Annotated in this window: 64 protein-coding genes and 3 pseudogenes; 58 read left to right on the top strand and 9 right to left on the bottom strand. The window is 36.7% G+C overall.

What is annotated here, in order from left to right; all coding sequences use genetic code 11:
- The first annotated feature begins 601 nt into the window (after positions 1 to 601).
- The 11 genes from AC1TO6_RS00335 (at position 602) to AC1TO6_RS00285 (ending at position 15755) form a co-directional block, all read left to right on the top strand.
- Positions 602 to 850 carry a hypothetical protein gene (locus tag AC1TO6_RS00335; protein ID WP_482099616.1) on the top strand — a complete coding sequence of 83 codons (249 nt, stop codon included), beginning with the start codon at positions 602 to 604 and terminating at the stop codon, positions 848 to 850.
- Between the two features lie 14 nt (positions 851 to 864).
- Entirely contained in the window at positions 865 to 1227 is a 363-nt protein-coding gene (locus AC1TO6_RS00330; RefSeq protein ID WP_482099615.1) for a hypothetical protein, read from the top strand.
- 118 nt (positions 1228 to 1345) lie between these two features.
- Positions 1346 to 2005 carry a RadC family protein gene (gene radC, locus AC1TO6_RS00325; protein WP_482099614.1) on the top strand — a complete coding sequence of 220 codons (660 nt, stop codon included), beginning with the start codon at positions 1346 to 1348 and terminating at the stop codon, positions 2003 to 2005.
- Between the two features lie 533 nt (positions 2006 to 2538).
- On the top strand, positions 2539 to 5757 hold the full coding sequence (gene hsdR / locus AC1TO6_RS00320) for a type I restriction-modification system endonuclease (RefSeq protein WP_482099613.1): 3219 nt from the start codon (positions 2539 to 2541) through the stop codon (positions 5755 to 5757).
- 12 nt (positions 5758 to 5769) lie between these two features.
- Positions 5770 to 6021 (top strand): hypothetical protein, encoded by a 252-nt coding sequence (locus AC1TO6_RS00315; protein WP_482099612.1) that lies wholly within the window; start codon positions 5770 to 5772, stop codon positions 6019 to 6021.
- A gap of 100 nt (positions 6022 to 6121) precedes the next feature.
- Entirely contained in the window at positions 6122 to 7552 is a 1431-nt protein-coding gene (locus tag AC1TO6_RS00310) for a class I SAM-dependent DNA methyltransferase (RefSeq protein ID WP_482099611.1), read from the top strand.
- Positions 7545 to 8888, top strand: a complete 1344-nt coding sequence (locus AC1TO6_RS00305) for a restriction endonuclease subunit S (protein ID WP_482099610.1) — start codon at positions 7545 to 7547, stop codon at positions 8886 to 8888. Before AC1TO6_RS00310 ends, AC1TO6_RS00305 begins: the two co-directional genes overlap by 8 nt.
- Positions 8889 to 9420: 532 nt before the next feature.
- The gene (locus tag AC1TO6_RS00300) at positions 9421 to 9570 is read left to right on the top strand and encodes a hypothetical protein (RefSeq protein WP_482099609.1); all 150 of its coding nucleotides are present in this window, start codon (positions 9421 to 9423) and stop codon (positions 9568 to 9570) included.
- A gap of 155 nt (positions 9571 to 9725) precedes the next feature.
- Complete coding sequence (locus AC1TO6_RS00295; RefSeq protein ID WP_482099608.1) at positions 9726 to 10874, top strand: M14 family zinc carboxypeptidase; 1149 nt, start codon at positions 9726 to 9728, stop codon at positions 10872 to 10874.
- A gap of 473 nt (positions 10875 to 11347) precedes the next feature.
- The gene (locus AC1TO6_RS00290; protein WP_482099607.1) at positions 11348 to 14824 is read left to right on the top strand and encodes an Ig-like domain-containing protein; all 3477 of its coding nucleotides are present in this window, start codon (positions 11348 to 11350) and stop codon (positions 14822 to 14824) included.
- Positions 14825 to 14984: 160 nt separating this feature from the next.
- The gene (locus tag AC1TO6_RS00285; RefSeq protein ID WP_482099606.1) at positions 14985 to 15755 is read left to right on the top strand and encodes a PH domain-containing protein; all 771 of its coding nucleotides are present in this window, start codon (positions 14985 to 14987) and stop codon (positions 15753 to 15755) included.
- 681 nt (positions 15756 to 16436) lie between these two features.
- Here AC1TO6_RS00285 and AC1TO6_RS00280 read toward each other — a convergent pair.
- Positions 16437 to 17579 (bottom strand): YsnF/AvaK domain-containing protein, encoded by a 1143-nt coding sequence (locus tag AC1TO6_RS00280; RefSeq protein WP_482099605.1) that lies wholly within the window; start codon positions 17577 to 17579, stop codon positions 16437 to 16439.
- Positions 17580 to 18106: 527 nt separating this feature from the next.
- Here AC1TO6_RS00280 and AC1TO6_RS00275 point away from each other — a divergent pair.
- The 6 genes from AC1TO6_RS00275 (at position 18107) to AC1TO6_RS00250 (ending at position 21286) form a co-directional block, all read left to right on the top strand.
- Positions 18107 to 18307, top strand: coding sequence for a hypothetical protein (locus tag AC1TO6_RS00275; RefSeq protein WP_482099604.1), 201 nt, complete (start codon positions 18107 to 18109; stop codon positions 18305 to 18307).
- Between the two features lie 773 nt (positions 18308 to 19080).
- Positions 19081 to 19320 (top strand): DUF896 domain-containing protein, encoded by a 240-nt coding sequence (locus AC1TO6_RS00270; protein ID WP_482099603.1) that lies wholly within the window; start codon positions 19081 to 19083, stop codon positions 19318 to 19320.
- 64 nt (positions 19321 to 19384) lie between these two features.
- On the top strand, positions 19385 to 19732 hold the full coding sequence (locus AC1TO6_RS00265; RefSeq protein WP_482099602.1) for a DoxX family protein: 348 nt from the start codon (positions 19385 to 19387) through the stop codon (positions 19730 to 19732).
- A gap of 53 nt (positions 19733 to 19785) precedes the next feature.
- Positions 19786 to 20235 carry a MarR family winged helix-turn-helix transcriptional regulator gene (locus tag AC1TO6_RS00260; RefSeq protein ID WP_482099601.1) on the top strand — a complete coding sequence of 150 codons (450 nt, stop codon included), beginning with the start codon at positions 19786 to 19788 and terminating at the stop codon, positions 20233 to 20235.
- A 175-nt stretch (positions 20236 to 20410) separates the two neighbouring features.
- The gene (locus AC1TO6_RS00255) at positions 20411 to 20626 is read left to right on the top strand and encodes a hypothetical protein (RefSeq protein ID WP_482100126.1); all 216 of its coding nucleotides are present in this window, start codon (positions 20411 to 20413) and stop codon (positions 20624 to 20626) included.
- A 102-nt stretch (positions 20627 to 20728) separates the two neighbouring features.
- Positions 20729 to 21286 carry an NADPH-dependent FMN reductase gene (locus AC1TO6_RS00250; RefSeq protein ID WP_482099600.1) on the top strand — a complete coding sequence of 186 codons (558 nt, stop codon included), beginning with the start codon at positions 20729 to 20731 and terminating at the stop codon, positions 21284 to 21286.
- Here the strand turns inward: AC1TO6_RS00250 and AC1TO6_RS00245 are convergent.
- Positions 21198 to 21473: a winged helix-turn-helix transcriptional regulator gene (locus AC1TO6_RS00245; protein ID WP_482099599.1), complete on the bottom strand. Its 276-nt coding sequence runs from the start codon at positions 21471 to 21473 to the stop codon at positions 21198 to 21200. The two genes, AC1TO6_RS00250 and AC1TO6_RS00245, sit on opposite strands and share 89 nt — an antisense overlap.
- Before the next feature lies 1 nt (position 21474).
- Here AC1TO6_RS00245 and AC1TO6_RS00240 point away from each other — a divergent pair, with 1 nt between their 5' ends.
- Both AC1TO6_RS00240 and AC1TO6_RS00235 read left to right on the top strand, forming a co-directional pair.
- The gene (locus tag AC1TO6_RS00240) at positions 21475 to 21582 is read left to right on the top strand and encodes a hypothetical protein (RefSeq protein ID WP_482099598.1); all 108 of its coding nucleotides are present in this window, start codon (positions 21475 to 21477) and stop codon (positions 21580 to 21582) included.
- A 62-nt stretch (positions 21583 to 21644) separates the two neighbouring features.
- Entirely contained in the window at positions 21645 to 22340 is a 696-nt protein-coding gene (locus AC1TO6_RS00235) for a pirin family protein (protein ID WP_482099597.1), read from the top strand.
- Positions 22341 to 23306: 966 nt separating this feature from the next.
- On the opposite strand, the gene AC1TO6_RS00230 is transcribed toward AC1TO6_RS00235, so the two are convergent.
- Entirely contained in the window at positions 23307 to 23855 is a 549-nt protein-coding gene (locus AC1TO6_RS00230; protein ID WP_482099596.1) for a TetR/AcrR family transcriptional regulator, read from the bottom strand.
- A gap of 150 nt (positions 23856 to 24005) precedes the next feature.
- On the opposite strand from AC1TO6_RS00230, the gene AC1TO6_RS00225 reads away from it, so the two are divergent.
- The 6 genes and pseudogenes from AC1TO6_RS00225 (at position 24006) to AC1TO6_RS00200 (ending at position 28415) form a co-directional block, all read left to right on the top strand.
- Positions 24006 to 24650 (top strand): NAD(P)-dependent oxidoreductase, encoded by a 645-nt coding sequence (locus tag AC1TO6_RS00225; protein WP_482099595.1) that lies wholly within the window; start codon positions 24006 to 24008, stop codon positions 24648 to 24650.
- A gap of 11 nt (positions 24651 to 24661) precedes the next feature.
- Positions 24662 to 25006, top strand: a complete 345-nt coding sequence (locus tag AC1TO6_RS00220) for a DoxX family protein (RefSeq protein ID WP_482099594.1) — start codon at positions 24662 to 24664, stop codon at positions 25004 to 25006.
- A gap of 16 nt (positions 25007 to 25022) precedes the next feature.
- A complete protein-coding gene (locus AC1TO6_RS00215) occupies positions 25023 to 26066 on the top strand; it encodes an LLM class flavin-dependent oxidoreductase (RefSeq protein ID WP_482099593.1) in 1044 nt (347 codons plus the stop codon).
- Positions 26067 to 26128: 62 nt separating this feature from the next.
- A complete protein-coding gene (locus AC1TO6_RS00210; protein ID WP_482099592.1) occupies positions 26129 to 26680 on the top strand; it encodes an NADPH-dependent FMN reductase in 552 nt (183 codons plus the stop codon).
- A 76-nt stretch (positions 26681 to 26756) separates the two neighbouring features.
- Positions 26757 to 27617, top strand: coding sequence for an SDR family oxidoreductase (locus AC1TO6_RS00205; RefSeq protein ID WP_482099591.1), 861 nt, complete (start codon positions 26757 to 26759; stop codon positions 27615 to 27617).
- A gap of 240 nt (positions 27618 to 27857) precedes the next feature.
- A pseudogene (locus tag AC1TO6_RS00200) lies at positions 27858 to 28415 on the top strand (recombinase family protein).
- Positions 28416 to 28564: 149 nt separating this feature from the next.
- Here the strand turns inward: AC1TO6_RS00200 and AC1TO6_RS00195 are convergent.
- Positions 28565 to 29149, bottom strand: coding sequence for a hypothetical protein (locus AC1TO6_RS00195; RefSeq protein ID WP_482099590.1), 585 nt, complete (start codon positions 29147 to 29149; stop codon positions 28565 to 28567).
- A gap of 1254 nt (positions 29150 to 30403) precedes the next feature.
- On the opposite strand from AC1TO6_RS00195, the gene AC1TO6_RS00190 reads away from it, so the two are divergent.
- The 21 genes and pseudogenes from AC1TO6_RS00190 (at position 30404) to AC1TO6_RS00090 (ending at position 46624) form a co-directional block, all read left to right on the top strand.
- Positions 30404 to 31009 (top strand): hypothetical protein, encoded by a 606-nt coding sequence (locus tag AC1TO6_RS00190; protein ID WP_482099589.1) that lies wholly within the window; start codon positions 30404 to 30406, stop codon positions 31007 to 31009.
- 13 nt (positions 31010 to 31022) lie between these two features.
- On the top strand, positions 31023 to 31508 hold the full coding sequence (locus AC1TO6_RS00185; protein ID WP_482099588.1) for a hypothetical protein: 486 nt from the start codon (positions 31023 to 31025) through the stop codon (positions 31506 to 31508).
- A gap of 48 nt (positions 31509 to 31556) precedes the next feature.
- Positions 31557 to 32222 carry a hypothetical protein gene (locus tag AC1TO6_RS00180; RefSeq protein ID WP_482099587.1) on the top strand — a complete coding sequence of 222 codons (666 nt, stop codon included), beginning with the start codon at positions 31557 to 31559 and terminating at the stop codon, positions 32220 to 32222.
- 94 nt (positions 32223 to 32316) lie between these two features.
- Complete coding sequence (locus AC1TO6_RS00175; protein WP_482099586.1) at positions 32317 to 32541, top strand: hypothetical protein; 225 nt, start codon at positions 32317 to 32319, stop codon at positions 32539 to 32541.
- A gap of 590 nt (positions 32542 to 33131) precedes the next feature.
- A complete protein-coding gene (locus AC1TO6_RS00170) occupies positions 33132 to 34025 on the top strand; it encodes a DUF6744 family protein (RefSeq protein ID WP_482099585.1) in 894 nt (297 codons plus the stop codon).
- 24 nt (positions 34026 to 34049) lie between these two features.
- Positions 34050 to 34244, top strand: coding sequence for a hypothetical protein (locus AC1TO6_RS00165; protein ID WP_482099584.1), 195 nt, complete (start codon positions 34050 to 34052; stop codon positions 34242 to 34244).
- Between the two features lie 84 nt (positions 34245 to 34328).
- Positions 34329 to 35495, top strand: a complete 1167-nt coding sequence (locus tag AC1TO6_RS00160) for an AAA family ATPase (protein WP_482099583.1) — start codon at positions 34329 to 34331, stop codon at positions 35493 to 35495.
- Between the two features lie 79 nt (positions 35496 to 35574).
- Positions 35575 to 37017 (top strand): VWA domain-containing protein, encoded by a 1443-nt coding sequence (locus AC1TO6_RS00155; RefSeq protein WP_482099582.1) that lies wholly within the window; start codon positions 35575 to 35577, stop codon positions 37015 to 37017.
- 165 nt (positions 37018 to 37182) lie between these two features.
- Complete coding sequence (locus AC1TO6_RS00150; RefSeq protein ID WP_482099581.1) at positions 37183 to 37503, top strand: hypothetical protein; 321 nt, start codon at positions 37183 to 37185, stop codon at positions 37501 to 37503.
- 94 nt (positions 37504 to 37597) lie between these two features.
- Complete coding sequence (locus AC1TO6_RS00145) at positions 37598 to 38128, top strand: SMI1/KNR4 family protein (protein ID WP_482099580.1); 531 nt, start codon at positions 37598 to 37600, stop codon at positions 38126 to 38128.
- Between the two features lie 191 nt (positions 38129 to 38319).
- Positions 38320 to 38511, top strand: a complete 192-nt coding sequence (locus tag AC1TO6_RS00140) for a hypothetical protein (protein ID WP_482099579.1) — start codon at positions 38320 to 38322, stop codon at positions 38509 to 38511.
- A gap of 99 nt (positions 38512 to 38610) precedes the next feature.
- The gene (locus tag AC1TO6_RS00135; protein ID WP_482099578.1) at positions 38611 to 38766 is read left to right on the top strand and encodes a hypothetical protein; all 156 of its coding nucleotides are present in this window, start codon (positions 38611 to 38613) and stop codon (positions 38764 to 38766) included.
- A 310-nt stretch (positions 38767 to 39076) separates the two neighbouring features.
- Entirely contained in the window at positions 39077 to 40174 is a 1098-nt protein-coding gene (locus AC1TO6_RS00130) for a sensor histidine kinase (protein WP_482099577.1), read from the top strand.
- A complete protein-coding gene (locus AC1TO6_RS00125) occupies positions 40171 to 40806 on the top strand; it encodes a response regulator (RefSeq protein WP_482099576.1) in 636 nt (211 codons plus the stop codon). The genes AC1TO6_RS00130 and AC1TO6_RS00125 overlap by 4 nt, the downstream gene beginning before the upstream one ends.
- Before the next feature lie 148 nt (positions 40807 to 40954).
- Positions 40955 to 41887: an ABC transporter ATP-binding protein gene (locus tag AC1TO6_RS00120; RefSeq protein WP_482099575.1), complete on the top strand. Its 933-nt coding sequence runs from the start codon at positions 40955 to 40957 to the stop codon at positions 41885 to 41887.
- Positions 41884 to 43158: an ABC transporter permease gene (locus AC1TO6_RS00115; protein WP_482099574.1), complete on the top strand. Its 1275-nt coding sequence runs from the start codon at positions 41884 to 41886 to the stop codon at positions 43156 to 43158. Before AC1TO6_RS00120 ends, AC1TO6_RS00115 begins: the two co-directional genes overlap by 4 nt.
- Positions 43155 to 44261, top strand: a complete 1107-nt coding sequence (locus tag AC1TO6_RS00110; protein WP_482099573.1) for an ABC transporter permease — start codon at positions 43155 to 43157, stop codon at positions 44259 to 44261. The genes AC1TO6_RS00115 and AC1TO6_RS00110 overlap by 4 nt, the downstream gene beginning before the upstream one ends.
- A gap of 170 nt (positions 44262 to 44431) precedes the next feature.
- A pseudogene (locus AC1TO6_RS00105) lies at positions 44432 to 44587 on the top strand (ATP-binding cassette domain-containing protein); the annotation flags it as partial.
- Positions 44588 to 45286: 699 nt separating this feature from the next.
- Positions 45287 to 45817 (top strand): histidine phosphatase family protein, encoded by a 531-nt coding sequence (locus AC1TO6_RS00100; RefSeq protein ID WP_482099572.1) that lies wholly within the window; start codon positions 45287 to 45289, stop codon positions 45815 to 45817.
- Positions 45818 to 46130: 313 nt separating this feature from the next.
- The gene (locus AC1TO6_RS00095; RefSeq protein WP_482099571.1) at positions 46131 to 46328 is read left to right on the top strand and encodes a hypothetical protein; all 198 of its coding nucleotides are present in this window, start codon (positions 46131 to 46133) and stop codon (positions 46326 to 46328) included.
- A complete protein-coding gene (locus tag AC1TO6_RS00090) occupies positions 46325 to 46624 on the top strand; it encodes a helix-turn-helix domain-containing protein (RefSeq protein ID WP_482099570.1) in 300 nt (99 codons plus the stop codon). The genes AC1TO6_RS00095 and AC1TO6_RS00090 overlap by 4 nt, the downstream gene beginning before the upstream one ends.
- A 423-nt stretch (positions 46625 to 47047) precedes the next feature.
- Here AC1TO6_RS00090 and AC1TO6_RS00085 read toward each other — a convergent pair whose 3' ends face one another.
- A complete protein-coding gene (locus tag AC1TO6_RS00085) occupies positions 47048 to 47305 on the bottom strand; it encodes a tyrosine-type recombinase/integrase (protein ID WP_482100096.1) in 258 nt (85 codons plus the stop codon).
- 463 nt (positions 47306 to 47768) lie between these two features.
- On the opposite strand from AC1TO6_RS00085, the gene AC1TO6_RS00080 reads away from it, so the two are divergent.
- Positions 47769 to 49145 carry a M28 family peptidase gene (locus AC1TO6_RS00080; RefSeq protein WP_482099569.1) on the top strand — a complete coding sequence of 459 codons (1377 nt, stop codon included), beginning with the start codon at positions 47769 to 47771 and terminating at the stop codon, positions 49143 to 49145.
- 639 nt (positions 49146 to 49784) lie between these two features.
- Here AC1TO6_RS00080 and AC1TO6_RS00075 read toward each other — a convergent pair.
- Complete coding sequence (locus AC1TO6_RS00075) at positions 49785 to 50120, bottom strand: L,D-transpeptidase (RefSeq protein WP_482099568.1); 336 nt, start codon at positions 50118 to 50120, stop codon at positions 49785 to 49787.
- A gap of 267 nt (positions 50121 to 50387) precedes the next feature.
- Here AC1TO6_RS00075 and AC1TO6_RS00070 point away from each other — a divergent pair, with 267 nt between their 5' ends.
- Together AC1TO6_RS00070 and AC1TO6_RS00065 are read left to right on the top strand one after the other, a co-directional pair.
- On the top strand, positions 50388 to 51248 hold the full coding sequence (locus tag AC1TO6_RS00070; protein ID WP_482099567.1) for a glycerophosphodiester phosphodiesterase: 861 nt from the start codon (positions 50388 to 50390) through the stop codon (positions 51246 to 51248).
- 80 nt (positions 51249 to 51328) lie between these two features.
- Entirely contained in the window at positions 51329 to 51730 is a 402-nt protein-coding gene (locus tag AC1TO6_RS00065) for a hypothetical protein (protein WP_482099566.1), read from the top strand.
- Here AC1TO6_RS00065 and AC1TO6_RS00060 read toward each other — a convergent pair.
- Both AC1TO6_RS00060 and AC1TO6_RS00055 read right to left on the bottom strand, forming a co-directional pair.
- Entirely contained in the window at positions 51704 to 51877 is a 174-nt protein-coding gene (locus tag AC1TO6_RS00060; RefSeq protein ID WP_482099565.1) for a hypothetical protein, read from the bottom strand. The two genes, AC1TO6_RS00065 and AC1TO6_RS00060, sit on opposite strands and share 27 nt — an antisense overlap.
- 57 nt (positions 51878 to 51934) lie before the next feature.
- Positions 51935 to 52231: a hypothetical protein gene (locus AC1TO6_RS00055; RefSeq protein ID WP_482099564.1), complete on the bottom strand. Its 297-nt coding sequence runs from the start codon at positions 52229 to 52231 to the stop codon at positions 51935 to 51937.
- A 69-nt stretch (positions 52232 to 52300) separates the two neighbouring features.
- Here AC1TO6_RS00055 and AC1TO6_RS00050 point away from each other — a divergent pair, with 69 nt between their 5' ends.
- Complete coding sequence (locus AC1TO6_RS00050) at positions 52301 to 52663, top strand: YolD-like family protein (RefSeq protein ID WP_482099563.1); 363 nt, start codon at positions 52301 to 52303, stop codon at positions 52661 to 52663.
- Positions 52664 to 52989: 326 nt separating this feature from the next.
- Here AC1TO6_RS00050 and AC1TO6_RS00045 read toward each other — a convergent pair whose 3' ends face one another.
- Positions 52990 to 53253, bottom strand: coding sequence for a hypothetical protein (locus AC1TO6_RS00045; RefSeq protein WP_482099562.1), 264 nt, complete (start codon positions 53251 to 53253; stop codon positions 52990 to 52992).
- 196 nt (positions 53254 to 53449) lie between these two features.
- On the opposite strand from AC1TO6_RS00045, the pseudogene AC1TO6_RS00040 reads away from it, so the two are divergent.
- From AC1TO6_RS00040 to AC1TO6_RS00005, 8 genes and pseudogenes are all read left to right on the top strand, one after another.
- Positions 53450 to 53561, top strand: a pseudogene (locus tag AC1TO6_RS00040) (excalibur calcium-binding domain-containing protein); the annotation flags it as partial.
- A 444-nt stretch (positions 53562 to 54005) separates the two neighbouring features.
- The gene (locus AC1TO6_RS00035) at positions 54006 to 54227 is read left to right on the top strand and encodes a transcriptional regulator (RefSeq protein WP_482099561.1); all 222 of its coding nucleotides are present in this window, start codon (positions 54006 to 54008) and stop codon (positions 54225 to 54227) included.
- A 3-nt stretch (positions 54228 to 54230) separates the two neighbouring features.
- Positions 54231 to 54614, top strand: coding sequence for a YhjD family protein (locus tag AC1TO6_RS00030; RefSeq protein ID WP_482099560.1), 384 nt, complete (start codon positions 54231 to 54233; stop codon positions 54612 to 54614).
- Entirely contained in the window at positions 54614 to 54817 is a 204-nt protein-coding gene (locus AC1TO6_RS00025; RefSeq protein ID WP_482099559.1) for a LexA family protein, read from the top strand. Before AC1TO6_RS00030 ends, AC1TO6_RS00025 begins: the two co-directional genes overlap by 1 nt.
- Positions 54818 to 56080, top strand: coding sequence for a Y-family DNA polymerase (locus tag AC1TO6_RS00020; RefSeq protein ID WP_482099558.1), 1263 nt, complete (start codon positions 54818 to 54820; stop codon positions 56078 to 56080).
- Positions 56081 to 56093: 13 nt separating this feature from the next.
- Positions 56094 to 56423 carry a YolD-like family protein gene (locus AC1TO6_RS00015; RefSeq protein WP_482099557.1) on the top strand — a complete coding sequence of 110 codons (330 nt, stop codon included), beginning with the start codon at positions 56094 to 56096 and terminating at the stop codon, positions 56421 to 56423.
- A gap of 94 nt (positions 56424 to 56517) precedes the next feature.
- A complete protein-coding gene (locus tag AC1TO6_RS00010; protein ID WP_482100095.1) occupies positions 56518 to 56661 on the top strand; it encodes an excalibur calcium-binding domain-containing protein in 144 nt (47 codons plus the stop codon).
- 44 nt (positions 56662 to 56705) lie between these two features.
- On the top strand, positions 56706 to 56903 hold the full coding sequence (locus AC1TO6_RS00005; RefSeq protein ID WP_482099556.1) for a DUF3006 family protein: 198 nt from the start codon (positions 56706 to 56708) through the stop codon (positions 56901 to 56903).
- Positions 56904 to 57671: the final 768 nt, after the last annotated feature.

Genomic DNA, 57671 nt, shown 5'->3' with positions numbered 1-57671 from the left:
ATAGAAAAGTATTTATTACATTTTCTGAAATAAAGAAAAGAGCCTATCCTACTTGATGATAGTCTCGAATATCATATCCTATTTGGGGTTAAAAAAGAGTAAAGCTCTTATTAAACAACTTAGTTGAACAACAACAGATGTTTCACGCTATCTAGGAATTGAAACCAACTAGTGATAGAGTTATTTAACATAGCCTGAAACCAAAGCTGTATTGAATACATATGAACAATAAATGTATGGTCGCAAAGCATTCAGCCAAAGAGGTTTACTTGATACACGTGTTTCGAAGTGTTGCGACTGTTACTCTGATTTGATAAACTTAATCTATATTCTATTAGTTTCCAAGTCATCGCATTTTGATGAAAGTCGTTACACCTTTTCATTTTATAAAAGGAGATTCGACACAAATGTTGCAGCCTTTGAATTCTCTTTTCGAGAAAAGCCAGGTAGATGTAATTGTACGTCACAAATTTGCTTTCGGGCATAATCACATGGGTTATTTACGCATTTTTGCGTGAAATATATTAAAAGTCGATTGAATCCTTCAGGATGCGGTCGGCTTTTTCTGTTTTAAAAAATTATAGGAAAAGGAGAGGTTCAAATGGTTGGTAAACAATTAGAACGTCTAGTTTCTAACAACAAAAAGGGTAGTGCAAACAAGTCATTCATCTGCTATGTGGATGAACAGAGTGAGAGGAAATTCCTTGTCTTTAAGTTTGGAAGTATCTACCAACTAGATGGCAAAGGAGAAGTTAAAAAGATGGATTCGCTTACCGATATTCATGATATTTTCATGTCTCTTGAAAACGGTGATGTGAAGGTAATTGGCAGCGGAAAAATAGGAATTTAAAGGGGGCATTTTAAATGGTACTTGCAAAAACAGAAGTCATTGAAAGTATGAATCATGCAATTAAATTAGGAAAGGAAATTGAACGTGTTGAATCAGCGTTAAAAGCAATGAAGGCTGAACTAAAGGCATTCGTCGACAACAATGGTCCAGTTGATACAGGTGATGTTATTTGGGATTACACTGTATCTGCATCGTGGCAATTCGATGAAAAGGGAATGAAGGAAGTAGCGCAAAACATGGTGCTTGAAGGTGTTAATCCATGGAAAATGTTGAATATTACGGCCTCCAACTTGAAAAAGATGGGCTGGGAAGATGCTGTGATTGCAAAAATGGGCGAAAAAAAAGAGACGCGTAGGTTCGCATCTCGGAAAAAGTAATTCTTTAAAACCTTGTAGGTTGATTATAACATAAAAAGCCTTCCACCGGGCAGGAATGAGTGGCACATGAAAGCTAGTGCCACTCGGCGCTAGCTTTATGTGAGAGAGGATTATAGAGATGACAACAAAATATATTACATCTGCTCGTGAAGCAGTCGCAACATACAATGCAATCGGTTCTGAAGCTGTCATAGACTTACAGGACATTCTTGCCGTCTTAATCGGACCTTCCTCAACGCCAGAATTTACAGGTCGTTTAGCGGGCCGTGGGATAAGATCTCTAGTCGAAATGACTGTTTCTGAATTAGAAGAGGAAGGCATGACGCATAATGAGGCTTTGAAAGTTCATTCCGGAATGCTCCTTGCTAAAAAAGTACGGAATGCTGGTAAGAATGAAAAACGTTATACAATCAGATCCCCAGAGGATGCAGCATCTTATCTTATGGCGGAGATGACGTCGCTAACCCAAGAACATTTCGTGGTTTTGTACCTAAATGTGAAAAATGAAGTTCTTCATAAAAAGACCATTTTCATTGGTTCGCTAAATTCCTCGATAGTACACCCAAGGGAGGTGTACAAGGAAGCTGTGAAACATAGTGCAGCCTCGATATTTTGTCTTCACAACCACCCTAGCGGCACGTGTAGTCCTTCACCAGAGGATATCGAAGTTACGAAGAGACTGGCTGAAGCAGGCAGTGTGATGGGGGTGGAGCTTTTGGATCATGTAATTATAGGAGACCATCAATTCATATCACTTAAGGAAAAGGGCTATATGTAAAATGTCGATAAAGGGCGTATTAATTAAATTGGTACCTATGTCAAGGACACAATAAAAAAAGAGATTAAGCAACTAGAAGATGATTCCTATATTGAATAGGAGTCATCTTTTTTAAGTACTACTGATATCGATAGTTGTGTAGATACACCCACTAACCCTTTTTGCTAGGAAAGAGTTAGTGAAATCTGGTAATCACCCCCCACCTATCCTCGCCCGCCGATAGAAGTAGAGATAAATGTAGTATTTGTTATTTGCAGATCTCCAAGGGAGATGGTTTCGTATATTTGTGCATGATGGGTTTGAGTGGAAAGAGTGTAGGTGTGTGAAGGCGACTCAAGGTTATAGCTAAAACATTTAACGCTCCGACTGACGATGAAATAGAAACAATCAAGCTAACTTGAGTAAACAGAAAAGTCGAGATATAGCAACATATATTACAGTGAAATATCGAAAACAAGCTCTACATAGTGTGTTTAATATTTCCAATATAGTACAATTGAAGAAACATACTATATTGAAGAGCGGTGAAATCATTGAAGAGTAACTTTGCTTTTTTTGAAGGTCAATGGGAAGTGCTGGGAAAGTTAGGGGAAAGTGCTGAGCGTAATGTGTATCAAGACCCCCATACATCGATTATGAAACTTCGATTATTTAGTGAAACAATTGCGAAGGCGGTATTAGCTTCTGATAATATTCGTATGGCTTACAATACATCACAAGTAGACCGCATAAATACAATGAGAAAAGAAGGGCTAGCAGAGCCTGAACTATTGGATATTTTTGATATATTGCGTCGTAAAGGCAACACCGCTTCACATGAAGCAAACTATGGCACAACGGAAGAAGCGAAAAGCTTATTAGAACTTGCATATCAAATATCCATTTGGTTTGTGGAAGTGTATGTTGATTGGAAATTTTCCGCTCCTAAATATATAGAATTGTTGAAACAAGTTGATACAACTAAAGAACTTCAACAAAAAATTGAACAACTTGAAAAAGAAATTGTAGTTAAAGAGAAACAACTTGTTGAACAATTACATGTAATAACAGATGATACGATTTCGAAAGATATACGTGTAAAGCGTAAGGAAAAATCACAGCTTCATGTAAAGAAACATCGTCTTTCGGAAGCGCAGACACGCACTATTATTGACGAGAAGTTACGCTCTGTTGGCTGGATTGTTGATACAGAAAAACTCAGCTTCAAAAAGAATAAAACAATGCCAGTGAAGAATAAAAATATGGCAATTGCTGAATGGAAAGTTGGTAGCAAGTATGCCGACTACGCGTTATTCATTGGCTTACAATTGGTGGGTATTGTTGAAGCAAAAGCGAAGCACCGAGATATTCCAGCAGCCCTTGAAAGCCAAACGAAAACGTATGCACGTTTAATAGACGAAAAGGAAGGTATCAAATTGCTTCCTGTAAATGGTGAATATAAAGCACCATTCTTATACGCGTCAAATGGACGACCATACTTAAAACAATTACAAGATCAATCAGGTATCTGGTTCTGGGATTCACGTACACCTCATAAACATGCACATGCATTGGAAGGATGGCACTCTCCAGAGGATTTACGTTTACTCTTAGATGTAGATGATACAGAAGCGAATGCAAAACTCGCAGCAGAAGATATTACAAAATTTGGTCTACGTTCTTATCAACAAACTGCAGTTTTAGCTGTCGAAAAAGCATTAATCGAAGGACAGCGTAAAATGCTGCTTGCAATGGCGACAGGTACAGGAAAAACACGTACAGCGATTTCACTTATGTATCGACTGATAAAAGCGAAAAAGTGTCGCCGTATCTTATTTTTAGTTGACCGTAATTCACTGGGACAGCAAGCAATTGACGCATTAAAGGATACCAAAATTGAAGGCTTATCATTTGCTAGTATTTATGATGTAAAGGAACTTGACGATCTGACACCAGATGTTGAAACCAAAGTTCAGATTACGACAGTACAGGGAATGGTCAGACGCTTATTCTATAATGATGGGGAAAAGTTGCCTTCAGTTGGGCAATATGATTTTATCATTGTCGATGAAGCACATAGGGGCTATACAAGTGACCGCGAAATGTCGGATGATGAGCTGTTATTTCAAAATCAAAATGACTATGTAAGTCAATATCGTCGTGTAATCGATTATTTCGATGCAGCAGTGCTTGGTTTAACCGCAACACCAGCACTCCATACAACAGATATTTTTGGATTACCCATTTACAAATATTCGTATACAGAAGCGGTATTAGATGGCTACTTAGTAGACCATGAGCCGCCTTATTTATTTGAGTCCGAGTTAGCAAAAAGCGGAATTTCATTCGAAAAAGGCGAGGAAGTTGAATTATATGACCCTGAGCAAGGTGAAGTTATCCTCGAACGCTTAAAAGACGAATTAAAGTTTGATGTAGAACACTTCAATAAACAAGTCATTACTGAATCATTTAATCGTGCAGTCTTAAAAAAATTAACAGACTATATTGACCCAGAAAGTCGAGAAAAAACGCTTATCTTTGCTGCAACAAATCAACATGCTGATTTGGTTGTCCGTTTACTAAAAGAAGCATATGAGAATCGCGGTGATTTAGTATCAGATGATGCGATTGTAAAAATTACAGGTTCTATTTACAACCCAAATGAAATGATTAAACGCTTTAAAAATGAGCGTTTACCAAATGTCGTTGTAACAGTTGATTTACTTACTACAGGAATAGATGTGCCAACCATTACAAACTTAGTTTTTTTACGTCGTATAAAGTCGCGTATATTATATGACCAAATGCTAGGTCGTGCAACACGTTTATGCCCTGACATCGGGAAAACACATTTCCGAGTTTATGATGCGGTTGGTATTTACAATCAACTGCAAAAATATACAGATATGAAGCCTGTTGTGAAGCAGCAAAATTTCACTATAACTGAAATACATGATTCATTTACACAAGCTGAGACAGAAGATGAAGCAGATCATTTCCGTAATCAGCTCGTTGCGAAAATTCAGCGCAAAAAACAAAAGATCGATGATACAGGGAAACGTCGCTTTGAAGAATTATCAAACGGTGTATCAATTGATGAATGGGCGCAAGAAATTCAACACTACCGACCAGAACAAGCCCAAACAAATAGTATCTTATTTGAATATGTCGCAACGTATCAGACACCTAAAGAGCTTCAAGTTATTTCAAAACATGAAGATGAAATAAAGGATGTAACCCGTGGATATGGGGAAGGAAACGAGAAACCCGCAGACTATATTAACGGCTTTGTCCAATACATTCGGGAAAACATGAATGAAATCCCAGCACTTCAATTAATATGCACTAGACCAAAAGACTTAACACGTAAAGATTTGCGAGAGCTTGTAACTCTTCTAGATACTAAAGGATTCAAACAATCACATTTACAATCAGCCTGGAAGCAAGCGAAGAATGTAGATATTGCTGCGGATATTATTAGTTTTATTCGTCAAGCTGCAATAGGGGAAGCTTTGGTAGACCATGAAACACGTGTGAAAAACGCGATGCAAAAAGTATATGCATTACACGATTGGACGCCTAGGCAACGTAAATGGCTTGACCGTATTGAAAAGCAATTGTTGCAAGTTCCTGTTTTAGCACCAACACCAGAAGAAGCATTTGCAGAAGAGCCATTTAAAAGTAGTGGCGGTTATAACGTGCTGAAACGTGAATTTGGTGATGAGATTGATAAGATTGTATATGCAATTAATGATAATTTATATATAAGTTGATGGGGTGATTATTTGATTGAACCAATATGGCAGCATATTGTTAAAAATGAAGGAAATGTATTCACACAAATTCGTGGGAAACAGTTTACTTATAGTGTTGTTGGAACATCAATTAAATTAATGACAACAAATCAACTTGTTGCAAAATCAGAATTTGAAAAAGCGTTATCTTTCATGCCACTTAGTAATACTGTATCCATACAACATTTACGAGCGCATTCTTATATTTACGCGATTTTGACAGATAAACGACTAATGGAGTAAACAAAAAGGGAGTCTACTTCGGTAGATTCCCTTTTACTATCGAGAATATGATGAAACTCTAGTATAATGATTTAGATGAACAGAAATTAGGAGGAACAAAATGAATAATACAGAGATTGTTTCAAAGCTATGGAATTTAGCGTCGGTACTGAGAGACGACGGTATAACTTATCATGAATACGTAACCGAATTAACATATCTGCTTTTCTTGAAAATGATGCAAGAACAAGATACAGAGTCTATTATTCCAGAGGGGAACCGTTGGGCAGACCTAGTGAGTAAAGAAGGTCTTGAATTAAATCGATTCTATCGACAATTACTACTCGATTTGGGCAGTGAAGATATTGAGAATGAAAGTTTGCGTTTGATATATAATGGTGCATCTACAAGTATCGATGAGCCGAAAAATCTAGAAAAAATTATTAAATCTATTGATGGATTAGATTGGTACAATGCTAAAGAAGAAGGATTAGGAAACCTTTATGAGGGATTACTCGAGAAAAATGCAAGTGAGAAAAAATCAGGAGCAGGTCAATACTTTACTCCGCGTGTCTTAATTGATGTAATGGTTCAACTAATTGACCCAAAAGTAGGAGAGCGTTGTAATGACCCAGCAGCAGGGACATTAGGCTTCATGATTTCGGCTGACCATTATTTGAAAGAAAAAACGGATAATTATTTTGACCTTTCCCCAGAAGTAGCGGAATTCCAGAAGAAAGAAGCCTTTACGGGGATGGAGCTTGTTAAGGATACACATCGTTTGGCATTAATGAACGCATTATTGCATGATATGGAAGGACGTTTAGAGCAAGGTGATACATTATCAGCAAACGGTAAATGGATGAAAAACTTCAATGTTGTTTTAACGAATCCACCATTTGGTACGAAAAAAGGCGGCGAACGTGCAACACGTGACGATTTAACATTTGAAACATCCAACAAGCAATTAAACTTCTTACAGCTAATTTATAATTCGTTAGTAACAGATGGTACAGGACGTGCGGCTGTTGTATTACCAGATAACGTACTATTTGAAGGTGGCATGGGCGCACAAATCCGTCGGGATTTAATGAATAAATGTAATTTGCATACAGTCTTACGTTTACCAACAGGTATTTTCTATGCAGCAGGCGTAAAAACAAACGTATTATTCTTTGATCGAGGAACAACAGATGAAGGCAATACAAAAGAAGTGTGGGTCTATGATATGCGCACCAATATGCCTTCATTTGGTAAACGTACCCCATTTACAATGAAATATTTTGAAGCATTTATTGATGCTTATAAAGCGGAAAACCGTCTAACTGTGAAAGATGAGCGCTTTAGTATGTACACGCGAGAAAACATTGCAGTAAAAGAGGATAGATTAGACATTGGTCTAATCGCAGACGACTCCCTATCAGCTTACGACAACTTACCAGACCCAATTGAATCAGCACAAGAAGCCATTGTCAAACTTCAACAAGCAATGAGTTTGTTGAATGAAGTCGTGGTGGAACTCCGCACAGTTGGGGTGGCAGAGGATGAGTAAAAAAAACAAACATCATACGTTGGATGAATTATTAGAAGATGCTTTATTAGCTGTAGAGGAACTGCAACAGCCTTATGAAGTTCCAGATAATTGGGTGTGGAGTAGTATAGAGAGTTTGTTCAAGCTTAAAAGTGGGAGAACAATTGAAAAAAGCGATGAAGCTGATTTCGGAGAAATATTATACGTAAAAGTGTCTGATATGAATCTTGAAGAAAATAAAAAAGAGATTTTGGCATCTAATAGATATATTAAAGATAGAGATAAGTACAAAAATTCATTAATACCAGGAAGAAGTGTTATTTTCCCTAAAAGAGGGGGTGCGATATTAACTAATAAAAAAAGGTTAGTAATCAAAGAAATTCTTTGTGACTTAAATATTATGGCTGTGATTTGTCCTCAGAATATTAATGAAAAATATTTATATTATTGGTTTTTAACTGTTGATTTAGCAAAACTAAACAACGGTTCAAGTGTTCCTCAAATTAATAATACAGATATAGGACCATTAAATTTTCCTCTACCACCATTGAATGAACAAAAACGAATTGTTGATAAAGTAGAGTATTTATTATCAAAAATCGATGAAGCTAGACAATTAATTGAAGAAGCAAAAGAAACATTTGAACTTCGTCGTGCGGCAATCATATATCAAATGTATATAAGTAGTAAGTATGATGAAATGGCTTTAGGGGATATTTGTGAAATATTCTCTGGAAAGGGCTTTAAGAAATCTGAATACGCTGAAGAGGGTATAAAACTACTTAAAATTCAAAATGTATCTCATCGAAAGACGCTTTGGAAAGAAGTATCTTTTTTACCACAAGTTTATTTAGAGATAGAACAAAAGCTTGTATTAAAAGAAAATGATATTATTTTGGCACTTAATAGACCTATAACCAATAATAAACTGAAGATATCAATATTAAATGAAAAAGATTTACCTGCTATTTTATATCAAAGAGTTGCATGTATTCGTCCGAAAATCGAGATTAATTTAAAATATTTGTACTATTATTTAACTACGTCTACATTTTTAAATGAGGTACAAAAAAGACTAGGCGGTTCTGACCAACCTTATATTAATATTCCACCTTTGAAAAGTATAAAAATCCCAATCGTTTCTCTGAAACGTCAAGATGAAATTGTTCTTCAAGTTGAGGCTTTATTATCTAAGTTAGAAAATACAAATTGTCTATTAAAGGAAATCCCTGATTTAGACAATTTGAAGAGTGCTATTTTAGCTAAAGCATTTAAGGGAGAATTGGGAACGAATGATTCTAATGATGAATCTGCAATTGAGCTATTAAAATCTGTATTACAAGAAAAATTTAGTTAAGCTTCAAAATTCTAAACGGTTGATATATACTAGTCGTTAGAAGGTCTTTGAACCAAGTTCGTATATATGTAATACTCCATAGTGAGTAAAACCGTAAAATAAAATTGTATGGATGCGCCACAAACGCTTATTGCTCTAGACTTCGGCATAATGACGCGCGAAACTAAATAGGCAAAATACACGTGTAGACGCTCAAGTATAGAAGCCTTTGGACGCGGGTTCGACTCCCGCCGTCTCCATACCTAGAAATCATATGATTTAAACAGTGTAAAAACCCTTGGTAATCAAGGGTTTTTACTTTTGCCTTAATTCATCGAGTTTCATCTAATCGTATTCAATATTTTACCTTAGATACTGCTTTGATATATCGAAACGCTCACAGCAAAACAGTGAGCGTTTTCTTTTTACAACATAATGTCAATTATGTTGTATTTTTGTGTTTTATTAGATATGATTCAAGCTATTATGCAACATAGTTTACGAGATGTATTCGATAATTAATGCAACATAATTTACAGGAGATAATATTTCGATGGGGTCTTTCCAAGAATATAGCAAGATCTTCGTCATTTCTTTTGCTCAAATGCGATTGAGAAAGGCATGTATGGTTAAGGAGGGTCAACAAATTCCACCCGACTGGGGTATTGATGCAGAAGGGAATGAAACGACAGATCCTAGCTAGGTAACTTATTTGCATCCGTTTGGGGCAATATGAATAGTTAGGAAGTCTCTATGATTTCGCTTTCGCAACAGTCCGAATTGACCATTTACTTAAATATTCTACCAATTATACTATAAAAGTAGGTAATTATAAAAATAGTAGGAGGTAGTATTTATTTGAAAAAGATATTTATGTTTGTTATTGCATTCGGTTTAATTGTTTCAACAGCATTCTCATCTCAAGCTAATGCAGCAGACACAGTGCCCGGGGGTCCTTCGACTAACGGTAACACGAGCATGAACAGTATGATCACTTATGAGAATATGATCGATACGTTAAAGAAAATCGAACACACGAGTAAAGGTAAAGTAGAAATATTTACTTTGGACGAGTATGGGAAGAGTGAACAAGAACGAAGCATCTACGCAGCAAAAGTTGGGACGGGACCTATCAAAGTATGGATACAAGCTCAAATTCATGGAGATGAAAAATTAACAACTGATGCTGTTTTAGAATTATTAAAGACATTTGGCAACAGTGGATCTAAAGAAGTTAAAACAATTTTGGAAAATACGACGATTTATGCGATCCCAATGAACAATCCGGATGGGAGTATTATGAATACACGGACGACTATGCTCTATAATGAAAATGGCGAACCTAGATTAGACAACAGAGAGCGGCCGATCACGGTTGATTTAAATCGAGATTGGGCAGAGAATGGATTTAGAGCGAAAGAGTCAATCACAACGTATAAGTATTGGGCAGATGTAAAGCCGGATTACGCGATTGATCTTCATCACCAAGGATTTAAGACGGTATACGGAACAAATGAATCAACATCAATGTCGCTCGGTGTGTCATTGGCGCCTAATGGGCCAACTTTACCGGCTATAAAAGATGGCTTGTACAATGATCTTACTCGCCAAATGTCGGTGTATGTATATGATGCATTAAAAGACTACGGGCATATGCACATCGATCGTTACCAAACTGGCAGCGGTGATAAGAAATATGACATTGACATTAAGGGCGGAGTCGTTTCGGCGATGATGTTAGGGCTTAATTACGATAACATAAATCCAACTCATCATAGCAATCCGGCAATCTTCTTTGAAACGAAAGGAAATACGAGAGATGGAAATTTAGGACAAAAATCAAATGGTCACTTAATAAAACAAAATTATCTTGGATTAAAATCCTTGATTTCAGGAATTGCTACGGGTGAAGTACAAAACGTTGATCCAAATCGTTGGGAGGAAATCCCTGCCTATCCGCTAGCAGGCTATCAATCTGACAGCGGAATTATTCCGGTAAGTAATTAAAAATAGTTATACTAAAGGCCCGACGGAGATCCGGAGGGCTTTTTTAGTTTTCAAAAGCGATTTTAGCAGCAGAAACTGAAATAAATAGGTTTGGCGGCGACGGGCTCAACGACATACAGCGATAGATTAGCAGATATTGCCGTTCAAATATCCATAATATTTACCCAAACAACCTATCAACCATCAAAAGAATGACTTTATGTATTCTATTCCTGCAACCCTGATAAACATTTAAAAATTGTGGGAAAACTCGGAATATTGTCTGTTGACTTAATTTGACGTATGTTATACATTTTAGTATTGGAATATCCTGGTTGTAATATCCTGATTGTAATGTGGTATATTGAAATAGTTAAATTAAGATAGAGGGGAGTATAATAGATAAGTGTTTTTATGTATTAAATAATAAAAATAAGCGTGACTTGAGAGGGAGTTTTCTAATGTTTAAAAGGTCAAAAAGGAGGAAAGTTGATATGAGGAATATTTCATTTTTAACAGTAATAATAATAGTCTTTAATCTATTACAGTTAAACCATGTATATGCTTCGACAGATGTAATAAAACCAACAATTGAAAGTATGAGTGTAGATAAGAGAGAAGTGAAGGCCGGAGATATAGTTAATATAAGTGTCAAGATTAAGGAATATGATCAATTTGGATACCTCATTATTTATTATACATCTCCAAAAACCGGCAAGGGTATAACCATTAGTCTCAACTATAATGATGAAACGAAATTATTTGAAGGAAGTTTTCCAATTACAGATTACATTGAATCTGGAGATTATTCACCAAATATGTTGAGTCTATATGGGTCTAGTATAACGACGATTAATAGTTGGGAATATGATAGTTTCGATAACGGAGAATTTCTTGTTAGTGGTACAAGTGGTACAGAATTAATTGAAAGTATAAATGTAGATAAGAAGGAAGTAGTAGAAGGAGATACGGTTAAGGTGAGCTTAAATACATCAACTCATCTAGGTATCAGATATATGAACTCTTACTTTATGTCGCCAATTACTAATCAGACATTATCTGTTTCTTTATACTACAATCCCGAAACAAATACATTTGAAGGGGATTTTCCTATCTCCAGCATTATGGAATCTGGAACATACAAGCTTTTTAAGTTAAATACATATGAAGATGGAGGTAATACTACAGCTTTTCATAGTTCTAATTACGCAGATAAATTTCAGAACGGTGATTTTAACGTTAGTGGGACAAATGTGGAAAATATTATTGAAAGCATAACAGTGGATAAGGAAGAAGTAACAATTGGTGAAACAATTAAATTTACTGTTAAGTCGCTGGAACTTGTGGGTGTTAGATATTTAAATATTTATTACTCATCTCCAGTATCCGACCAGACCTTCAATGTAGATTTATACTATAATAATGAAACAAATTTATTTGAAGGGAGTCTTTTAGTTCCAAATAATTTTGAATTAGGAATGTACTCCTTATTTATGTTAGGAATATACGACGCTTCTGGGAATAGCACAGCTCTATATAACTATAACTATAGTGATTTGTTTGAAAAAGGAAATATCACCTTTTTTAAGGAAGGAAATCCGCCTATCTTTACAAGTTTATCAATAGATAAGAATCAGCTGAACCCGGGGGATTTTGTAAGGATTAATGTAGATGCAAGTGATGATACAAAATTATCGGAGGCGACTATACACTACATTGCTCCTGAAAGTAAAAAAAAATATTCTGTTTCATTAACCTACGATAATATTACAAATCGTTTTTTTGGTGATTTTCTCAGTGATGATATGAGCGAAATAGGAATTTGGAAAGTTGATTCAATTGAAGTTAAAGATACTAATCAAAATTTAACCTTAATTGAAGCTAACTCTTTGGATTTAAGCAATGGTGACTTTACCATTAATGACGTAACAGCTCCAACTTCGCCTTTGGTAAATGAAGTTACGGAAACATCAACAAGTGTGACAGGAACAGCAGAAGCAGGTTCTTCTATTACAGTCAAAGCAGGTACGACGGTACTAGGAACTGCAACAACAACGACTGAAGGAAAGTATTCGGTTACAATCGCAAAACAAAAAGCAGGAACAAAATTAACGGTAACGGCTACAGATAATGCAGGAAACATCAGTGTTGTGAAAGAAGTTACAGTAAAAGACGTAACAGCTCCAACTTCGCCTTTGGTAAATGAAGTAACTGAAACATCAACAAGTGTGACAGGAACAGCAGAAGCAGGTTCTTCTATTACAGTCAAAGCAGGTACGACGGTACTAGGAACTGCAACAACAACGACTGAAGGAAAGTATTCAGTTACGATAGCGAAACAAAAAGCAGGAACAACGCTTACAGTAACGGCTACAGATAATGCAGGAAACATCAGTGAAGTGAAAGAAGTAACAGTAAAAGATGTAACAGCTCCAACCTCACCTATGGTAAATGAAGTTACTGAAACATCAACAAGTGTGACAGGAACAGCAGAAGCAGGTTCTTCTATTACAGTCAAAGCAGGAACGACGGTAATAGGAACAGCGACTGTCAATAACGAAGGTAAGTATTCGGTTACAATCACAAAACAAAAAGCAGGAACAAAATTAACGGTAACGGCTACAGATAATGCAGGAAACATCAGTGTTGTGAAAGAAGTAACAGTAAAAGATGTAACAGCTCAAATTTCACCTTTGGTAAATGAAGTAACTGAAACATCAACAAGTGTGACAGGAACAGCAGAAGCAGGTTCTTCTATTACAGTCAAAGCAGGTACGACGGTACTAGGAACTGCAACAACAACGACTGAAGGAAAGTATTCAGTTACGATAGCGAAACAAAAAGCAGGAACAACGCTTACAGTAACGGCTACAGATAATGCAGGAAACATCAGTGAAGTGAAAGAAGTAACAGTAAAAGATGTAACAGCTCCAACCTCACCTATGGTAAATGAAGTTACTGAAACATCAACAAGTGTGACTGGAACAGCGGAAGCAGGTTCTTCTATTACAGTCAAAGCAGGAACGACGGTAATAGGAACAGCGACTGTCAATAACGAAGGTAAGTATTCGGTTACGATAGGAAAACAAACAATAGGAACAAAATTAAGTGTAACGGCTACAGATAATGCAGGGAACATCAGTGAAGTTAAAGAAGTTACAGTAAAAGATGTAACAGTTCCAACCTCACCAACGGTGAATGAAGTAACTGATATATCTACTAGTGTAAATGGAACAGTAGCAGCAGGTTCTACCGTTACAGTAAAAGCAGGAACGACGATATTAGGTACAGCAACTACTAATACCGATGGTAAATATAATGTTGTAATAGAGAAACAAGAAGCAGGAACAAAATTGAATGTAACTGCAACAGATGGTGCAGGAAATATTAGTGCAGTGACTGAAGTTACTGTAAAAGATACATCAACGCCACTAAATGTATTCAGAGATGTATCGAATAATTATCGTTTTATTAATGAAATCCTCTATCTTTCTGATAAAGATATTATTAGTGGATATAAGGATTATACATTTAGACCAAATGAAGCCGTAACAAGAGGGTCTGCAGCAATTATGATTGGTCGTGCATTAGGACTGAAAGAAGTTGTAGGAGAAACTGCATTCACAGATGTTAATCAAAGTACAGTAGCAGCTGGCTATATTGCTGCAGCAGTTAAAGAAGGGTTTATTAAAGGTTTTGATGATAATACGTATCGTCCTGATGAAATAGTTACTCGTGGTCAAATGGCAATTTTAATTAGTCGTGCATTTGACATTTCTTCAGCTTCACCTAATTCATTCAAAGATATGAACTCAAGCATTTCATCATTTGATGCTGTATCAAGAATATCTTCTTTAGGAATTGCCAGTGGCTATACAGATAATACTTATCGTCCAAATGAATTACTAACTAGAGGACAATTTTCTGCATTTTTAGCAAGAGCTGTAAATCCTTCTTTTATTAAAAAATGAAAAATATGAGTTGATTATTATTTCTGTATTATCTTTAGTGAATGTTAATTAATTTAGAGGGTAGCAATTAAGCTACTCTCTTTTTTATGCCATCAAATTTGGCCGAACGAATGGATTAAATATGATATAAGCACTATATTGCATAAGAGGAGATGTTATTGTGGGTTTCTTTGATCGAAAAGCTATTTGCGGTGTGTGTAATGAAGAAGTTGGACTAAATCGTTTTAAAATAAAAAAATCAGACGCTTGGCTGTGTCCCATTTGTTTAAAACAAGCTGGAGGCGCTACGGCGCTTAATGTGAATAAAATCACTGTTGAAGAAATCAAAGCGATTATTCAAGAGAAGGAAGACAAACTTGGTGATGACCCAATGTCAGACGCCGAAAATATGTACAACTATTGTAAAGAGAATAAATTCGGTTCTGGTTTTAACGAAAAGTGGGGGGTTAAACACTTCAAAGTCTTACAAGATAATCTAATCCGCGGTGAAAAGGTATTAATGACTTTCATCGGATTGCACAATTTTCAATCCACTACTAAACACGATAGTAACTATGCTTATGCTATTACCAACAAACGAATTTTGTTTGGTCAAAAGTCTTTAACTGGCGAAAAGTTTAAAGCGGTTAATCACGAAAAAATCAACGATATATCTTTTGAAAAAGGAATGGTATTTGGTGTTCTAACCATCGATACTCCTCAAGAGAAGTTTAATATTGCTTTAGATTCAGCTTCCGCGTCATCCATAAACAATACGATTCACGAAGTTTTGGATAATTTAAAGTCTTCTAATGGTCAAGAAAATATTCCACAGCCATCTGCCAATACTTCTACTGCCGATGAGATTTTAAAGTTTAAAGGACTTTTAGATTCAGGAATCATTACCGAAGAAGAATTCGAAGCGAAAAAAAAGCAGCTTCTTGGACTATAAGTTTTTCAACCACCGTAACTTTTGGATTATACTCTTACTTCATATCTAAGAATTGATAGTAGTCTCGCTGTGGTAAAAGTCTTGTAATGGTCTGGTTAACTAAATGGATTCGCTTATTTAAGGTTGCGAAACAGGTAATCTTACTGTATATCATAAGCGTAAAATATAAACTTCACAATAATAGTGGGCGTATTCTTTTAAAAAATAATGTCATTTATGTTGTATTTTTGTGTTTTATTAGAAATGATTCAGGCTATTATGCAACATAGTTTACGAGATGCATCCGATAATAAATGCAACATAATTTATAGGAGATGATATTACGAAAGGGTCTTTCCAAGAATATTTAGCTTCAAGCAATTTAAGTGAAAATACCATCAAAGGATACACTCAATCCGTAAATTGATATATAAAATGGTTCAATGAATCAAAAGTTGTTTCATTCACAAAGTTGCAGCGTATGCGAGAATATATATCCTATAAGCTATGAGTTACAAAGAAGGGCTAAAGAAACAACGATAAATAAAAAAGGAAACCCAATAGTCAGAGATTTATATCTAGATCCTCTGAAAAAGGCTGACTTCAAAAGGTCACCTTTTAGTGACCTTTGAAATCAACCTTTTTTGTATAATATCTCAGGACCGCATAGCCTATCCTATCCAAACCTATTACTGAGTTTTATTATTTTTTCTTTTTTATTTGATTTTTATTATTTTTATTTTCCTCATCGATTGAGGAATTTTCGTTGTTTTGGATTGCTTCTTCCTTTTTTACAGCAGCTGCTGAAATTGGTGCAGAACTTTTACTATCCTTACTAATAGGAGAATCTGTTAGTGGCCCGCTTACCTCGTCCTTTTTACTGACAGCTGATTCTAGTTTGTTTTTCACTTCTTGTACAGCGAGGGAGCCTGTGCGTATATCGCGGGTTTCTTTCTTTTTGTCTTCCGCCATTATCCTTTCGATATCGGGATTGCCTTCCACGATCAAAATATTAGGGCTTACTGTAATATCTTCAGCGTGGCCAGCTGTGTCTTGGTTAACTAGTTTCCCTGCTGCGATTGCCGAAGGGAAAGAACGGTCAATCCTAGCTTCTTCTTTTCTAATGGTATCCTGTACCTGTTTTGTTTCTTGAATTTTTCTCTTTCCTATAATTACCTCTTCAACAATTACAGCTCTTTTTGTTACCTCTATTCTTTCTTCCATAATGGGGATTCGAATAATTTCATCCTCTCCAAACGGGCTGCCATCAAACTTTCCATCTATGACAGGACGTCGCTCTACATATACTTCTTCTCGAAATAGTGGAACATGAACGGTTCTCTGTTCTTCCACTACTTCTTTACGGAGCTGTAATTCTCCAACTTGAACATTCTCTTTTGTAATTTCAAGCTGTTCTTCATGGAGTCGGACTGCTCTTGAGTTTTCAGTTTCATATTGTGTATTATAGACAGGACTGTCGTAAGTTGTATTCGTATCAACTAGCAACATTATTTTCCCCTTATTTATTTCCTCTTCGCACTGTTTTGCTGTATATTTTGGCAGGCCCCTTTCAATTAGCCTGCTGGACAGGGTATTATCCTGTGTGCGGCCCATTCCTGCTGACAACATGGAAAAATAGCTGTTCATCATAACACCTGCTATAGTACTTACTTGTTGATCTGCTTCTACCATGACTCCGGTACGGGAAGTGACTAATGGAATGGCACTTTTATTTTCTGCTACCACCATGATATCTGTATCACGATGCCCCTGACGTTTCAATCCTTCAATTGCAAACAAGACTTCTTCATCTGAATTAAAGCTCCCAACAATTCGTTTTTCCATATTTATCATCCTTCCAAAATATACTACATATGAAAAGTAATAACATTCATATGTATTAGATATCTACCCGACAGATCTTCACTTGAAACAATTAAAAAATGAACAATTTGATAATTTACAATATTTAGCCGGAAATACGCTCATTTCTATAACTTAACTTGAAATAAAAAAACGGTTAGTTTTTCTAATGTATAAAAGATTCGGGTTAGTAAATTAAATTATAAGTAGAGAGGGGTGACGTTTCTCTACCCTATAAGTTCACTTATTCTTTTATATTGTAGTAGTGTCAAAACCTTTTAAGTTATGGCACATATAAAGCGAAAAAAAGCCCCGAATTTGGCAGGATTGTCTTACGGTAATTTATATTATTGTTTTTATTAAATATTTAATAGATGGTTTTGAGATCAATTAACGATAGTCGATTATGGAAATATAGAAATATTAGATTCCTTTCGACATAATTTGCAAAATCTATTAACAATTGAGTAAATACTCTGTATACTGAATTGAAAAGGGTGGGTGTTGTAATGGATGATGGGGGATTTTCTTTGTACAATAGAATGCCAATAGAATTGTTAGCAGGTTTTTATTACCATATTAACAAAAACATAGAGAATGGAATTTTATCTAATGCCATGTACCATGAAATAAATCTAATTAAACGGGTAGCTGCAAAAAAGGGGATCTCATTGACTCACCTATATGAACGAGGTTCGCTTATGAAATGATGTACATAGGTTTCTTTAGGGACATTTAGTAAACCTACATTATGTCTCTTTACTTTTATAACAGACGTTTTCCTTATAGCACTATCAAAAATCAACACAACTGATAGCGATAACAAGGTTAAGCAAGGACAAGGGTTTATGTACTATCATAAGTTAACTATCAATAGTCCCGATCTCATCGCGTGGCTTTTTTATAACCATGGGAGGTCATGAATTTTGAGAATTGACACCAAAACGTGAGTTTTTTTGTATCATTGGAGTGTACCTGTAGGATACATTTTCACTAAAATTAAAACTAAAACTCTATGGTTTCAAGGTAGGTGTTTTTTAGGTTAGATGTGCAAAACATTAGTTGAAATAAAGGCAAGTTATCGGTCAAAGTGATATTAGTTGAGCAAGAAGCCAATCCCTTTATCGGCTTCTTTTACACTATCAAAGGTGTCGTAACTCTAAAGTTATGACACTTAAAATAGATAAAAAAGTCTCCCTTTCTTGTCACTTTAGGCGATAATTTGCGCAGATTTCAAGTGCTATTTTGCACATGTTGTATTAAATATGCATAGGTGCTAAATTAGTACGCCTTTGCTTATCATTCGAGATCCAAAAACATTTCGGATCTCTGATGTTTACGACTAGGGCAGTAATCTTCTAATGTAATTATTGCCTATTTTTTATAAATAATAATTTAATGGAGTTGACAACGTAATAATCCTAATGTTAGGATATATACATCCTAACATTAGGATGAAATTTTGAAGAAAGGATAAATTGGTATGATTGCAAGCTTAACAAGAATTAATGAACTTGCTGCGAAAAATCATAATGAAGGCTTAACCATTGATGAAACACTTGAACGAGAGCAGCTAAGACAAGAATACTTACAAGAAATTCGTGGACAGGTGACATCGTCAATGACGAGTTTAACGATATTGAGTGAATCAGGTGAAGATATAACACCAGCAAAAATTGTTGTAGAAAAAGCAAAACAAATGCAAAATGATTTTCTGTTTTAAGCAAGCCATATAAAAAATTTATCATTCATCCTAATGTTAGGATGAGTAGAAGGAGAAAAAAATGGTGTCAACAGTATTACAAGTAATTTTAGGATTAGGATTTATTATGTTCGGTTTAATGAAATTTGGTTCAAAGCAAATGGTTGAAGATTTTAAACGTTATGGTTATTCAGCAGGATTTCGAATTTTCACAGGTACTGTAGAGATTATAGCAGCAGTTCTTTTAATAGCAGGTATTTGGAATGGAACATTGGCTGCAATTGGTAGCTTCCTTGTTGTTGCAACGATGATTGGTGCGATTTTTACACACATTAAAATTCAAGACAAATTGAAAGATATGATGATGCCTATCATTTTACTAGTGCTTGGAGCAATCGTATTGGTATTAAACTACTCATCTTTACTTGGCTAAGCTAGTTAAAACTTTTATGCTGAAGATAAAGAAATATCGGAGGCGATTAATTAATGGGACAAAAATTACAATATGGAGAAAAAGAATTAAAGTTATTTCGAACATGGTTAAAAGCGACAAAAACACTTTATGATAACGTAACGAAGGATCTTACAAGTCATGGTTTAACGATTGAAAACTTTATGGTCCTAGAACTGCTTTATAATAAAGGACCTCAATTTATTCAAGTGATTAGCGAAAAGTTAATGACTCCAAGCGGAAGTATTACGTATGTAGTGAACAAGCTAGAAAAAAAGGAATTTGTGAAACGCGAAATCAATGAAGAAAACAAACGTTATTGCAAAGTCGTACTAACAAAAAAAGGGGAAGATTTTTTTAATGAAATTTTACCGAAGCATGTAGAAATGATTGTACAAAATTTAGAAGTGTTAGATGACAGTCAAAAGGAGCAATTAACAGCATTATTAAAAACAGTTGGTCTTGCTGCAAAGGAACTGTCTTAGAAGGAGAATAATAGTATGGAAAAATATCGAATCCATCCGAAAAATGGAATGGAAATTGGCTTATATTCAATCGGGGATCATTTAAGGAATTCTGTAACTGGGCAATGAATTTCTGCACAACAACGTATTCAAGAATTAGTCGAAACAGCGAAATTAGAAGAAGATGCTTTTCTTGATGTTTTTAGGAAAGGCTCAATGCCGACATTATACATGGCCAACTAAATCAGCAGCCCTTGGTTGTTCCATGACAGCTGTCTTAATATTAGGTTCTATTATTTCACTATCAAAATGGGGTGAAGAGGGAGCGAAGGAATCTGGTGCTGAAGTAATATTATTTAAAGTGCCTGAACTTGCTCCTCAATCCATCCTCAAGGGGGGTGATAAATTATAAAGTTAAAGTATTGGTGTAGGTAATAAATAAATCTTTTAGGTGGTTATTATAGTGGGTTTTTTAGACAAAATATTTGGTAGATCTAATGAGGAGGAAAAAACAATGACAAACGAAAAATTGAAAATAGGTATTGTTCAAGGTAGTGTACGTGTAGGACGAAATGGTGATGCTGTAGCAAAATGGATGCATGATTTTGCAGAAAAACGGAATGATGCTGAGTATGAACTTGTAGACCTTGCCAACTACAATCTTCCACTCTTGGGCTCAGAAAATGCACAATCAGATGCTGGAGAACAAATAAAAGCCTGGTCAGAAAAAATGGCTTCTTTCGATGGCTATGTTTTCGTAACACCTGAATATAATCACGCAATCGGTGGGGCGCTCAAAAATGCGCTGGATTTCTTGAACCCAGAATTGAACAATAAAGCAGCTGGCTTTGTTGGATACGGTAGCTTAGGTGGTACACGTGCACATGAAAACCTACGTCTAATCTTGGGTGAGCTACAAGTTGCTGACGTACGTACGGCAGTTACATTCTCACTGATGTCTGACTTTGAAAACATGAGCGTGTTCAAACCTGCTGACTACCATGCGGACAACGCGAACACAATGTTTGACCAAGTTCTTTCTTGGAGCCGCGCATTAAAAACTGTACGATAAAATTAGTGATTTTTGTGCCAAGAACATACTCCGGTGCTCTCAATTGAGCGGTCAGCATTTTTTTGGTTATGTGCGGAAGCGCTTTTTGAAGTTCACTAAATCGCAACGTACCATTTTTAAATAAATAATGTAGTACGGACGTTTTACCTGTTCTAACGTCTGTAGTAGCGATTGCACTAGCTGTCATTATGCTACTGGCTGCTGGATTTCACCTTAAGCGTAAAGAGTATTCAGGAATAGTTATGAACATTATTTTTATTGTGCTGGCATTATTTATTGCCGTTTGGCGATTTTAAGCCATACGTTAACAACTGAGTTTGTAAAAACTAAAATAACCTATCTGGGAGGGATATTAACAATGATAACTGTATTTCCTTCAGCATCACGTATTTCAGCGGACCATGGGTGGGTTAAATCATCGTTTAGCTTTTCACCGAACGACCCGGAGAATTCACAATTTGGTTCACTGATAGCCTTAAACGACGATCTTATCGCACCCTCCAAGGGCTTTGGTATGCATCCACATCAGGACATGGAGATCGTCACTATTGTCCTAAAAGGTCAAATAAAGCATGAAGACACAATTGGGAATTCTAAAATAAGTCGTCCTAGTGAGATTCAAAGAATGACGGCCGGAACAGGTATTTTACATTCTGAATACAATCCGTCTGATACTGAAGAAGTTAACATTTTGCAACTTTGGGTTATTCCTGAAAAAAATGGACTAGATCCTTCTTATGAACAAATTACTTTTGATCATAACGCATTAAGAAATAACTTGTTACCTGTTGTTTCCAACCGGATCCAATCAGAGAACATTGCTCATATCCATCAAGATATAACAATGTATCTTTCTGTGCTGGACCGTAACCACTCTTATCAATTTAAACAAGAAGCGAATCGTAAGACGTTTATCTTTATCATCGAGGGAGAAGTCACCTTGAATAATGAATTTAAGCTGAGTACGCGAGATTCTGCAAGAATCGTCGACATAACTGAGTTAAAAATCGAAGCAATAGAGGATACGAAATTCCTACTAATCGATTTAGCATAATTGGGACCCCTACTAAGGGAAGCAATCCATCTGGGGTTGCTTCTTTTCCTTTTATCACTAAATTACATAAAGTAAAAGAAGGAAGCCGACTATATAACAACTTGTCGACTTCCTTTTAATTTTTTTATTCAAAGTCTTGAATTGTAATAATTGAACTACGAACAGGCACCTTTCAATAACTGGTTATCATATGAAATTATAGACAAGCCCCATTTACTAAAAGGGTGGTCAAACCTAACTTAGACGGTCAGGTAAACAAACATTATGAATAGGGGATTAGGTGCATAGAATATGAACTGATCACACCCCCCCCCCCGCTATGATTTTCCAGGGAGGGTTTTCCGTCTGCTTCTCGTTGGGTGAAACTGCATAACTATTCATGTAGACAGGCCTGACGTTCACCAGAAAGCCCGTTAGTTCAACGATGTATATTTATTGCATAAAGAAAGTGAAGGGCCAATGGAGGGGAAAGGAGCCATTACAAGGGGTTTCCTGTCTGAATCAACTGCCGAGAACTGGCGTTATGTCAACCAGAGGTGCATGTAACATACAAACCCGTTCAGCGATCGAATCACTGATTTACGGATAGACCTCATGGAGCTAATCCAATTACTTGTTCAACTAACGGGGCAGTTTAGTATAATAACAATACAATTTTTTTTGCGGTGATATGTGTTACATCCAAGGTGGATGTACAGCAAAAAATAGTGATCAAAGTTATTTTGATCACTATTTTTGTTTCTAAATTTCCCTATGTCCTTCTATTCAATTTAAAATTAAATATCAGAGCAACTAGAAGGTATGTTAGTAATGACACAAATGAGCATTCGTGAAGGTAAATTAGTAAATGATTCAACTGATTTAGAACGATTACTTGGTCGCAAACTGGCTACAGTAAAAGAAGCATTACAACAATTACTAGCATAATGAAAACGACCTCTGCATTTTGCGAAGAGGTCGTTTTATTTAATCCATTAACTTTTCAAATAATAGATGAATCATTTCATCCGTTGGTGTTTCGCCTGATTTTACATATTTAGTGGACATCCCATATAAAGACCAGCTCAGCATAATACTTTGTAGATCCACTTTTTCAAATGGCCAGTCCGAATGCTTGTCCTTTAAGAAATCTCTAAAAATACGTCCAAGTTCATCTTTAACGATCGTTTCAATTTTCGGTGTAAACGCCTCATAGCTACGCGCACATTGATTCGCAAGTCCGGTTTGAAATTGCAAAATACTAGTAAAAATATTTTTCATTGATTCCGGTGTTAACGCTTCATGTGAGTTGACATTTGTGAGCACCCCTTTTAAGACGTCCTCTGCTAACACCTTCTCTAACAAGTCATACTTATCAAAGAAATGATAATAAAATGTTGCTCGGTTTATGGTTGCGCGCGATGTAATATCTTTAATCGTAATATCTTTGAATTCCTTCTCTACAGCAAGCTGCATGAACGCATCCATAATTAACTGACGCGTACGTAAAAAACGTGGATCCATTTTTTTTTCCATTGTTATTCTCCTTACTTTTTCGACATTTGACGTCAAATGTCGTATATACGATGATTTCTAGCTATTTGTTGGTTGTCGTTTTTTTCGTTTTGACATAAGATAATTACACAACAAGTGTTGGATATACAAAATGTGTTGGAGGTAATTAAAATGAATATTACAGTTTTCGGTGCAAATGGTCAAATCGGACAACAGTTCCTTAACGTAGCTTTACAAAATGGAGATAAAGTAAAAGCGGTGGTACGTCGCGAGGGTGCACTTGAAATGACGCATCCCAATCTAGAAGTCATCGTTGCAAACTATAACGACGAAGCACAAGTGACGGCAGCAATTGCAGGTCAAGATGCCGTAGTGAGTACACTTGGACCAAGCTTAAACGGTGGGCGCAAAATTACAAGCTTACCAATTCGAAACGCACACGAAATGATTCTACGCGTGATGGAGACAACAGGTGTGAAACGTTTCATTACGCTTGCAACACCAGCGGTCAAATCAGCACAAGATAAAAAACAAGTTGCAACAATTATGCCAGCATTAATGCCAAAGCTATTTTTCCCTCCTGGCCATGCCGAAATGAAGGGTGTTGAAACTTTAGTAAAAGCAAGCAAGGCTGATTGGACGGTTGTGCGTATTATTAACCCGAACGTGAAAACAGATGGCAACGGCTATACGATTTCTTTAGGTGACTCAAAGGCGAAGTTTAATGTATCGCGTAAAAACGCAGCAACATGTATGTATGACGCAATTCGTAAGCAAGAATGGGTAGGTAAAATGCCTATCGTCTTTAATAAATAGGAGGTAATGCGATGACAATTTTAGCTTGGATTTTACAAGGTTTACTTGGATTAATGTTTATCATGGCTGGTTTAGGAAAAGCAACTGGTTCAAAAATGCACATCGAGGGCTTTAAAAAATGGGGCTTACCACAATGGTTCCGTATTGTAACTGGTGTTATTGAATTAGGTGCAGCGATTTTATTAATCGTAGGTTTTTGGAATGAAACGTCAGCCATCATCGGAGCAGCCATTTTAGTAGCAGTAGGTATTGGTGGCGTGTTTACTCATATTCGCATTAAAGACACAATGAAAGATACAGCAACGATTGGTGTACTTGGCATTTTTGCTCTTGTACTATTAATCATTCTATTATAAAAAGTGGGTGAAAAATATGAACTTCGAATTCGGTGTTTATTCTCTTGGAGAACGTATTCCAGATGATAAAGGCAAGGTATTATCAGCACAGGAGCGCGTGGAAAACATCATTCAAATGGCAAAATGGGCGGACGAAGCAGGACTGGACGTTTTTGGTGTCGGTGAACACCATCGTTTAGATTTTGTCACATCTAGCTATGCGATGCTGCTAGCAGCCATTGCACGTGAAACGAAAAATATTACATTAACAAGTACATTATCTGTTATTAGCACATCTGATCCAGTCCGTGTTTATGAGGATTTTGCGACATTAGATTTACTAAGCGGCGGTCGTACAGAAATCATTTTAGGTCGTGGTGCCTTTTTAGAAAGTTTTTCATTATTTGGCGCTAGTTTAGATGACTACGATAAGCTGTTTGAGGAAAAGCTAGGACTGTTTATGGAGCTACAAGAAAAAGACGTAGTAAACTGGCATGGTGAGTACCGTTCCCCACTTAGAGATGCACAAATTGCACCTCGTCCCGTGCAAAAGAGATTGCCGATGTGGATTGGTGTTGGTGGTACACCAGCAAGTGCTGTTCGGGCCGGAAAGCTCGGAGCGAACATGGCTTTAGGTTTACTAGGTGGCGAGCCTGAACGTGTTCAGCAGTTAACGAATCTTTATTGGCAAGCAGCGAATGATGCAGGTCACGATTTATCACAGTTAAAGGTTTCCGTCACAGGTCACGGCTATATCGCGGAAGATGGTGCACAGGCGATGCGTGAATTTACACCGCATTATAATCAGTACATGCTACATTTTATGAAAGATCGCGGGATGCCCTATACCCCGATGGTACCAGAGCAAATGATGCCACAACGTGTAGCGAATCAAATTTTAGCTGTTGGTAGCGCTGAGGAACTCGCAGAGAAGATTTTATATCAACATGAGCTATTTGGTCATTTACGTTTCATGGGGCAATTTGATATGGGGAATCAACCATTACATCGAGTTGAAAAGGCAATTGATTTATTGGCCAATGAAGTAGCACCAATTGTGCGCAGAGCTTTATCTAAATAACAAAGTGTTGAATGTAGAAGGTATTTTAAACAAACTAGTTTTATTAATAGGAGGAAGAAATCATGACAAATGAAAAATTAACTATCGGAATTATCTTAGGAAGCACTCGTCAAGGTCGAGTTAGCCCTGAAGTTGGAGATTGGGTAAAAGGAATAGCTGACGAACGTGGGGATGCAAATTATGAAATTATTGATATTGCAGATTACCAATTGCCGTTTTTAGGAACAACTGATGGAACAGAACCTGGAATAGCAGCTTGGACTAAAAAGATTTTTAGCCTAGATGGATTCGTATTTATTGTTCAAGAATACAATCACAGTATTTCTGGAGCTTTAAAAAATGCACTTGATATTGCAAATCGAGAAGCTTGGAATAACAAAGCAGCAGGAATCGTTAGCTATGGTGGAGCAGGTGGAGCTCGTGCAGCTGAACACTTACGAGGAATTTTCGGAGAATTAGAAGTTGCAAGTGTAAAAGGTCACCCAACATTATCTCTTTTTACTGATTTTGAAAACTTTTCAACATTTAAACCATCTGAAAACCATCTACCGACTGTCAACTTAATGCTTGACCAAGTGATAGCATGGAGTGGTGTATTAGAAACTTTAAGATAACATAGTTTTTCTGATAATCAAGGCATTCATAGCAGTAGAAACACAAATAATATAAAGTACTTGGAGGAATATAGGAGTGAAAATTTTAGTAACAGGTGCAGCCGGAAATCTAGGCTCAAATATTATTGAAAATTTAGTAAATAAAGTGCCAATTTCTGATATCATAGCAGGTGTACGTGATCCACATTCAGAAAAGGCAAAAAGCTATGAAGCACAAGGTATTGAAGTTCGCTTAACCGACTTTGAAAATAAAGAATCATTAGTTGAAGCTTTCAAAGGTGTGAATCGCGTCTTCAATATTTCAACATTTGGTGATGTGGAAACATCAATTCGTCAACAAACAAATGCGGTAGAAGCTGCAAAAGAGAATGGCGTTTCACAAATGATTTACTCAAGTGCGCCACGTGCGGATGTTAGTAACTTCATTTTAGCTGGTATTCACCGTGAACGTGAAAATATCATTAAAGAATCAGGTATTTCATATGTATTTGTGCGTAACAACTGGTACGTTGAAAATGAATTAGGTACAATCCAACAATGCTTAAATGGCAAACCATGGGTTACATCTGCAGGAGAAGGAAAAGTAGCTTGGGTGTACCGTCCAGATTTAGGTGAAGCGACTGCCAATATTTTAGCAGGTAAAGGACATGATAATAAAGCATACGAATTAGCTGGTGAAAACTTAACACAACAACAATTCGTAGATGTAGTTAATGAGGTTACAGGCAAGGAAATTTCTTTATTAGCTGTAAATTCTGAAGCACATGCAAAAATGCTAAAAGAGGCTGGCGTACCAGAAGAATTTGTATCATTGACAGTAATGATTCAAAAAGGAATCCGTGAAGGTGGATTAGAAGCATCTCATTCTGATTTAGAAATGCTATTAGGTCGGAAGCCAACAACTGTAAAAGAAGTATTGCAAATCTTATTAAAATAATGATGAAAGCCGCTGTAGGATACAGTGGCTTTTTTAATGCGTGAAATAAGGTAACGAATAGTTCTCTTTCTTACGCAATCGGGTGCTTTAGTTGAACAAGAAGGCCGATCCTTTTATCGGCTTTTTTTACATCATAACGGTGTCGTAACTTTTAAGTTTTGACACCTTAAAGTGATAGTGATAGATTAGGGGTTACCAAGGTGTCACATATTAGTGTCATAAGTAAGGGGGCTTTTTGCTATGAAATATGGCTATGCGAGGGTTTCGACGACTCACCAAGATCTCCACTCGCAATTAGAGCAATTGGAGCGAGAATGCTGTGATAAAATATTCAAAGATAAATTTACTGGAACGAAAAGAGATAGACCCGAATTTAACAAAGTACTTGATTTGTTGCAAAAGGACGACACATTAGTCGTTACTAAACTAGATCGTTTCGCTAGATCGACATTGGATGGTATAAATACAATTAAGGAGTTATTTGAAAGAGGAATTTAAGTTCATGTTTTAAATATGGGGCTGGTTGAAGATACAGCTACGGGACGGTTAATATTCAGCGTGATGTTGGCCTTTGCAGAGTTCGAAAGGGATATGATTGTCGAACGGACTCAAGAAGGAAAGGCAATAGCAAGGCTATCGCCAGACTTCAAAGAGGGGAGACCGAGAAAGTATTCATCAAAGCAAATAGATCATGCCCTTATGCTGAAAGAATCTTTTTCTTATAATCAGGTTGAGGATATGACTGGCATATCAAAAAGTACATTAATCAGGGCAAAGCGTAAAAACAGGATAAGGTAACAAATGATACGCTTTTTTATAGGTGAATATTAATATTTAAAAGAGCACTAAGCTATCCTATCAATTAGAAGCAGGGCTTATATAGATTAATATTTTATATACTTTCCTTTTCAACAGGTCTTACAACTAGGTGTAGCTAATTTTTCTTACTATCTTCCACCTAAGTAAATTTTAATAGAACCTTTGTTAGGTACAACTCTATATGATTCATAAGGTTTTTTATCGAGGCCGTTGGTTCGTTTGTTTGCATATCCTAATTTTCTCGTAATTTCCATTAAACGATTTTCCAAATCACTATACTTTTCATTATTCATTTGTGCAATTTGTATTTTCTTTTTCAATATATGCATCTCTTTATGAAGTTCTGGATCTTTTTCTACATTTAAGATTGCCTTTAGAATATCTTCCACTTGTTTAATGGGAACTTCACTGATTTTTTTCAGAACATCAATTTGTTCTACAGTATGTAATTTGGAGAGCATTACAACCGATTCATTTTTTAGTCCATTTGGTTTGTCTATATACACACAGTTTTTAGGAATGGACTCTTGCTGATTCATTGGTCTTCCTTTTTTAATTTTTTTATATTTTTTAGGATCTTTATGATATATAATTTCTATTTCTTTTGCTGAGCGTAGTTGGGAAAAGACCATTTGGTGATTTTTGGAAATCAAACAAAGAGCTGGTACTATTTTGTTTTCATTAATACGTATCAAATGTATATTGCCCACCATTTAATAATGCCTCCATCTATAATATTATCAACCAATATCATACTTATTTAAAAAATCTTCAAAGTGTTTTTCTCTCCATCCATTAGCTCAATGCCCCCGCTGTGCCTTCACTGTCTGCAGAAACCATTTCCGCATACTATTTTGGGCTAGATTTAACTTCAGTAGAATAATGCTGCCTACCGTCAATTTCTATCACAACCTTTTGGTTGTTGGGAAGTATTGGTGAAAGACCTTTCCATTGATAAGAGTAATTCCCGTTTCTTTGACATTTAGTATAGGAATCCTCATTTAATTATATCTTATTATCGTTCCTCAATGTGTCTCGAAAAAACCGAACGTTTCCAAAGTGATATTGCAACTATTAGAACGTTTTGTTGTGTGATTTTTAAACCTATTGCAACGTATATATTTCCACAAGTATTACTTCAATTGATTAGGGAATCAACCTTTAATGGGATTTGTTACTTCTCAACAAAAGTAAATAAATATACTGCAAGAAACGCCCGATTGTATAGGAACTATGCATTTCCAGTTAAGTCACAAGAAAAAGGGAGCAGAATCAAAAAACTTAAGTGAATCTAGTTTAATTGCATTTTGTTATTTTATTGCTAGAATTAAAGATGAACTAAAGTCTGGAAACAATAATGATAACTTAATTATAGATAGGTGAACCGATTTCAAATTTAGATTGGGAATCACATTAATTTTATATTTAGGTTCTATATTTAGATTAATTTAATTGAAAGTTTTATTGCTAAGGAGAAAAATCAATTACAACTGTCCATATCAACTCATAACATGGACTTTCTAAAGTGTTTAAAAGATTAATGATTTCTAGTGGAGTGAAAGAAAATACTAATCATTTTTTACTAGAAAGGAGTATGAAAAAAGAGGTTAAGGGCAGCTTTTTTGTTGTAATTGAATAATCCAATGCTCCAATGCTCTTCTAGACAGAATTTGGGCAGCACTAGAACCAGATATGGATTTTCAGAAAACAGTACTACATGTGTTTTGAATGATGTTTATGAATCGGCGTAGAGTATGGATGTAAGAAAGTAGGGGCGGTATTTTGAAAATACGTCAATACTTAATTTAAGTTTATTTATAAATCCCTTCTACGATTAAAGGGAAATGGAAAAAAATATCGAAATAAGTATATAGTAAGTATTTCTCACATACATTTTGGAAATGATGGTGAATAAACTAGTTTATTCAATTAATTCTTTATGTATGTTGAAATGGGAGGTGCTCTATATGTTTATGAAAGGGGCTGTTATAATGAATAACATTAATTTACAAAAGCAAGATTCACTAATTTACTCTCACATAACTATTAATCAAAGTCTTGTTAGTAATTATGAAGGTGATATTAGATCATTACAGAATCAGCTAAATGTTCTTAAAGATATTGTGGAGGGCTCATTCTCAAAAGTGAAGGGGTATTTTCAGGAATGTATTAAGGATAATAATGAGTGTATAACAAATACTTACTTCAAGGGTTTGATCATTGAATTTTTGGCATCAGAAAAGAAGTTTAATACAAATGGATTAAATTTAATAAATAATATAAGTAATGATTTAAAATCGAAAAAATTAGATGTAACTACATATAAATACTTAAAAAGTGTAATAAACCATCAACAGAATTTTGTTACAGAACTTTTTGATAAAGAATTGGATTTTAATCGTATAGAGTTTATGAGCAACTATATAAGAGAGTTTACACGATATTTGAAAATGGATTTAAGTATAGAAAGTTTACCTGACTTACCTAACCGACAAGTTTCACTTGGAGTTCAAAGTATTAAAAGACAAACAATAAAGTTTGATTACAATCCTAATGAAAAAATCACTGCATAGGGGCTAATTAGTTATGACTGAGGATAAGTATAATAAATTTATTGAAGTAATAAACCTGGATAAAGTGGAATTAAATTCTCTTGAATGTAAACAGAATCTTGATTTTGAACACTTAGAGAAAGGGAATCTGGATATAGTTTTAAAATCAGAGTTAAAAAAAACTAATATTGATGGTATAGAAATTCTAATACAAATGGACTTTAATGTATTAGCTGTAAATACAAATGGAAATGAAGAGAAAGAAAATGACGATATACCAGAAGAGGATATCCTTTTTAGTATCGATTTTGTCTTAAACTTAAAATACAATTTAAAGATTGAGAATGAGAATGATTTTTTAATTGATATTGATATAGAGAATGAGTTAGAAACCTTTGTAGATCGAAACGTACCTATTAATGCTTGGCCATATGTGAGAGAAACTGTAAGCTCAATTACAACGAGAATGGGATTCCCGGCCCTAATAATACCTCCTTATAAATACACACCAAAGTATTAGGATATGGCACTTACCTTTTATGAGAACAAGAGTATTAGTAATAAACCTTTGATTAAAGCAGTTGTAGATGAAGTTGAAAGAAATCGGGAAGTTTTTCTTTTTATTTCAAGGATGTTTTCAATTTACAATAAAAATGATGTGTCTAATTTACCTGAAGTGTATAGACAAATTAATTTAATGCTGTCTTCACCTGCATTAAACTTAGCCGAGAGTAAAGTTGATTATCTAGCAAAAGTATTGGGAAATATATATGAATTAAATTCTGAGCAATTTAATGATACAAGAGCAAAAATTTTAGAAAATGTCATATTCTCTTTCGGACCCATAACGAAAGGTTTCCTAAGTGAAAGGCGTTATGTTGAGCCTGTAATTAAGGATGAAAATAACGTTGTTGGTGATTCGGATAACAAATGTGATATAGTATCTTATTACGATGATAAAAACCCCTTGGAGTTTGTTGAATGCAAGGCTAATATTAGTAATGTTATACCCAAATTCCGTCCATTTGAAAAAGCTAAGCAAGCTGATCAAGATAAAATTAAGTACTTAGCGAATTGTTATAGATATTTAAAACAAAATTATTGTGAACCTAAAGTTTACTTTGCTTGCTACAATCTGGACTATGAGCAGGAATTGAATAATCTCCAAAATAATTGGGGATATAAATATATGGATTTTATTAATCCAGTTGAAATAATTAACGGGAAAGTTTAAAGGATTAGAAAAAACACCTTAATCTAAGGTGTTTTTAATTTGCCTGAAAATCAATATTAATGGCTAATAGAGAATGAAAGAGGAGGGAATGGATGTGCGTGTTGAGTTGATTAAGTCGATGGAATGGAATTACATCTTAGATATGATGTACATGGCGAAGCAAATACTCATTGAACTGATAAATGGATATATGGATTTTGTAGATTGTGAAACAATTATTTTGGATCCACTTTATGAATGCGAAGTATTAATAGAAGAAACTGAAGACATGCGCGATAAAGTAAGTAACTTACTCGAAAAGTTGAAAAGTAAAAAGTGAATAAAAATACGACCATCTATTGAGCGGATGGTCGTTTTTTTTATAGTGAAGGATAACTTAGTAATGTAAAGCAATTTTACTAGTGTCAAATCTGATAAACAGTCGTGGAGTTTCTAAACTTCTGTGTTTTTGCTATTTATTCACATTAGGCAACAATGATTCCCCGCAAGTTTGCGATGGGCAAACGGTTTTGTTATTCTATATGTATATTCTTTAAATGAAGTTACTGTTTTCTTCAACTAGTGAAAGTCGTTACACTTTTTGCATATGCAGAAAGAGACTCGGCATAAATGTTCAGCCTTTATATTCCTAATTTATAGGAAAAGTTAGGTAGACGTGTTACACGTCAATAAATTACATTGCATATCAAAAGTGATACTTACGCATATTGCGTGAACTATATTAAAACCGATTTTTCCTATTCAGGAGATGTCGGTTTTTTGCATTCAAAAAGTTATTGAAGGGAGATGGAAGAGGATCTATTGAAATATGAAAATAGGGTTATTTTAAAACGTATTTACTTAGCAATCGCTAGGTATAAATGCGTTTTTTTATTTATTTAAATACAAAAATAGAAAGGGTTGTTAGGTATGTCGATTAATCTTGATAATATGACGGCTGTCCAAAACAAGCAACAAGACGGTATGCTAGGGCATTTAATGTGGTTCTCGGTTGGCAAGCAATTAATCAAAATGGATGATTTGGAGCGAGCACTTATTCAGTCAGGATTGCCTGTTGAATGGATGCCGAATGCGATTCGTCCAGCCGATGCATTTCGAAGAAGTACTAAAGAGATAGAGACTAGAAAATCTACTGGGCACGCTGGAGTATTCGAGAACTATCTTATTCGTGAAGTGTTCTCGGACAATAGCCACGTGCAGCGGAACATTGTAGTGGAGACTGTGGATCAGGCTGGTAAACGTCTTAATTACAGCAGTAGAGCGGGAGTAATCACGCTAGATAAGCACAATAGTTCTCTAACATTTATAACGGAGAACGAAATTGCAAAAGAGCTGTGCTATGAAGCGGAACGAAATTTTAATATTTATAGAAAGCATTATTCAGCCCAGCAAATAAGAGTAATGGTTAATAAAATCTTACAATCTTTAGCACCCACACCAGTACGCCAAAACGGGGGAATTTACTTTGTCCCAGATTCACACACGAAAGGGTTGAATCAGCTTGTAAGCTTCACGTCCTCTCTTGAGAACAGTGAGGGGTTCAAGATACCCGTTGTTAATACATTCGATAACCGACAAATGGTGAACACGAAGCTAAATGACCATTTAGAATCTATTTTAAATGATTGTAAATCGAGTTCAATGTTAAAAAAGGGGCAAGTAAAAGAGATTATCGAAAATGCTAAGTCTGTAATTGCGAACTATCAAAATTACAAAGGCATTATCGCTAGTGAAGCAGGAACGCTAGAAACTAAAATTATGACAATTCGTGCTGCAGTTTCGAAAATGGTTGCGGATCACTAAAAATAGTGGAATGGAGAGATTAATATGACTGAGTTTTATCAAACAATAATGGGAAGAAAATTCTACGATAGAGATGTTGTCGATTGTGTGCAACATATTAGACAGATTGCTCATGAGCTCGAACGTTCAAATGATTTAAAAGAACAGGAATTGCAGATGAAAATGCGTGAGCTTTCAATAAAAGAACAAGAATTGTTTATTCTTTCATCGAAATACTGAAGAGAATTCTTAATAGGAAGTACGGATGCAATAGGAGCCGGCTTCCTTTTCTTTTTAAACTAAAAATTAAAGGAGTTATTCAATATGACAAATACTAATTTTGCGAAATTAGTAGAAATTAAAAATGCACTAAATGCAAAGTTTTTCGAGCGTGAGCAAGAAGTAGAAGGAATACTAGTCGCTCTGCTCTCTAGGCAGCACATGCTAATGATTGGACCTGCTGGAACTGCGAAATCGGCATTGTCGGTTGAATTGGCCAAAATCGTACAGGGAACTGAATATTTCCAGTGGTTGCTGACAAGGTTCAGTACACCCGAAGAAGTATTTGGCCCGTTGTCGTTAAAAGACCTTGAACAAGGCGTGTACAAGAGGAATACAGCAACTAAAATGCCAGAAGCTAATCTGGTATTTCTAGATGAAATCTTCAAGGCGAATTCAGCTATTTTGAACAGCTTGCTAACGCTAATAAATGAAAGGCTCTTCTATAATAACGGAACGCCAGTGACTGTACCCTTGATGTCAGTCATTGGAGCTTCAAATGAATACCCAGAAGAAGGCGAAGGTCTTGAAGCACTTTTTGATAGGTTTCTACTTCGATTCGAGCTAGATTACATTGCTGATGAAACGAATTTTGTTTCTATGATGAAGGGAACCGGCCAAAATCAAGTCATGCCTTCCATGTCGATGGATGAATTAGTTCAATTTCAGTTTTTTACAGACATGGTTACAATTCCTGATGAAGTGTATGAAACACTATCAAAAATCCGTAATGAATTGCGCGATGAAGGAATCCGCCCTTCTGACAGACGTTTTAAACAGTCGCTTTCGGTGCTTCAAGCGAAGGCTTTGATTAACCAAAGGCAATTTGTACAAGTAGATGATATTGTCATCCTTGAAAATGCACTCTGGGAAACGGTTGATCAAAAGGATACCGTATCGCTCATTGTTCGTAGTCATGCACAAGATGTAGTGACTCGTGCCATTGATTCCATACAAAATGAAGCAAATGAAGTGTTCAATTCCATGCTGAAGAATAGTTCTACTGATGCAGGAATGGAAGCTACCCAGAAAATGAAGGCATTGGTGAATGACTTGAATAAGCTTAAGAAACATAATCAAAGCCGATCTATGGATATCGAACCAATACTCGATAAAGTAAAATTGATGCAACAAAAAATCCTGGACAGCATTTTAGAGCCCATGGATTTTAAGAATTCAAATGAAAAGCAAACAGTAGAGATGCCGTTTTAAAAATTGATGAAATAAGAGTTGAAATGTCTAGGGACTTCCTTAGGCATTTCTTTTAAAATAATGAAAGGAAGTGTTCTTCATGAGAAGAAATACAATTCAAAATGAAAATCGTTCTGTATTAAATGCAGACGCATTCGATAAAAGGCGTTTTAAAGAGATTTATGAGATGTCACAAGGACTTCAGAAGATAAATGATAAGGGGGAGTTGCCGACGTTCGAGCCATTACTAGCTGATATTTGGGCATCCTTATTTAAGATGAAACCCGAAATGACGAAAGAGGACGTTGCCGCGGATCTTCAAGTTAACAAATCACTGATGGAAAAAATTATGTCAGATGATTCCTTCGGCAATTATAGAAGCTTCACTCGTTTGGATGATTTATCGTCAGCCATCGGCACAGTGAAATTCGGGGAGAAGACGAATCAATGGCTGGCTGACCAAAAAGAGCAGGATGAAGACCTACAAAAACAGATGCAAGAAATCCAGGCGATGCAAAGACAACTTCAAAAGCAGGAACAACAAAATGGGGCTGGAAATGGTAGTGAGAAGCTACAAGAGGAATTAAAAGAAGCAATGTCAGACTTAGATGGACAACTTCAACAGACATTGGCAAATAACAGCCATAGCTTCTCCAAAGCTATGGAACAAGCAATGCAGGAAACGAAACAGACGAAGGATAGCTTGAAATCATTACTTGGAGGCACGAGTGCTGGTAGTGGTGACGCAGAACTGAAAAAAGTTCCTTTACGAGATCAAATTTCATTAGCTGAAAAAATTGCATCTCATAAACAGATGAAAGAAATTGCAGATTGGGCTGGACGATTTAAACAGATTGCCCGTAGAAAGCAGAAATCCAAGCATAGTGATTCAATGGAAAGAAGTGGGGTTACTTTAGGCAACTATATTGAGCGGCTGTTGCCGATGGAATTGGGCTTATACACACATCCCTTAACGAAGATCGACTTCCTACGTCGGTTTGTAGAAGGCCAGACGATGATGTATGAACAAAAAGGGCATGAGGTATTGGGGAAAGGTCCAATCGTACTTTGTTTGGATCAATCAGGCAGTATGCACAAACTTGATACTCAATCAAAAGGGTTTACGTTAGCTCTTATGTCGATTGCAAGAAAACAGAAAAGGGATTTTTGTTTAATCTTGTTCTCTACTCGGACAAAGATCATTAAATATGAGAAAGGGAAAATTAAAGGCTCAGATATGGTTAGTTTTGCTCAAACCTTCTTAGGCGGAGGTACGAACTTTGCACTGCCTCTTGATAAAGCGATGGATGTCATAAACGAAAGTCGTTTTAAAAAAGCCGATGTCGTGTTTGTTACGGACGGTGAAGACAGATTAAAGGATTCATTTTTAGAAGCATTTAGTAAGAAGAAAAAAGAGAAAGCCTTCAATGTACTTTCCCTTGTAATAGGTAGTAGTACAAATACGGTGACACAGTTTTCCGATAAAGTTGTCCAAGTTAAGGATTTCGATGATAAGGGAAGTTTTACTGCGTTTGAAATCTAAAGAATAAACTGAACATTTTCGCACTGCCTTAGGGTAGTGCTTTTAATTTTTTATTAATCAAGGGAATCTAATATTATTAACTTTCATCGTGAAGAACCTTTGGCATCATTAATAAGAGGGTTTTTAGTGTCGAATATAGAATAATCCGAATAAGGGGGAGAGATGATGAAGAACTTGAAAACCGTAGATCAAGCAAAAGATGAAATTGTGAAATTAAAAGAGTTTGTTGATTTGGTCGAATCCTTTCAGCCAGAGACACTAGAAGATCAAATCATCAAGGAGTACGCATACATAGGTAGTGTTGAAAAGGTCGCAGCTAAAGTAAATGAAATGGGTTATTCGAACGGCAGTCGGCCTTTTGAGAAAGAAGATATATCAATCATTATCAAAAGTAAACCTACGGGAGATTTGCACAAATTGATTAGGTCAGGATACTTAAAAAAGACGAGACATTTACGAAGTAAAATTGAAAAGTATAGTTGGTAAGATAAATCGACAAAGATTATCTAATATTTTATAAAGTACAAAAGTTGAGCGACCAGTTTGGCAAATATTTAGGAAGTGAGAGGAGAGTAAAAAGGTGATAAATCAAGCAGAATGGCTATGGCGACGTATTATTGAAAGAGGTTCGAATATAGAGGAAAACTTTAAAGAATCATTAAATCTTCAGCCAGGTGCAAGTGATGAAGAGTTTCAACTTATTGAAATTACATTGGGCGTTTCACTTCCTGAAGAAATGAAGAACTTTTATAGGATGTATAACGGACAAGTTTGGCAAAATGGGGGGAATTCATTTTTAAGGAACTTAACTATTTCTCCTACTTTTGAAATTATAGAAAATTGGAAATTTCTTCAGGAGGAATTTGATCCAGATGATGAATTAGAACTTGATATCGGAGAAGAAATTAAGCCGGTACTCTGGCATTCTAAGTGGATTCCAATTGCAGAAAACGGTGGAGGTGATTACCTTTGCATTGATACAGATCCATCTGAATCAGGCGTGGTAGGACAAGTTATATATTATTGGCATGATTGGGGAAATCGATCGGTTGAAGCAAAGACTCTCTTTGAATTCATAGAGATTTGTTTGAACGAGGAACAAGTGAGTTAATCATTGATTAGAAAAGGAAATAATCCATATATGAAATAATGCTACTACCTTTATTTATACTTTGCAAAGTACTTAAACTAACAGGTGCGTTTCAAAGACAAGTAGAGGCGCATTTTTACTAACTGGCAGTAGAGTTTAATAAGGAATTATTTATATCTAAAGTTATAAAATGAATTTAATGGAGGTGAAAAATGAATTGGGCTGTATTAAAAGATTTAAAAACCATACTTGGCTTTATAACGTCCTTTTTATTTGCAGTTGCTGCAGTTGTCCTGGCAATAAATAACAATAGTTACTGGATTGTATTCGTTGTCTTTGCCTTAATTTTATCATTTATTAGTGTAGGAAGAGCAGACAAAATATCCAAACAAAATAACAATTAGAATCTTGGTTTCGCGAACTTGGTACATTACTTCAGGAAGGGAAAAGGTGCACCTGTTTAACTATTCGGGCAGAATCGTTTGAACAAGGAGGGGAATTTGATGTTAAATCATATCACTTCAAAATTTGGAATTAAGGTACAATCAATTAACGAAGTTGAAGATTCTCATAGCTCAACAGTTTATAAATGTAATTTGCTAAATGGTGAAAATGTTTTTTTGTATGGAGAAAGGACTTATAGAGGCGTTTTCACCTGAAGGAGTCCCTTTCCCAGTCGAAACCGTAAAGGGTAATGGTTCTTCTAATCTCACACTAACTGTATGGAGAAGCCTTCAATCCTTATATCGCTTTACCTATTCAGGACAGTAATGGATATTTTAGACCAATTGCACTGTTTTATGAACTAACCTACAATAGGTATAAACGACAAATATTGGAGGTTCATATTTTGACTAATGAGTGTAATAAACTTAGATTATGCACCTTATTAGGAAAAGAAAGCAAAGGACTTATTTTTCAAGTTTCCTTGTCGCTGACATATAAATTAGCCTTAATAAGGGTCGTCTCATGAAACGATGGTCCGTACGTTTAATGGTGTTTGGATTGCTTTGGATGGGTTTATTATTTGACTATGATGGGGAGTCTAGCTCTTTTTCATTTCTACTAGTCACATGTGCAGCTGCCTTCGCTTGTTATTTCTTTCTCACGGTCGTGAAAAAGTCTATAGTGTTGTACATATGCCTACAAATTGTAATTTTCACGGTGACATTCTTAGAGAGTCATTTGGTATGGATATGGATTCTTTTGCTTTATGTGACAATAGAAGCAATTTTTCAATTGCCTGTTTATATTTATCGTTTATACATAGCTTTCAGTTTAATAATGCTTATTTTATCGTGCATGGTAAAAAAAGAATGGCCATGGTCGTTATTCATATTTGCTGGATTTCTTCTATTCCTAGCGGTTCTACTTAATCGAAATGTTGAAGAAAGAAGAGAACAGAGGGATTTGTATGAGCAAGTACTCGGAGAATATCGCCAGTTGAAGAGATTGAATGTTGAAAATGAACGGGTAGTAAGATTAGAAGAACGGACGCGTATTGCCCGAGACATTCATGATTCTGTCGGGCATAAGCTAACTGCGCTACTCATGCAGCTTGAAATGCTTTCGATTAAGAAAAAGTCAGCTGAATATGATGATTTAAAAAAATTGGCTCAACAAAGTCTTGAAGAAACAAGGCTAGCAGTGAAAACATTGAAACATGAAGAAGTGGCAGGAATTGCTTCGGTTTTGCAGTTGATTAGAAAATTAGAGTCAGAAAATCACCTGCTCGTCAGGTTCACGACGAAACAGGGTGTGCTCCAAACGAAGTTAACGAATCAGCAAAGTATTGTTCTTTACCGTTCTATTCAGGAAGCGTTGACGAATACGATGAAACATGGTTCTGCGCGAGAGGTGGCAGTGACACTCGGTCGTTCAGCCATTGGTAATGTGGAGTGGACGGTTACGAATCAAATAGCAAATCCCGTATCATTTGAGATTGGTTTCGGTTTGACTGCGATGCGGGAACGGGTTGAAGAAATAGATGGGTATCTGCGAATTTATCAAACAGAAAAAGAGTTTACTATTGAAGGTTCGATGCCTGTGAAAGGGAATTTGCCATGAAGGTGAAAATAATGATTGTAGAAGACCAAGTGATTGTTAGGAAAGGCTTACGTATGATTGTAGAGCAGGATGAACAATTTTCGGTTGTGGCGGAAGCGGGCAATGGAATTGAAGCAATCGGTATGATGGAAATGCATAATATTGATTTAATATTACTCGATATACGAATGCCGGAAATGAATGGTATACAGGCAACTAAAATAATCAAACAACGATGGCCTGAGGTGAAAATATTAGTTCTTACCACTTTTAATGATGATGAAGCTGCGATGGAAACACTAAAAGACGGTGTGAATGGCTTTATGTTAAAAACATCTGAACCAGACAAGCTTATTCAAGCGGTGCATAGTTGCTTGCAAGGGGGACTTGTTTTACATGAGGAAGTTGCCGCGAAAATGGTACCGCGATTGTTAAAGAAGAGAGGCAAGGAACCGGTGCATGTTCCACTAACTGTACGGGAATTTGAGATTGTGAGACTTGTTGGGGAAGGAAAGACGAATAAGGAAATTGCGGGGCAGCTGTATCTATCAATTGGGACAGTTAAAAATCATCTAACTCAAATTTTACAGCAGTTAGAGCTTCGAGACCGGACACAGCTCGCTATTTATGCGGTTAGAAATGATCTTGTTTAAATTGTCTCTTCGGAGGCAGTTTTTTTTATTTCAAAATTTTGCTTTTAAGTGACGGAAGTCACCTCACTCTCGTGACTGGCGGCAGTGTGAATTGAGAGGTTCATGGCTTACTATAAAGATAAGAGATAAGAGGAAAGGTGAGGGTCAGATGTTAGAAGCGGTGGCGTTAACGAAGCATTTTAAACAGCATAAGGCAGTTCAAGGCATAAACCTGCATTTGGAGCGTGGAGAAATTGTTGGACTTTTAGGTCCTAATGGCGCAGGGAAATCGACAGCGATCGCGATGATTTCTTCCTTGATTTCACCTACTCAAGGTGAGGTCCGTTACAATCAGGTCGACGTACTAAAGAAGCCACATGTTCTTCGTGCAAAGTTGGGTGTCGTTCCACAAGAGATTGCACTTTATGATGATTTAACAGCAAAGGAGAATCTTGAGTTTTTTGGACGCATCCAGAAAATAAAGAGTAGTGAGTTAAAGGGAAGAGTCAAAGAAGTACTAGAACAAATAGGCTTAAGTGATCAAGGGAAAAAATTAGTAAAACATTTTTCAGGAGGGATGAAGCGGCGTTTGAATATTGGGGCTGCCTTACTTCATGAACCAGAGATATTAATCATGGATGAACCCACAGTCGGGATTGATCCGCAGTCAAGGAAATATATATTGGAAACCGTGAAGCGGCTAAATCAGGAAAAGCAGATGACGATTTTATATACGAGCCACTATATGGAGGAAGTAGAATTCTTATGTGACCGCATTTATATTATGGACAGAGGGAACGTGATTGCTTCAGGTACAAAAGATGAAATCAAAAATATATTATCTGCTGAAAATACAATTTTAGTGAAGCTTCAACGGAGAAATGAAGTGTTTTTGCATGCCCTACAGAAGGAAGCTGTCATTTCCCGGCTTGATGGGCATGAAAATCGGGTCACAATTGTTATACCAAAAGATGTACAATTCGTTTCCGAGTTATTGAAAATTGCTGAAGCATCAGAGGCTGTCATCCAAAGTATTGAAATTCAAACGCCATCACTTGAAGATGTATTTCTTCATTTAACAGGGAGGGCGCTGAGAAATTGAGAGTCTTGTTGTCTTTTATCAAAAAAGAATTTCTATTGGTTTTACGTAACCGTCAGGAACTACTCGTATTGGTAGCGATGCCATTGATATTGATTACTATTTTAGGGTTTGCACTCGGTGCATTTCTTGATGGAGAAGTTTCTCCGATTACAGGAGAAGCCGCGCTCATCATGCATACCAGTGAAGAAGAGGAATTCAGCATTTTCATGAGTGAGCTATCTAAATTGCAATTGCCAGAAGAGGCTAAATTGCAAATTGAAAAGCAAGCAGAGGCATTACTGCCCATTACAATATTACAAAGTGAAATCTTTGGAGATTCACAGCTTCAATCAGTCATCACGTTAACAGAACTTCCTGTTTCACAGTTGCAGGTGGCGAAGGAAGCTGAACAATATTCAGCAATCATCGAGGTGCCTGAACAGTTTACGAGCAAAATGTTGAAGTCCCTTTTTATTGAAGAAACAGAGGTGCCAGCGCTTACTGTTTACTCGAATGAAAGCAAGGAGCTTTCAGCAGGAATTGTAGAGGATGTCGTGAAATCTTTTCAAGAACAGTTTTCCTTATATGCAGGTTTAGGAAGAGAAGGTTTTCAAATGGAGGAAGGAACAATGCTTTCGGCAAATGTGAGTGGAACTGTTGAGACACTGACAAAAAAAGAGCCGATTGGTGCTTTCAGTTATTACACAATCGGGATGAGTGTGATGTTCGTATTATTTATCGCTGCCACTGTCAGTTCACAAACGTTCTTAGAGAAAAAGCGACACGTATTTGATCGTATTTTATTAGCAAATGTACCTCGCTTAACATATGTGACGAGCGTCTTTTACTCGACATTCATCATTGCACTTTTGCAGCTAGCGATATTATACACAGGAGCGGCCGTTTTTTACGGTGTGTATTGGCCTGATCTAGTTGCGCTTTTATGTGTAACGCTTGCTTTGTGTTCAGCAGTAGCGGGATTTGCCGTCCTATTGATGGCGTTGAATAATCGTTTAGGGAATGACTCTTCTACAAAGTTATTTATGAGTGCTTTTGTTCCAGTCATAGCTTTTTTAGGAGGCAGTTTTACTCCTGTAGGGAGTATGTCTGATTGGATGGTGAAAATCGGTGAATTAACTCCAAATGGGGCTGCGTTGTCCGCGTTTATGGATGTGCAACAAGGAGCTGGGGTAGCTGAAGTTACGGATCATCTTTCGGTGTTACTTATTCTAACTGTTGCACTATTTGCTGTTGCTTACCTTACTTTTCCAAGAAAGGCGGGAGCAGTTTGATTGGAATCTTATTAACAAAATTCCGCTTAACTATTCGAAAACCATGGCCATTTATCATCTTAACAGCAGTTTGTATCCTGTTTGCTTTTTTTATTGGGCAAGGGAGCAGTAGTAAAATGGTTGTTCCTGTATTTAGTGAAATTCCGGATGGAAAATCTATATTGGTGTTAAATAAATTGAATGAATCCGATGTTTTTACGTTTGAAAGTGTGGACGAACAAGAGATGAGAACTGCTGTGCAGGATGGGAATACAGAAGCAGGCCTGCACATTAGAGAAAAAGATTTCTCAGTCTTGGTTTCCTCCAATTCCTCGAACATAGCAATCCTTGAGCAATTTGTTCGAAAAATTTATTCTAATAACCAACAAAAGGATGAACTTTTGAATTCCCTTGCATCGGAACAAGAAAGAGTGGATGCTGAGGAAATATGGGAGCAATCATTTGCTGAGCCGATGTTTAGCGTGGAGAAAGAAAACTTTCGAAATAATGAGTCAAAAATAATGGAAAATCAACTTCATGGCATTTTCGGTTTTTCATTGTTCTTCGTCATCTATACGATTGCATTCAATGTCATCTCTATATTAGAAGAAAAGCAAGATCGAATATGGGACCGAATGATTTTATCCTCGGTTAAAAAATGGGAAATGTATGCAGGGAATTTACTCTATAGCTTTATCATGGGCTATGTACAAGTCTTACTCATTTTCATGGCCTTTCACTACGGGGCAGGTGTCGATTTTTACGGCGGCTTTAGTAAAACGCTCATTGTGCTTATTCCATACGTACTCTCGATCGTTGCGCTTTGCATCCTAATTGCCGGGCTATCAAAATCGCTTCGTCAATTCAATTCGTTCATTTCAATACTTTCCGTCAGCTTGTCGATGCTTGGAGGCGCTTATTGGCCAATCGAAATCGTTACTTCGGATGTCATGTTGTTCCTTTCAAATTTCTCACCCATCCTGTATGGCATGGAAGCGTTAAAAGGAGCGACGATTTATGGAAGCAGCTATTTGGAACTGCTACAGCCGATGAGTATTTTGTTACTAATGGCGGTTGTAATGATGGGAATCGGCATTAATGTAATGGAAAGGCGAAAGATATAAATAGAAACGACGAAACACACGAATCTTATGGGGAGTTACCCTGGATTCGTGTGTTTTTTTGAGAAAATAAAAACACATGACATTTGTCACCTGATAATCATGACAAAATTGACGGAATTTCACTTTTATCGATATATAGAATAATAGATAGAAATAGCGGGGGTGAGAGAATGGATAACGTAGTTGAAATCAATGGATTGACAAAGGTTTTTAAAGAAAAAAAGGCAGTTGACGATGTTTCATTTTCAATTAAACGTGGTGAGATTGTCGCCATTCTTGGACCAAATGGAGCTGGAAAAAGCACAACCATGTTAATGATGCTTGGAAACTGGCACGTTCCGTGTGGAGCAGGGGAAAGCTGGAGATAACATCAAATGCTTACCTATTGCCAACATCACTGAAAGAAAGAATAGAAATAAAAGAAACGAAAATTAGATGTGATATCAAGATTGTCCAGACTAAAATAGTTTGGGCTTTTTTGATTCTTCCGGTTGAAACCTTTATTATTGAAGGAACAAGTCAAGTCGGATACAACAGTAGGATTCGGTTTCCGCGAAAGTCGTTTTAAACAAGCAGATGTTGTTTTTGTTACAGACGGGGATAATAGATAGGTTCGATATATGGCTACCGTAAAATCACTGCCCTACTCAACCAGGATACCGGAAGCTGGCTGTTTAAAAGGTAATTTGATCCTTGTCTCAAAAACAGGGATCAGTCCAAACTGCTTACGATAAGCATAGCGTTTTTTGTTTGGATTATGATTTTAACTTAGCTTGATGGTTATGCGGAAGGATTCTTAAAAGAGTCAGATACAGAGGGGAAAGGTATAGATTTAATTGACGAAGGAGAGATTATCAAAGGGATCCTTAACGGCGTAGGCATATCAAAATAATGGCTATGATGAGCTAGAAAAGGTAGGTATACTATTTGCAGAGTGGTCTGAGCCTGAAGAAAATTTTTCGAACTTATAGTGAAAACGAAAAAAGTAATAACGTTGTGAGTATAGGAACATAGGAGCGAAAAAAATGGACAAAACAGTATATCTGGTCAGGCATTGCCAAGCTGCAGGACAAGAGCTGCAGGCAGAATTGACTGAAGAGGGAAAAGAACAAGCGAAAGAACTGATGCGCTTTTTTGAAAAGCGGAATATTAAGCACATCATTTCCAGCCCTTTCACGAGGGCGATTCAATCCATCCAGCCAACAGCTGACAGCCTAGACCTGCAGGTGGAAATTGACGATCGGCTTGCTGAGCACAAGCTGATTTCAAAAAACCTAAAAGACTGGCTGGAACGCGTCGAAGAATCCGTCCGGGACATGGACTTGAAAATGGCAGGCGGAGAATCAAGCCGTGAAGTAGCAAAAAGGGGAATGGAAGTGCTTGAAGCAGCAACTGACGGCACCGTGCTGGCTACTCATCGAAATACGATGGGGCTTTTATTGATGCAAATTGACGGCATGCAGGGGCTCAAAGAATGGACAGGATTGTCGCACCCGGATGTCTACGAAGTGAAAGAAAAAAAGGATACCTATTATGTAAGGAGAATCTGGGGCTGAATAAATGTCAAAAAACCCCCTGATATCTTTATAACAGGAATAGCATCAGATTTGGCCGAGTAAAATGATATAGACATGATTCGAGCATCTGTACTAGGTGTCACAATTAAACTAGACTGAAATTGTGATTCATTGAAGGATTGTACTTAAAGTAACGGGTGGTTACTGAAAGAAGGAATAGAAATAAAAGAAACGAAAATTAGATGTGATATCAAGATTGTCCAGACTAGAATAGTTTGGACTTTTTTGATTCTTTCGATTGAAACCCTTACTATAGATGGAACAAGTCAAGTCGGAAGAGGTGGTGATTTTGGTGGAAATAATAAAATTCAAAACTAGACAGCAATTAGAAACAGAAAAGGCAGTTAAAGTAATGCGTGAGTGGGAAGCCCACTTAGAATGGGAAGAAGCAAATTGGTACAATGTAGTAGATAGACAAACGAAGGAAGAACAGAATTTACAGCAAGAGGAAATAGAATGGTTGAATGAATGGGTAGGTGAAGAAAAGTGATTAACATAGTAGTTGATCAAGAAAAGCTGAAAGAGCTTTACCTCCAGAAAATAGATGAGCATCTACAAGAACTTGAATCGGAAGTGTTTTTCATGAATTCGAAGCAACTAGCTACATATTTAAATATGTCATGGAATACGATTGTAACCCACCTTTTATACGATGAAGAATTTCCGAAGATACGCTTAGGGAGTAAGTGGCTGTTTCATAAAAAAGAGGTTGGTAAATATATGGAGAAGTATTACATAGAGGTTCGAAAGAGTGGTGGAGATATCATTTCCTATAAACGGAAGTAAGTTGGAGGAGATGCTTCATGCTATCCAGAAAGTGAAGGAAAGAGTCGGAGAAAAAAATGCGTGACATTTTTGATTTATCAAATGAGAGAATTGAAAGGCTGAATGAAAGGTTAAAGCAGAATGATAATTAACGGAAGGGGATAATTGAATTTTTGTCATTCATAATAATTTGTTGGAGATATCGGTTTCTAATCAAACGCAACACAAATACAACACATGGTTTTAAGAAACGTGATAACGACAGGGTTAATCGACACATTTACACGTCCTCCTGGGACATAATTAAGACAATTTAGAAGAAGTTAAGAAATTAAAAAACCGCTAGAAACGTTGGATTAACAGCGTTTCTAGCGGTTTTTTTATTTTGGAGAATTCGTTAGAAAACGATATGAAGTGAAACTATTATACTCAAATTATACAGATTTACTCGTTCATATTCTCGAAAGTAGCAATTGTACTCTTCTCATCACGTACACGTAAATCTTTAATAATGTGTGCATAATACTTCAATGTGGTGTCAATATCTTTGTGTCCTAACCTTTCGGAAACATAATATATGGATACCTTTTTGTAAAGTAAGATACTTGCGTGTGTAAGGCGTAATCCATGAACCGAAATCAATTCGATGTCAAGACTTTTAAGCATCCTGCGTAATAACTTATTAGTGTATTCATTTGTGATGAATTTAAAAAGTTAATCAATAATAAAGCAAGGTATTTGTGAGTTAACCTAGGAACCGGATGGAATTGGTACATCGGCTCGTCCATCATCTATTTAAAGCATACTTTGGGAGGTTGTTTTTAAATTTAATATCAGAAGGAATAATTTTTAACAGTTGTTAAATTTTAATTAGACTTTGACAGGAGTAAAGTAGTGCTTTTAAGTTAATGCAATTAGATATCCTAATGATTTCTTGGGAATTTGGACGGAAAGTCATACGTGTTTTATTTAATTACTTCACGCATAGAAATTTTTACGTAAAAAGATGGGAATCACGCATCCTTTGGTGCAGAAATCTTTTTTGCATTACCTCAAACTACCAAAAGTACTATTCTGGAAACTAGTCCCAAGTAGACTTTACTAAATAGTCCAATAACTTATACTTAATGTGTAATCAACTATATTTTAGGAGGCTCGATTAAGTATGAGAAGAAAACCGTTTATCGCATTATTAATTGCCACAAGTTTAACAGTAGGGCTCCCAGCGGCGTATGCAAAGGAAACGCCTGCTCCACCCCCTCAGGCACAGCAAGCTTTTGATAATAAAATTGTCAAGAGAATCAATGTGGATAACATTTATAACGACATTGCCCATCTTTCAAGCGAACCGCGTGTTGCGGGTACAGAAGCCGAATGGAATGCTGCTCAGTATATCAAATCCAAATTCTCTTCATTTGGATACGATACCGAGATTCAGCCTTTTACTTTTGAAAGTTACCAAACGCCAAATGTTTCCGTTACAGTAGCGGGTGATACTCTCTCATCAAATAGCTTTACCTATACACCAAATGGGGAAGTGTCAGGTGAAGTAGTTTATGCAGGTCTTGCAAAAGATACTGATTTGGCAGGTGTCGACTTAGCAGGCAAAATCGCTTTGATCAAAAGAGGAGATATTTCCTTTGCCGATAAGGTGCTAAACGCTGCTAAAGCAGGAGCATCAGCAGTGATCATTTATAATAATACTTCTGGCGCATTAGCTGGAACTCTTGGTGCACCAAATGCTGCATTTGTTCCTACTGTTTCTCTTACAGAAACCGAAGGAGATAGGTTAGCATCATTAGCTGTAGGACAAACTATTTCCGCAACTGTCAAAGTCACGGGTGGCGGCGTTCTACAAAAAACATCCCATAATCTTGTTGCTGTCAAAGAACCTACTAATAAGAAGAAAGCTACTAACCAGATTATAGTTGTTGGTGCCCATCATGACTCTGTTCCGGGATCTCCAGGTGCCAATGATGATGCTTCCGGAGTAGCTACTTCCATTGAGTTGGCTCGTGTAATGGCCAACATACCTACTGATACTGAAATTCGCTTCGTGACGTTCGGTGCGGAAGAATTAGGACTTCTTGGATCCTATGCTTATGTCGAAACTCTATCCCAAGATGAGCGCGACCGGATTGTCGGTATGTTCCAAATGGATATGGTCGGAAGTAGGGATGCTGGTGAACTGGTAATGTTCACTGTAGATGGAGAGAAAAATGTCGTCACTGACCTCTCGGCAGCTTCCGGAGTGAGAACAGGAAATCCATTGAGTTACGGAAAAGAAAGCCGAAGCGACCACGTGCCGTTTTATTATGCGGGCATTCCAGCTGCTTTATTTATTCATAGCCCTACTGAACCTTGGTACCATACACCAAATGATTCAATTGATAAAATTAGCAAAGAGAAACTACAAGAAACAGCAGAAATCGTTGGTGCAGCAGTATACCAAGTTGCACGTCCCGACACACCCGCTTTAGAAAGAGCGAAAATTTCACCAAAACCAGTTAACTATGAAAGAGAGCTTGGTGGACTACAATAAGAAATATAGAAAAAAAGCGGGAGAAAGTTTCCACGCTTTTTTTCTATTTGAATTTGTAGAAGTACATTTGATTAAAGTTGGATTGGGATTAATACACCAAACAGGATTAGGAAATTAAATTTTCTTGGGAGACTGTCGAAACTAGGTATCTAGTTATTGAAAAGGATAACAATTCCTAAGATTCATCTAACAGGTAACTCAATTTATAAAATAAGTTTTACAACAAAAAATACTTTTGAAACATTACAAAACACGTACCATTCAGCCAATGAATGGTACGTGTTATTTTTATTGACTTATAAACGGAAGGGGAATTCACAAAGTATTTTTCAAAACTAAAATCTGTAGACATAAGCTGTATATCTACCCTGAAGTCGAAGCCCATAAGCCCAGCCGAATTAATTGAGCTGGTTTTTGTCGTCCTTGTAACATCCCTCCTATTGTTGAGGATGTTGAACGGGAGGTTGAGTACGTAATGAAGTTTTGTGAACAATAAGACCGCTGATTGCAGTTCAGCTGCCTTAAAAACAGTCACCTTAATGGCGTAGCAGCAGTATTGCCGAACCTGGCGATTGATAAACGTGGGGGTATTTGGCAGTATACACAAACTATGCAGTAAAGGATACGAGGTTAACAGAGTCATTTATGAATGACAACCCTTGTACCTATTGGAACTCTAGATGACAATTCTAGAACATCATGATTAAACATTCTAATACATCCACGTGAGACATTCTTACCGATTGAAGCTGGGCTACTTGTGCCGTGTATACCGTAATGAGGCTTTGATAATCCCATCCAAAGCACTCCAAATGGACCTCCGGGATTACGTTGTTTATTGATGATCGTGTAAGTCCCAGAAGGTGTCGGTGACAATATTTTTCCAACTCCAATTGGATAAGCTTTTATAAGTCTGTTTCCATCAAAAAGTTTTAATTTATGTTGTGAAGTAGACACGTCAATCCATATCACCATGAAAATCAACTCCGTTCTTTGACTAATGTATGAATTAGCCTAGGAATTTGTGAATTAACAGAAATTAATAGAACAGTTAATGTGGAAAGAAAGCAAAACTGCTTAACGAAAAGCTCGACCATTATAAGCTGAGAATGAGAAATTTCTTACCCAAATGAGTGTTAGGGAAAAGTACGTGTATTTCCTTTACACTTCTTAATGATTTATTAATACCTACTATATATTCACTGCTTATAATTGAGTTAATAATAAATAAGGAGTGGTTAAATGAAACGAATGATTACTATTTTAGCAGTAAGTATTGCGATGACATCCTTTACTGGACCTGCACTAGCTGCTGGACACGGAGAAGTAGGAAAGGTAATTTCGAAACAGGGACAGCAAAAGATGGTAAACGTAGCACATCGTGGAGCTTCTGGACATGCACCTGAGAATACTATGGGAGCCTTTCAAAAAGGATTTGAAATGAAGGCGGACTATATTGAAATTGATGTTCAAATGACAAAAGATGGGGAGCTTGTCGTTATTCATGACACCACCGTAGATCGTACAACAAATGGAACTGGCAAAGTGGGCGATTTAACGTTTGAGGAAATTAGACAGTTGGATGCTGGTAGCTGGTTTAGTGAAGCCTATGCTGGTGAGAATGTTCCTACTTTTGAGGAAGTATTAGATGCGTTTCGTGGAAAAGTTGGTATTTTAATAGAGTTGAAGGCACCAGAACTTTATCCTGGAGTGGAAGAGAAAATTGCTGATGCTCTGATTGAAAGAAATATGAATATGCCAAATAATAAGAAAATTATTATGCAGTCCTTCAACCATGAATCCATGAAAAAATCTAAAGAACTTTTACCAAATCTCCCTCATGGCGTTCTAGCTGGAGCGAGTTGGGCAAATGTAACGAAAGAACAATTATCTCAATTCGCTACTTATGCTGATTATTTCAATCCAAATATGAACATTGTGACGGATGAACTAGTTAGTGATGTTCATGAAACTGGGATGGAAATTTATCCATACACTTCAAGATCACAAGAACAAGCTTTACATCTATTCGATTTAAATGTAGATGGAATCATTACAGATTATACGGAGCATATCTACTATCATCCTGTAAAAAATAAATAATTTAATATTAGGAAAGCTAGGTAGAGAATTCTTGAGAGAATTCTCTACCTGTTTTATTTAACCATGAAAGGGTGAAACCAATGAAAACACAACCTTATTTCCAAACAACCATAACTAGCGGATCCATCGAAGAACGTGACAGAAGAATTGCTGAATTAACAATTAGAGAGTTTGAAGTTGTGCGCCTTTTCGAAAAAATAGTGGAAAGTGCCAGCAGCCGAACTGGTTTAATTAATGGCCGTCAACTAATCAACCATTCTATGATGGAGGAAGTACTCGTGCAATGTACGGAGCGGTGCTTAGGAGGACGAATGATAGAGCATGAGAACAGGCTTTTTGGTGAAATAAAGAAAAGTGTTAAAGCGAGAATTCAATGTAAAACGCGACCAATCCATAAATTAGTGGACGGGTCGCGTTTCTATCTAAGCTATGTTTGTAAAGTTATTCATCTGAATTTATGCATTACTCGTCATTTCCAATAGTGCTTGTGCAAGGATACGTTGTTCATCTATAGATCCAGATTTCAAAAGCTCCATTAACATTTTCAATTCACTGTTGTGGGGTTCTTCGATAGTTACAGGTTCTTCGTTGCTCAACCCCATGATTTCGTCCTCGACACTTGAAAACATGCAGATAAACACTCCTTTATTGCTATTCTGTCATCATATAAATAGTTACGACAGATTTTAAATAATCTCTATTATCTGCGGTAACCTCAATTTCTTCCCGCTCGTCCAACCTCGCGCTTTAACTTTGGCGACAGAAGGGGGAGTACTTGAAAACAACTTATCCTTTATCTCTTTAGTGAATCCAATCGTAACGCTCCCCAAGTATTCACCATCAATACTTTGAAGTTGGACGGTAAGTGGTCCAAACGTGATTTTCGAAACAACCACATCATGATAACTCCGATTGATAATCTTTCGCCAATTGTCCGAGCGAGTACCTGGCACGTAAGGTGTACCTAATCGCTTGGCGACCACCCCACCATATTGTTCTCTTTCATTACATCAAAAAGTGCCTCACCTTCCGCATGAACGTAGGGAACAATAGTGATAAATGATGAATCAATCATTTCTATAATCTCCGTTAATAACGCTTTTCTTTCTACGAGTGGGGAGTGGATGACGTTTTTCTTCTTAGAGGCCTTGAAGAAATGGATGGATGAAGATCACTACGTTGAGCGTTCGCAGCTAGATGATTTTGATCTTGAAAACATTCAGGAAAGTATTGATATCGCTTACAAACGGAGGTGCGAAACGCATGTTGGAACTTGGGGGAATGGTGAGATATGGCACTACGGTGGGAGGATTACAGAAATCAATATGCAGTCGCGTGTTCTGATTTTGGATACACCATTCGGGATTGAAAGGCTGCCGTTTTCGGATATCGTCGGTGTACAGTGTGAGGAATGACAAGGAAAACGGCCGATCAATATGTGAGAAGGTCTTCTTATTTGACTGGGCGATAACATGGATCCAGGAATACATATAAAAAACGCTCCAAATCCTTTAGTGTAAGGGTTTGAGGCGTTTTTTGAAGATATGTTGAATCAGGATTGGAAATGAAAGGTCTCGATACATTTTCTGTATAAGAAAATATATCGAGGAGGCGCCAATTGTCAATTCTAAATCCGTCCTTCTTTTCCGATACTATGTCAATACTAGCGCAATTAAGACTTTGATACTCCAAAATCAAATAATTTGTCGGTAACAATCCGAATTAACAAAAAAATAATATGTTAATTACTAACTATATTTAGGCACCAAGAGAAATTTTCCCAAGCGGTTTGCCAGCCTTTGAAATGCTCGGATGAATCATCCCAACGGACATCGAATTTCTTCTGACCGTTTACATCCACTAAATACAGTGCAAGGGTATTATCCTCCTTAGAGACAGCTATCTTCATACCGATTTGAAGTTCTTCTTGAGTGAACGGTACGTCTGAAACCGAACGTAGCTGTGCCTGTTCAAATACTTGTTTGTTAATGATTTTGTAATTCATAATAAACCTCCAATAAAACTTTTTATTCATTATATAAGTTCCTATCTCGTCCGCAAATCATAGGGCTACAAAAGTATATTTTATATTCATTTAGCGATGAAAACAATAATAAAATGAATTCGCTCTATTCAATTATACCCAGGATTAAGATGTGTTTAAACCAGTGGCTAAACCAAAACCATCGACACGGACTAACTTTAAAAACTGTACAGACTTACGTACGGTATATACAAGCGGTGTTCAAAAATCACCCGGCATATCAATCGAAAATGGACCGAGACAAAGACGGATGGGCGTGTGAACGATAATGGGAAAAGCAAAATACACACTTGATCGTGTTGAAGAAGGTCAATATGATTTTTCGTATCCTGTATCCCGGCGAATGAAGTCACTGGAGAAATTTCCAAAGACGATATTGCATTAATTAGCCAATCGGATATAATAGCGAAGTCATTCAAATAACACTCTTTTTTGAATCGTATCCATCATCTGTTTTAATGTTTACTTCTCCTATTTGAAAAAAAGCATAAAAAACAACAGCTGGGAAGGAGAGCAAAAAAAAGCGTCCTTGTTTGTTGTGCAGTCTTGAATCAAAAACATACCCCGAAGATAAAAACGCAACTATAGTTATACCACGTAAAATTCGAAGTACTAAGTAAAATTCTTTAAGCATCTCTCAGGAGGTGCTTTTTTATTTGGTTGCAATACGAACATACATTCCGTATACTGATTAAAAGAGGGGGGGAACAGATGTGCGCGTTGAATTGATTAAGTCGATGGATCGGAATTATGTCTTAGATATGATGTACATATCAAAAGACGGTGAAATAAGCAAACGTAGAATCAAGGTGCTACAGGTGGGTGAGGTATCATTCCGAGCCTATTGTCATCTTCGCGGGTCCAGAAGAACTTTTACGATTGATAACGTGCTAGCGCTTGTTCCCATCGTATATAAAGAAAGCCTGGTGATTTAGGTCGTGCGATTCATACCATCTGGGGCAATACCTTATTTCGAAAACATGATTTACTTACCGATAATAATTACTGTATTGGAGAAGGATCGTGGAGGAATCGAAATTGGTTCATTCAAATTGAAAAAACCTTATGTCGATATTATTGAAGGTGCACTAAAGGTTGCAAGGCATGAAATGAAAGAAACGAATATATATTTGAAGCGTAATAAAATGAAAGTAATTAAAAGGCTGAATGATGGAACGTTTACAGAGTACCTATTTATGCACGATGGTCACGAAGAGCGACGGAAATATTTAAACATACGGTTACGAAACAGAACCGAGGAATTGATAAGCATCTATTTTACGAAGTCCGGAGAACACCATACCAAAGGAGCTGTTATTTAATGAGCGAACGTCAAAGAAATATTTTAGAATACATTAAAAGCTACACAGCAGAAAACCTATATCCACCAACAATCAGGGAGATTGCTACAGCAGTCGGACTCAAATCACCATCCACAGTTCACGGTCATTTAGATAGGATGAGGGAAAACGGGTTTATAAACTTTGTTAATTCATCACCACGCACTTTGACAGTTGTTAGTTAAATGCATTCGATATATAAGGGGCAACCAAATAAACAAATCGCCTGTATCGATATGATGAGCTTCTATGCGAGCTGCATGGCTACGTTGCACAATTTAGATGTTCGTACTGTGCCAATCGCGGTCGTCGGAAACCTACAACAAAAAGGTTCAGTCGTACTTGCGGCCAGTCCCGCTATGAAAAAAAAATTTCGTATAAAGACAGGTAATCGATTATTTGAAATCCCAAGCCATCCCGAAATCCGTTTGTTTGAACCAAAAATGTCGTATTTCCTCAAAATGTCGATGGCAATCACACATATCCTCCACAATTACGTTCCTGCAGAAGCTATACATGTCTACTCGGTCGATGAATCGTTTATTGACCTATCGGGAACCGAGAAGCTCTGGGGTGACCCGGTGGAAACAGTTAAGGATATACAGGCAGAAATACTGGAAACGCTTAACTTACCCTCCACAGCTGGCATGGGCCCGAACATGTTGATGGCGAAATTGGCGCTGGATTTAGAAGCTAAAAAAACAGGTTTCGCGAAATGGACTTTCGAAGACGTGCAAACAAAATTGTGGCCAATATCACCATTAAGTGAAATGTGGGGGATTGGCAGGCAAACGGAAAAGACTTTAAATAATATGGGAATCTTTTCGATTGGTGACCTGGCTCATGCCAATTTACAAAGCCTTGAAAAGAAGTTTGGTGTTATGGGAAACCAATATTATCATCACGCATGGGGAATTGATTTGTCAGAGTTAGGCGCTCCACTTTTGGAAGGTCAAGCGATGAGCTACGGCAAAGGGCAGACTCTGTACAGGGATTACGTAACCCGTGAATCCATCCTTGTAGTTATTTTAGAGATGTGTGAGGATGTTTCCCGTCGAGCAAGAGAAGCAAGAAGAGAGGGGAGGACCGTTCATCTTGGAATTGGGTACAGTAAGCATTCATTCGGTGGCGGATTTAGTCGTTCTCTTTCAATAGAAGAAGCTACAAACGATACGATGAAAGTTTACCGAACTTGCATGGCTCTATTCGATAAATTTCATGATGGCCGTCCAGTAAGGAAAATCACAATCGCGTTAACTAATTTAGAAGACGAAACATCAATGCAGCTAAGTTTTTTTGATGAGCATAAGGTTCGGAATCGTAAATTAGGCATGGTTATGGATGATATCCGAAATAAGTATGGATCCACAGCTATATTGAGGGCTGTGTCTCTAACGGATGACGGGACAGCAATCGGACGCTCTAAATTGGTTGGCGGACATAAGTAATGGGAGGTATATCATGATTCGAGATCGCGGAAGTATTAAATGGACGGCATTGATGTTGCCGGAGCATATTGTGGAATTAAGAAATTGGATGGATAAGGAGCATTTCGTTGAATGTCCGGAACTCAATGATTGGGATTTACAATCTATCCAGGAAGAAATCGAAGTAGCGTATAAACGCAAATGCCAAACGTTGATTAAGACTTGGAAAGACGGCAAGATTATGACGCGTGGAGCCATAGTAGAAGTAATTGATGTGCAGTCTAGCTGTATTGTGCTCGATAACCCCTTTGGACCCGAGAGGATTCCATTTTCAGATATAGTCAGCGCACAATGTATGGAATGAAAAAACAACGACCAATTCGATTAGGGAAAGGTCGTTTTTATTTGGCGACATTTTCGAAATACTATTAAAGGTCTTCCTGACTATTTGACGTTCTATTGGGACAGCCCATCTGCGCAGAAATGATTGTTATAGAAGAAGTACAGACCTAAAGACAGTACATCCTAGCGGCGTCCCACAAGGTCATGCTGCATACCAGTCGAAAATGGATCGTGACAAGGATGGGTGGGCTTGCGAATGACAAAAGTAAAATACACTCTTGATCGAATCGAAGATGGTCGGTAAGTGTTCCTGGAATATCCTAACGAAGAAAATCAATTACTCATTCCGAAGAATGAAGTCCCGGCCGAAGTTACGGAAGGTGACATCGTATTAATCAGCAAAGAGGATTCGGTTTATGAAATAGTAGTATTAGATGAAGAAACTGAAGACGTGCATGATAAAGTTAGCAGCTTGCTCGAGAAGTTGAAGAATAAAAAGTAAATAAAAAACGACTACTACTCAAATTGAGCGGATGGTCGTTTTTTTGTATAGCAAAGTGGTATCAATGCTCTGTACAACTTATTCATTAGCATACTTCAACTAGGGCGGACTCCGATTCGATTGAAGTATGCTCGATAAGATTTTTGTTGTATGTCGAAAACAATAAGACGAAAACATAAATTGGGTTGATGGCGAAGCGTGCGCTTGATGAAGATTACGTCCAATGGAGTGTAGATGGATCATTGGACTTTAGGAATCGTCATCTTGCTATTGAAAAGGTATTGGAATAGAAAGATGTTTAATTTCTAATGATGAAAAAGAATTGAGATAGTGCACCCCGGTGCCGTTGAAATAGAAATGAAAACTATTTTAAACAAGACTTGCATTTCATGAGATGGAATGGTATATTTATAAAGTTGCTTTTGCGACATAATGAAAACAACGCAAAAAGAAAGTGGAATTAGTTGTTGACACGAACCAAACGAAATGTTATGATATAAAAGTTGTCGCCAAAAAAACGACAACCACTAAAGGTGAAGGATGCAAGTTGATTCTTCCGACATGAACCTTGAAAACTGAACAGCAAAACATCAATGAAATATAGCGAGAGTGCTAACGCACTTAAGCAAAACGTTTCTAAACTAAGCTAGCTTCGGTTGGTTGAATAGAAACGCACACAAGAATCTTCGGATTCGAGTCAGCAAGAAATGAGCTATTCATTTTCTTCTATTATGGAGAGTTTGATCCTGGCTCAGGACGAACGCTGGC

This window comes from Sporosarcina sp. Y352, assembly GCF_056786535.1.
Note: the sequence above shows the minus strand (reverse complement) of the source record. Positions and strands in the feature narration are given on the sequence as shown.

Excerpts from the sequence above, each read along its gene's own strand:
- AC1TO6_RS00335 (WP_482099616.1), top strand. The coding sequence starts at position 602 with ATGGTTGGTAAACAATTAGAACGTCTAGTTTCTAACAACAAAAAGGGT.
- AC1TO6_RS00330 (WP_482099615.1), top strand. The coding sequence starts at position 865 with ATGGTACTTGCAAAAACAGAAGTCATTGAAAGTATGAATCATGCAATT.
- radC (WP_482099614.1), top strand. The coding sequence starts at position 1,346 with ATGACAACAAAATATATTACATCTGCTCGTGAAGCAGTCGCAACATAC.
- AC1TO6_RS00310 (WP_482099611.1), top strand. The coding sequence starts at position 6,122 with ATGAATAATACAGAGATTGTTTCAAAGCTATGGAATTTAGCGTCGGTA.
- AC1TO6_RS00305 (WP_482099610.1), top strand. The coding sequence starts at position 7,545 with ATGAGTAAAAAAAACAAACATCATACGTTGGATGAATTATTAGAAGAT.
- AC1TO6_RS00300 (WP_482099609.1), top strand. The coding sequence starts at position 9,421 with ATGGGGTCTTTCCAAGAATATAGCAAGATCTTCGTCATTTCTTTTGCT.
- AC1TO6_RS00290 (WP_482099607.1), top strand. The coding sequence starts at position 11,348 with ATGAGGAATATTTCATTTTTAACAGTAATAATAATAGTCTTTAATCTA.
- AC1TO6_RS00280 (WP_482099605.1), bottom strand. The coding sequence starts at position 17,579 with ATGGAAAAACGAATTGTTGGGAGCTTTAATTCAGATGAAGAAGTCTTG.
- AC1TO6_RS00275 (WP_482099604.1), top strand. The coding sequence starts at position 18,107 with ATGGATGATGGGGGATTTTCTTTGTACAATAGAATGCCAATAGAATTG.
- AC1TO6_RS00270 (WP_482099603.1), top strand. The coding sequence starts at position 19,081 with ATGATTGCAAGCTTAACAAGAATTAATGAACTTGCTGCGAAAAATCAT.
- AC1TO6_RS00260 (WP_482099601.1), top strand. The coding sequence starts at position 19,786 with ATGGGACAAAAATTACAATATGGAGAAAAAGAATTAAAGTTATTTCGA.
- AC1TO6_RS00255 (WP_482100126.1), top strand. The coding sequence starts at position 20,411 with ATGTTTTTAGGAAAGGCTCAATGCCGACATTATACATGGCCAACTAAA.
- AC1TO6_RS00250 (WP_482099600.1), top strand. The coding sequence starts at position 20,729 with ATGACAAACGAAAAATTGAAAATAGGTATTGTTCAAGGTAGTGTACGT.
- AC1TO6_RS00245 (WP_482099599.1), bottom strand. The coding sequence starts at position 21,473 with ATGACAGCTAGTGCAATCGCTACTACAGACGTTAGAACAGGTAAAACG.
- AC1TO6_RS00240 (WP_482099598.1), top strand. The coding sequence starts at position 21,475 with ATGCTACTGGCTGCTGGATTTCACCTTAAGCGTAAAGAGTATTCAGGA.
- AC1TO6_RS00235 (WP_482099597.1), top strand. The coding sequence starts at position 21,645 with ATGATAACTGTATTTCCTTCAGCATCACGTATTTCAGCGGACCATGGG.
- AC1TO6_RS00230 (WP_482099596.1), bottom strand. The coding sequence starts at position 23,855 with ATGGAAAAAAAAATGGATCCACGTTTTTTACGTACGCGTCAGTTAATT.
- AC1TO6_RS00225 (WP_482099595.1), top strand. The coding sequence starts at position 24,006 with ATGAATATTACAGTTTTCGGTGCAAATGGTCAAATCGGACAACAGTTC.
- AC1TO6_RS00220 (WP_482099594.1), top strand. The coding sequence starts at position 24,662 with ATGACAATTTTAGCTTGGATTTTACAAGGTTTACTTGGATTAATGTTT.
- AC1TO6_RS00215 (WP_482099593.1), top strand. The coding sequence starts at position 25,023 with ATGAACTTCGAATTCGGTGTTTATTCTCTTGGAGAACGTATTCCAGAT.
- AC1TO6_RS00210 (WP_482099592.1), top strand. The coding sequence starts at position 26,129 with ATGACAAATGAAAAATTAACTATCGGAATTATCTTAGGAAGCACTCGT.
- AC1TO6_RS00195 (WP_482099590.1), bottom strand. The coding sequence starts at position 29,149 with ATGGTGGGCAATATACATTTGATACGTATTAATGAAAACAAAATAGTA.
- AC1TO6_RS00190 (WP_482099589.1), top strand. The coding sequence starts at position 30,404 with ATGTTTATGAAAGGGGCTGTTATAATGAATAACATTAATTTACAAAAG.
- AC1TO6_RS00185 (WP_482099588.1), top strand. The coding sequence starts at position 31,023 with ATGACTGAGGATAAGTATAATAAATTTATTGAAGTAATAAACCTGGAT.
- AC1TO6_RS00170 (WP_482099585.1), top strand. The coding sequence starts at position 33,132 with ATGTCGATTAATCTTGATAATATGACGGCTGTCCAAAACAAGCAACAA.
- AC1TO6_RS00165 (WP_482099584.1), top strand. The coding sequence starts at position 34,050 with ATGACTGAGTTTTATCAAACAATAATGGGAAGAAAATTCTACGATAGA.
- AC1TO6_RS00160 (WP_482099583.1), top strand. The coding sequence starts at position 34,329 with ATGACAAATACTAATTTTGCGAAATTAGTAGAAATTAAAAATGCACTA.
- AC1TO6_RS00155 (WP_482099582.1), top strand. The coding sequence starts at position 35,575 with ATGAGAAGAAATACAATTCAAAATGAAAATCGTTCTGTATTAAATGCA.
- AC1TO6_RS00150 (WP_482099581.1), top strand. The coding sequence starts at position 37,183 with ATGAAGAACTTGAAAACCGTAGATCAAGCAAAAGATGAAATTGTGAAA.
- AC1TO6_RS00140 (WP_482099579.1), top strand. The coding sequence starts at position 38,320 with ATGAATTGGGCTGTATTAAAAGATTTAAAAACCATACTTGGCTTTATA.
- AC1TO6_RS00135 (WP_482099578.1), top strand. The coding sequence starts at position 38,611 with ATGTTAAATCATATCACTTCAAAATTTGGAATTAAGGTACAATCAATT.
- AC1TO6_RS00130 (WP_482099577.1), top strand. The coding sequence starts at position 39,077 with ATGAAACGATGGTCCGTACGTTTAATGGTGTTTGGATTGCTTTGGATG.
- AC1TO6_RS00125 (WP_482099576.1), top strand. The coding sequence starts at position 40,171 with ATGAAGGTGAAAATAATGATTGTAGAAGACCAAGTGATTGTTAGGAAA.
- AC1TO6_RS00120 (WP_482099575.1), top strand. The coding sequence starts at position 40,955 with ATGTTAGAAGCGGTGGCGTTAACGAAGCATTTTAAACAGCATAAGGCA.
- AC1TO6_RS00100 (WP_482099572.1), top strand. The coding sequence starts at position 45,287 with ATGGACAAAACAGTATATCTGGTCAGGCATTGCCAAGCTGCAGGACAA.
- AC1TO6_RS00080 (WP_482099569.1), top strand. The coding sequence starts at position 47,769 with ATGAGAAGAAAACCGTTTATCGCATTATTAATTGCCACAAGTTTAACA.
- AC1TO6_RS00075 (WP_482099568.1), bottom strand. The coding sequence starts at position 50,120 with ATGGTGATATGGATTGACGTGTCTACTTCACAACATAAATTAAAACTT.
- AC1TO6_RS00070 (WP_482099567.1), top strand. The coding sequence starts at position 50,388 with ATGAAACGAATGATTACTATTTTAGCAGTAAGTATTGCGATGACATCC.
- AC1TO6_RS00065 (WP_482099566.1), top strand. The coding sequence starts at position 51,329 with ATGAAAACACAACCTTATTTCCAAACAACCATAACTAGCGGATCCATC.
- AC1TO6_RS00060 (WP_482099565.1), bottom strand. The coding sequence starts at position 51,877 with ATGTTTTCAAGTGTCGAGGACGAAATCATGGGGTTGAGCAACGAAGAA.
- AC1TO6_RS00045 (WP_482099562.1), bottom strand. The coding sequence starts at position 53,253 with ATGAATTACAAAATCATTAACAAACAAGTATTTGAACAGGCACAGCTA.
- AC1TO6_RS00025 (WP_482099559.1), top strand. The coding sequence starts at position 54,614 with ATGAGCGAACGTCAAAGAAATATTTTAGAATACATTAAAAGCTACACA.
- AC1TO6_RS00020 (WP_482099558.1), top strand. The coding sequence starts at position 54,818 with ATGCATTCGATATATAAGGGGCAACCAAATAAACAAATCGCCTGTATC.
- AC1TO6_RS00015 (WP_482099557.1), top strand. The coding sequence starts at position 56,094 with ATGATTCGAGATCGCGGAAGTATTAAATGGACGGCATTGATGTTGCCG.